At 41.0% G+C, this 57,671-nt stretch carries 31 protein-coding genes (1 of these 31 running past the window's edge); 9 read left to right on the forward strand and 22 right to left on the reverse strand.

All coding sequences use genetic code 11. The annotated features are described in order from the left end of the window. The first annotated feature begins 418 nt into the window (after positions 1-418). Positions 419-1,969, forward strand: coding sequence for a hypothetical protein (locus tag HYU69_09710; GenBank protein ID MBI2270613.1), 1,551 nt, complete (start codon positions 419-421; stop codon positions 1,967-1,969). A 118-nt stretch (positions 1,970-2,087) separates the two neighbouring features. On the opposite strand, the gene HYU69_09715 is transcribed toward HYU69_09710, so the two are convergent. Further along, entirely contained in the window at positions 2,088-2,516 is a 429-nt protein-coding gene (locus tag HYU69_09715) for an SET domain-containing protein (GenBank protein MBI2270614.1), read from the reverse strand. Between the two features lie 4 nt (positions 2,517-2,520). Continuing rightward, on the reverse strand, positions 2,521-2,961 hold the full coding sequence (locus HYU69_09720) for a hypothetical protein (GenBank protein MBI2270615.1): 441 nt from the start codon (positions 2,959-2,961) through the stop codon (positions 2,521-2,523). Between the two features lie 158 nt (positions 2,962-3,119). On the opposite strand from HYU69_09720, the gene HYU69_09725 reads away from it, so the two are divergent. The 6 genes from HYU69_09725 to HYU69_09750 all read left to right on the forward strand — a co-directional run bounded on the left by HYU69_09725 (position 3,120) and on the right by HYU69_09750 (position 11,629). Further along, the gene (locus HYU69_09725; protein ID MBI2270616.1) at positions 3,120-3,896 is read left to right on the forward strand and encodes a TatD family hydrolase; all 777 of its coding nucleotides are present in this window, start codon (positions 3,120-3,122) and stop codon (positions 3,894-3,896) included. 77 nt (positions 3,897-3,973) lie between these two features. Continuing rightward, positions 3,974-5,008, forward strand: coding sequence for a type I asparaginase (locus HYU69_09730; GenBank protein MBI2270617.1), 1,035 nt, complete (start codon positions 3,974-3,976; stop codon positions 5,006-5,008). A 38-nt stretch (positions 5,009-5,046) separates the two neighbouring features. Next, positions 5,047-7,008: a hypothetical protein gene (locus tag HYU69_09735; protein ID MBI2270618.1), complete on the forward strand. Its 1,962-nt coding sequence runs from the start codon at positions 5,047-5,049 to the stop codon at positions 7,006-7,008. Between the two features lie 83 nt (positions 7,009-7,091). Beyond that, complete coding sequence (locus HYU69_09740) at positions 7,092-9,059, forward strand: tetratricopeptide repeat protein (protein MBI2270619.1); 1,968 nt, start codon at positions 7,092-7,094, stop codon at positions 9,057-9,059. A 164-nt stretch (positions 9,060-9,223) separates the two neighbouring features. Next, positions 9,224-10,078 (forward strand): SDR family oxidoreductase, encoded by an 855-nt coding sequence (locus HYU69_09745; protein ID MBI2270620.1) that lies wholly within the window; start codon positions 9,224-9,226, stop codon positions 10,076-10,078. 204 nt (positions 10,079-10,282) lie between these two features. Then, positions 10,283-11,629 (forward strand): transposase, encoded by a 1,347-nt coding sequence (locus HYU69_09750; protein MBI2270621.1) that lies wholly within the window; start codon positions 10,283-10,285, stop codon positions 11,627-11,629. A 271-nt stretch (positions 11,630-11,900) separates the two neighbouring features. On the opposite strand, the gene HYU69_09755 is transcribed toward HYU69_09750, so the two are convergent. The 11 genes from HYU69_09755 to HYU69_09805 form a co-directional block, all read right to left on the reverse strand. Next, entirely contained in the window at positions 11,901-13,667 is a 1,767-nt protein-coding gene (locus HYU69_09755) for a hypothetical protein (protein MBI2270622.1), read from the reverse strand. A gap of 111 nt (positions 13,668-13,778) precedes the next feature. Continuing rightward, complete coding sequence (locus HYU69_09760; GenBank protein MBI2270623.1) at positions 13,779-14,543, reverse strand: aspartyl/asparaginyl beta-hydroxylase domain-containing protein; 765 nt, start codon at positions 14,541-14,543, stop codon at positions 13,779-13,781. Between the two features lie 55 nt (positions 14,544-14,598). Then, positions 14,599-15,267, reverse strand: coding sequence for a GNAT family N-acetyltransferase (locus HYU69_09765; protein ID MBI2270624.1), 669 nt, complete (start codon positions 15,265-15,267; stop codon positions 14,599-14,601). Further along, the gene (locus tag HYU69_09770) at positions 15,264-15,995 is read right to left on the reverse strand and encodes a glycosyltransferase family 2 protein (protein MBI2270625.1); all 732 of its coding nucleotides are present in this window, start codon (positions 15,993-15,995) and stop codon (positions 15,264-15,266) included. The genes HYU69_09765 and HYU69_09770 overlap by 4 nt, the downstream gene beginning before the upstream one ends. 57 nt (positions 15,996-16,052) lie before the next feature. Next, positions 16,053-16,802: an SDR family oxidoreductase gene (locus tag HYU69_09775; protein ID MBI2270626.1), complete on the reverse strand. Its 750-nt coding sequence runs from the start codon at positions 16,800-16,802 to the stop codon at positions 16,053-16,055. A 12-nt stretch (positions 16,803-16,814) separates the two neighbouring features. Continuing rightward, on the reverse strand, positions 16,815-17,870 hold the full coding sequence (locus HYU69_09780; GenBank protein MBI2270627.1) for a ketoacyl-ACP synthase III: 1,056 nt from the start codon (positions 17,868-17,870) through the stop codon (positions 16,815-16,817). A 117-nt stretch (positions 17,871-17,987) separates the two neighbouring features. Further along, entirely contained in the window at positions 17,988-18,818 is an 831-nt protein-coding gene (locus tag HYU69_09785) for a class I SAM-dependent methyltransferase (protein MBI2270628.1), read from the reverse strand. Positions 18,819-18,832: 14 nt separating this feature from the next. After that, positions 18,833-20,149, reverse strand: coding sequence for a cytochrome P450 (locus tag HYU69_09790; GenBank protein MBI2270629.1), 1,317 nt, complete (start codon positions 20,147-20,149; stop codon positions 18,833-18,835). Between the two features lie 65 nt (positions 20,150-20,214). Further along, positions 20,215-20,451: an acyl carrier protein gene (locus HYU69_09795; protein MBI2270630.1), complete on the reverse strand. Its 237-nt coding sequence runs from the start codon at positions 20,449-20,451 to the stop codon at positions 20,215-20,217. Between the two features lie 15 nt (positions 20,452-20,466). Then, positions 20,467-21,492 carry a ketoacyl-ACP synthase III gene (locus HYU69_09800; protein ID MBI2270631.1) on the reverse strand — a complete coding sequence of 342 codons (1,026 nt, stop codon included), beginning with the start codon at positions 21,490-21,492 and terminating at the stop codon, positions 20,467-20,469. A 258-nt stretch (positions 21,493-21,750) separates the two neighbouring features. Continuing rightward, positions 21,751-22,584 carry a hypothetical protein gene (locus HYU69_09805; protein MBI2270632.1) on the reverse strand — a complete coding sequence of 278 codons (834 nt, stop codon included), beginning with the start codon at positions 22,582-22,584 and terminating at the stop codon, positions 21,751-21,753. A gap of 6 nt (positions 22,585-22,590) precedes the next feature. Here HYU69_09805 and HYU69_09810 point away from each other — a divergent pair, with 6 nt between their 5' ends. Continuing rightward, the gene (locus tag HYU69_09810) at positions 22,591-22,746 is read left to right on the forward strand and encodes a hypothetical protein (protein ID MBI2270633.1); all 156 of its coding nucleotides are present in this window, start codon (positions 22,591-22,593) and stop codon (positions 22,744-22,746) included. A gap of 368 nt (positions 22,747-23,114) precedes the next feature. On the opposite strand, the gene HYU69_09815 is transcribed toward HYU69_09810, so the two are convergent. From HYU69_09815 to HYU69_09840, 6 genes are all read right to left on the reverse strand, one after another. After that, positions 23,115-26,660 carry a SprB repeat-containing protein gene (locus tag HYU69_09815; GenBank protein MBI2270634.1) on the reverse strand — a complete coding sequence of 1,182 codons (3,546 nt, stop codon included), beginning with the start codon at positions 26,658-26,660 and terminating at the stop codon, positions 23,115-23,117. A 75-nt stretch (positions 26,661-26,735) separates the two neighbouring features. Beyond that, positions 26,736-30,797, reverse strand: a complete 4,062-nt coding sequence (locus HYU69_09820) for an SBBP repeat-containing protein (GenBank protein MBI2270635.1) — start codon at positions 30,795-30,797, stop codon at positions 26,736-26,738. 342 nt (positions 30,798-31,139) lie between these two features. Beyond that, entirely contained in the window at positions 31,140-35,786 is a 4,647-nt protein-coding gene (locus HYU69_09825; GenBank protein MBI2270636.1) for an SBBP repeat-containing protein, read from the reverse strand. Positions 35,787-35,855: 69 nt separating this feature from the next. Continuing rightward, on the reverse strand, positions 35,856-40,790 hold the full coding sequence (locus tag HYU69_09830) for an SBBP repeat-containing protein (protein ID MBI2270637.1): 4,935 nt from the start codon (positions 40,788-40,790) through the stop codon (positions 35,856-35,858). 158 nt (positions 40,791-40,948) lie between these two features. After that, positions 40,949-42,328, reverse strand: a complete 1,380-nt coding sequence (locus tag HYU69_09835) for a PKD domain-containing protein (GenBank protein ID MBI2270638.1) — start codon at positions 42,326-42,328, stop codon at positions 40,949-40,951. Between the two features lie 116 nt (positions 42,329-42,444). Then, positions 42,445-44,916 carry a hypothetical protein gene (locus HYU69_09840; GenBank protein ID MBI2270639.1) on the reverse strand — a complete coding sequence of 824 codons (2,472 nt, stop codon included), beginning with the start codon at positions 44,914-44,916 and terminating at the stop codon, positions 42,445-42,447. 174 nt (positions 44,917-45,090) lie between these two features. Between HYU69_09840 and HYU69_09845 the strand changes: the two genes are divergently transcribed. Continuing rightward, on the forward strand, positions 45,091-46,656 hold the full coding sequence (locus tag HYU69_09845; protein MBI2270640.1) for a hypothetical protein: 1,566 nt from the start codon (positions 45,091-45,093) through the stop codon (positions 46,654-46,656). A 21-nt stretch (positions 46,657-46,677) separates the two neighbouring features. Here the strand turns inward: HYU69_09845 and HYU69_09850 are convergent, their stop codons facing one another. The 3 genes in view from HYU69_09850 to HYU69_09860 are tightly spaced (at most 50 nt apart) and all read right to left on the reverse strand, a layout consistent with a single transcriptional unit that may run on beyond the window. Further along, positions 46,678-51,060 (reverse strand): SBBP repeat-containing protein, encoded by a 4,383-nt coding sequence (locus HYU69_09850; protein MBI2270641.1) that lies wholly within the window; start codon positions 51,058-51,060, stop codon positions 46,678-46,680. A gap of 20 nt (positions 51,061-51,080) precedes the next feature. Then, complete coding sequence (locus HYU69_09855; GenBank protein ID MBI2270642.1) at positions 51,081-55,862, reverse strand: SBBP repeat-containing protein; 4,782 nt, start codon at positions 55,860-55,862, stop codon at positions 51,081-51,083. Positions 55,863-55,912: 50 nt separating this feature from the next. Further along, positions 55,913-57,671: the 3' portion of a T9SS type A sorting domain-containing protein gene (locus tag HYU69_09860; protein ID MBI2270643.1), read on the reverse strand. It continues 761 nt past the right edge of the window; 1,759 of the gene's 2,520 nt are visible here — the last part of the coding sequence; its start codon lies off the right edge, out of view; its stop codon occupies positions 55,913-55,915.

Consider the following 57,671-nt stretch of genomic DNA (forward strand, 5'->3'; position numbering starts at 1 on the left):
CATCTATACCGCAACCGGTTGTTACAACCTGTTTGAATTTTATTTCTTGCATTACGTTTCATGTTTTGCACGAAGTTAAATATTCATCCTCGGTTGGTGTGCTTCATTCTAGCTCATGACCATTTCATGTGTATATATTTTAGCTTTTAAAGATCACATCCTTGCCTGTCGGCAGACAGATTCTTAAAGATAAAGGAATTACAATTCTTTTCCAATTATACCCGCTTGAGTGATTTTGCAGCAGGGAAACGGGTCAATCGTACTGATGTTAACAGGCTCTGCTTTTTGTTTGCTCTGAAAATTCAATATGAACCAGTATATAGGTCAGGAATAAAATATAAAGATTGAAAAGGTGAAAAAACACAAATCATAATGTAAATTAGGGCCATTGTTTGAATAAAAATGTAAGTGTCGAGAAATGTCCAAAAAACTATATAATCTCATAAAATCATTAACTCCCAACGAAAAGGGTTATTTCAGAAAATTTTCATCGATGCACGTAGTTGGAAATGAGAATTTATACATGAAACTTTTTGATGCGCTTAATGAGATGGATGGCTATGACAAATCGCAGTTGCCTAAGCTTTTCAGAAAAAAGCGAATGGAGAATCAACTGCCAGCATATACAAATTATCTTTTTACAAATATTCTCGACGCGCTTAAAATATATCATGCCCGGAAGACACTGGAGGCGGAGATCAGGCATATGTTACTAGATGTGGAATTATTATTTGCAAAGAGGTTGTACCCCGAAGCCAGAAAAATACTGACAAAAGCACGGGGTAAAGCAACTCGCAGTGAGAACTTATTTCTGCTGGTTGAGATCATTAATTGGGAAGAGAAAATTGCCAAGAATGATCCTGATTCACAATTGCTGGAAAAGATCATTCATTCAAACCACGAAGAAAGGTTGAAAATCACTGATCAGCTTAAGGTGTCGTTGCAATACAAATGGCTCCACAGCAGAGTGATCTACCTCATACATAAGATCGGACAGCATATAAAAGGCAATGATGAATTGAGTAAACTGGAGGAGATCATGCTGCATCCTTTACTCAGGGATGAGAAAAGTGCGAAGACGTTGCATGATAAAAACACTTTTTATTATATACACGCACTATATCATTACATTAAGCGTGAGCAAGATATAAGGAAATCCATTGAATATACGCATAAGCGGAAAAAGTTAATGGAAGAGAATATTCAGTATGCTTCGCTGGATATGAATGCATATTTAAGCACATTTAATAACCTGATGAGTTCATATATGCAGATATTAGAGGTAAGCGAATATGATAAGTTGGTTGAGGATCTGAAAAAAATGCCTGAGCGATTTGGTAATAATATCAGTGAAAAACATGAAAATATGCGGAATGCGTATATTAACAGCGCGACTCTTGTTCGTTACTTTCTTACGGGGGAGTTTGAAAAAGGTCTGTCAGCTGTAAGAGGAAATGAAAAGACATGGGAAAATGTTCAGGCGAAGATCGGCAGGCTGGAAGTGTTGGTTTTTTATGACAATATGCGGTCACTTTCATTTGCTGCCGAGGATTTAAAAAGGGCCTTATTCTGGAATAATAGAATACTAAATGAAAGCGAAGCAGAGTTCAGATCTGACCTGTATTCGATTGCCATGATTTGGAATATTATAATTCACTATGATATGGAAAACTTTCAGCTGGTTGAATCACTTATAAGGTCGGTTATTCATGCCTTTGATGCTGATAACAGATCGCACCAATTTGAAAAGCTTTTTTTTAAAAGTATGAAGAAGATCATTGATGCAAAGGATGAAGAGCAGGTCAGGAAAGGCTTTTCTGCGTTTAAAAAAGACCTAATACTACTAAAGCGCCATACCGGCGAGATCATGGAATTGGATTGTATTTCCTACCTGGCCTGGTTGGATTCGCATATTGAGGATAGAAAATATTCAGAAGTCATTAAAAAGTATTTGCCGGTCCGTCCTTGAGATTTTTTTAATTATACCGAGGGACTTGATTTTAAGGATTTTGAAACCCGGCATATACGCTTCTACGCCAACCTGCCTGCCGATCAGGCAGGTTGCGGATGAAAAATCCTTAAATTGACTAAGAACCGGTATAACGCTTTTCTTTCTCAGCCATTTCCTTCTTCATCAGCTTCCAGTAATCTCCTGAATAGTCAACCAGTATTTCCGAGCCACGCGGAATATTTGTGGTAGCAATTATATGAGGTATACCTTTAACATTTGTGTATTCAGAGTTATTCCGGAGTCCTTTTCTTTTATTAAATCCTTCCGCGTCATTTGCATAACGTGCCAATTCCATCTGCCTGCGTTGGGCGTCAATACAATTTTTGGCTGAAACGTAATACAGGTAACGGGCGTTATTAATATTCTTGCCGTAACGTTTAAGACATTGTGCCCAGCTTAATTTTTCACCTTTGTATTCTACTACGAGGTCACCTTTTCGGATTAATGAAGTTGTAAAGAGACCTTTTCCGGCACGTGGTATTTTCGATTTTTTTACTATCAGCATAATATTATATTGTTGTTCCAAATTGTTTTAAATGATGAACAGCGTGTTTGTGTAAGAGCTGCACCCATTCGTTCAGATTTAAATCACCATAAAACGGATTTGTAACAGATTTGTTCTTATCCGGTGCGAACGCTTTGAACAGGTCATTTATTTCTGTCTCCAATTCGTTAAATGCTTTATCAATGGAAACGTTGCGTATTGCAGGTGGTTCATCAGCCATTAATGCGTTCTTAGTGTTTTCCCTGAAGGGTTTTTCAGTCATCAGGAAGGCTTTGTATTTGTCAAGAATATCAACCGGTGTATGCAGTTTTTGAGGGTCCTTGCCATTCGCGATGCGTATTGAATCGCTCATGTGTTCAACCATTTGCTGGAAATTCATTTTGCCCCAAAGAGGTTTTGTTGAAGGATCTATTTTTTTCAACAGAGGCAGGTATTTGCTTTTCAAAAAATCATGTTTCTCAGGAGTCATGGTGTCAGTTGTCAGTTGTCAGTTGTCAGTTGTCAGTTGTCAGTTGTCAGTTGTCAGTTGTCAGTTGTCAGTCGCAAATGTAATACAAAGTTGCTCTTCATTTGTCACAGCTTAAATTTATTTACTTTTACATTATGGTCTTAACGGATACACATACACATCTTTATGCGGGAGAATTTGATGAAGACCGGGGGGAAATGTTGAAACGTGCAATTGATAATGGTATAAACCGGTTATTCCTTCCTAATATTGATAGTGGGTCTGTTAAAGGAATGCTCACACTGGTTGAAAAATATCCGCAGAATTGCTTTCCGATGATGGGCCTGCATCCTTGTTCAGTGAAAGAAAACTATGAAACTGAGTTAAGGTTGGTTGAGAAGTGGTTGAGCGGGCCGGAAGTTAGATTTTATGCCGTTGGTGAGATAGGATTGGATCTGTACTGGGATGTAACATTTTTTGAGCAACAAAAGCAGGCGTTCCGTAAACAGATCGAACTGGCATTGCAATACCGCTTACCCATTGTGATCCACGTTCGTAAGGCTTTTAATGAAACAATTGAAATAGTAAGGGAGTATGCCGGGAAGGGATTGAAAGGAATTTTCCATTGCTTCTCGGGCACAATGGAGGAGGCTGAACGGGTAGTGTCATTGGGTGGCTTTAAGCTGGGAATAGGAGGAGTGGTTACCTTTAAAAACCGTGGATTGAATGAAGTAATACCGCATGTAGCATTGGAGCATTTGGTTTTGGAAACAGATTCTCCATACCTGGCGCCGGTTCCATACAGGGGTAAACGGAATGAAAGCGGATACCTTACAATTATTGCAGAAAAAGTAGCCGGATTAAAGAATTGTTCAATAGAGGAAGTGGCGGAGCAAACAACTAAAAATTCTATTGATATCTTTGGTGTATAGAAAAGGTTTCAAGTTACAGGTTTCAGGTTAAACGAAACGACTTGAAACCTGTAACTTGAAACCTGAAACCAGACGTTATGAAAAAACCTTCAATATTGCTTATCTATACCGGTGGAACAATCGGAATGATTGAAGATGTACGTTCCAAAAGCTTAAAGCCATTTGACTTTAAACATCTTACCAAACAAATACCGGAATTAAAAAAACTGAATATTGAGCTTTCGGCTATTGCTTTCGATAAACCGATCGATTCATCGGATATGAACCCTGATATTTGGGTAAAGCTGGCAAGGTTAATAGAAAAAAATTATTTCCGACATGATGGTTTTGTAGTGCTGCACGGTTCGGATACTATGGCGTATACAGCATCAGCACTTAGTTTCATGCTTGAGAATTTGAACAAGCCGGTTATTTTAACCGGCTCTCAATTGCCTTTAGGAATTATCCGGACCGATGGTAAGGAAAACTTAATAACCGCAATTGAAATAGCGGCCGAGCAGAAAAATGGGAAACCTGTTGTTCCCGAGGTATGTATTTATTTTGAATACCAGTTGTACAGGGGCAACCGTACACATAAGTACAACGCCGAACATTTCCAGGCTTTTCAAAGTGCCAATTACCCGATCTTAGCCGAAGCCGGTGTACATATTAAATTTAATCACAACGCCATTCAGAAGGTTAACAATAAAAAACTGATCGTTCATACCAGGTTTGATCCTAATATTGCCATTTTGAAAATATTTCCGGGGATCAGCAAAAATGTTGTTGAATCGGTTTTAGCCGCGAGGCAATTGAAGGCTGTTGTGCTGGAGACCTTTGGTGCCGGAAACGGTCCTACTGACAACTGGTTCGTGGAGCTTCTTAAAAAGGCTATCAATAAAGGGCTTGTCATTTACAATGTAACTCAATGTAATGCAGGAGCTGTTGAACAGGGAAAATATGAAACCAGTACCCAATTAAAAAAGATCGGGGTCATTGGTGGTTCCGATATTACCTATGAAGCGGCGATTGCTAAATTAATGTTTCTCCTCGGCCAAAATAGCTCACCCAAAGATGTTTCCCGCCTGTTATCATCCTCCCTCAGGGGTGAATTGTCGAATGCAGCAGGATAAAATATAAAAAGCCTATTTTTACCGGGAAAGAATTGCAAGTGAGCAAAAAAGAAAGTAAAAACAAATCCTCTGGTTTTTTTTCAGACAGATCATTGTCCAATAGAAGGATCTATATCTTTATTTTAGCTTTCTGTTTTTTACTTTATGGAAATTCAATTAAGAATGGATTTTCACTTGATGATGAATTCGTTTCTTATAACCATGAGCAGGTAAAAAAAGGTCTGGCTGGTATCCCCGAAATATTCACCTCTTACTATACCGCGGGTGCACACACACATAAATTATATGGATACCGACCCATTGCAAAGGCGACTTTCGCTATTGAATATGCCATATTCGGAGAGAATCCTCACGTCAGTCATTTTTTTAACATTATTATTTATGCATTGATCGGTGTCGTCATCTTTAAGTCCCTCAAAAAGTGGCTTGAAAAGTATAATGTTGTTTTACCCTTATTAATAACGATGCTTTTTCTTGCCCATCCTGTTCATTCTGAAGTTGTGGTATCAATAAAAAACCGGGAGGTATTGCTGGCTTTTCTTGGAAGTTTTATGATGTTTCACTTTGCGATCAGGTATATTGAATACAATAAAATAAGAGATATTATTTGGGCAAATTTTTTCGGAATCTTTGCATTTCTATCTAAGCCGGAAACAGCGCCAGCAATATTCTTTATTCCTTTTCTATCTTATTTTTTTACCAACGCGTCTGTGAAGAGAGGCATACTGGTACCTATGATCCCGTGGGCAATCACTGCTGGTTTCGTTACTATTCTTCATTTTTCAGGTGTTCCAATATTCGGTCGTGATGCAAGCATCATGGAGTATTATGATAATCCTTTATATTTTACAGGGGATTGGCAAATTCGATTTGGCGTTGCGTTTAATTCCTTATTCTATTACCTGCGTATGCTTATTATTCATTATCCGTTGGTTTATTTTTATGGTTATAATACGATCCCGGTTGAGAGCTTCTTTAGTTTTGGTCCGATTTTATCATTTATGATTTACCTGGGCATGGGTATTTTTGCTTTGTGGAATTTAAAGAGAAGGCATCTTCCCGCATTGGGAATTACCTGGTACCTGATACATATTGCGCTGTTTGCCAATATTGTTGTGCCGGCGGCCGGAATTGTTGCTGAGCGGTTTGTGTTCGCAGGATCATTCGGATTTTGCATTGTGGCGGCCTACTATTTATTGAAGATCTCAAAAGTAAAATTTGAGACACAGTCAAAAGGACTTGCGATGAATTCTACATTGGCACTAGTTTCCGGTGTTATTTTTTTGCTGTTTGCAGGTCAAACAATTGCACGGAATAACGATTGGAAGGATAAGCTTACTTTATTTCGTCACGATATCCAACACCTTGACAATTCGGTGAAGGCTCACGAAATACTTGCCACTTCTCTTATGAATGAACGCAATTATGCAAAGACAGAAGAGGAACGCTGGCAGTTAACTGAAGAAGCTTCGTTTCATTACAAGAGGGCATTGGAGATCTATCCGGATTTCGCAATGGCTAATAATAATTTGGGCATCATATACGCAAACCTTTATAATGATTGTGAAAAGGCTATACCTCTTTATTTAAAGGCAATACAAGTTGATAGCAGTTTTGGAGAGGCTATGATCAATCTGGGTTTTTGTTATTCCCGTAACGCAAAAGCGGATGATGCGATAAAGATGTTGGAAGAGGGGATACGGGTAGGGAAGGAGAAATTTATAAGATCTTACACTACCCTGATTGCTTTGTATTTTGAGAAAAATGAAATTGAGAAGGCTAACAAGTTATTTCAGGAAGCTGTGAACTATTTCCCGGATTCGGAATTGCCTTATGTAGAAATGGGGAATCAATTTATCGCAAGGCGGGATTCACTCATGGCTGTAAAATATTTTGAAGGAGCTGTCAGGATCAAACCAGATCCCCGGTTAGTTGATCTTGTATCCAATTATTATAAAAAGGGCGATACACTCCGTATAAATAATCTTCCGGCTAAATAGATCAGCCGTGAGTTTGTTGGGAATATATTTGTTCATTTAAACATGTAGTGTAAAAAGCTTATTTTTACTAAAATGAATTGTAAGTGAGCAAAAAGGTAAGCGCAGCCAGATCATCTGTTTCATCTTCAAGCGGGAGGATTACCGACAAAAGAATCTACTTTTATATTTTTGCGTTTTGTTTCATCCTTTACGGAAATACAATTAAAAACGGATTCTCGCTCGACGATGAGTATGTTTCACGTAACCACGACCAGATAAAGAAGGGGTTCGGCGGCATCCCGGAGATCCTTTCGACATATTATACCGCCGGATCAAATACAACTCATTTATACGGGTATCGTCCGATCACAAAAGTTACTTATGCAATTGAGTACGCTCTTTTTGGAGAGAATCCTCACATCAGCCATTTTTTTAATATTATTATTTATGCTCTGATCGGTGTAGTTCTTTTCCGATTGCTTAAACAATGGCTTAAGAATTATAATATTGTTTTACCTGTTTTAATAACGTTCTTGTTTCTCGGGCATCCTATTCATACGGAAGTGGTTGCATCAATAAAAAACAGGGATGTACTGTTGAGTTTCATCGGTAGCATTCTGATGATCCGTTATATATTGAAATATCTTGAGTTCAATGCTATCGGTGACCTTGTATGGGCAATGTTCTTTGCTATTTTTGCTTATCTTTCAAAGCCGGAAACTCCACCCTCCGTCTTCATCATTCCGTTTATAGTTTACTTTTTTACCGACTTTTCTATCAAGAAAAGTCTATGGATGGTTGTGTTTTTTATTAGTTTAGGATTTTTGGTTCATTTTCTAATGAGCTGGAATCTTCCTGCCTGGGAAAGGCCGGATAAGAATATGGAGTTTCATGATAATCCCTTGTTTTATATTAAAGATTGGAATATAAAACTTGGTCTTGCTTTTAATTCTTTGTTCTTCTATCTGCGGATGCTCATCATACATTATCCATTACTTTATTTTTATGGATACAACACTATTCCTGTTGAGAGTATTTTTAGTTTTATGCCAATTCTGTCTTTGTTATTGTACCTGGGCATGGCAGTGTTCGCTTTCATGAATATTAAAAGCAAGAATGTTGCCGCCTTCGGAATTATATGGTACCTGCTTTATGTTTCACTGATCGCTAATATCTTAACCCCTGCTGCAGGTATTGTTGCCGAACGATTTATTTTCGCCGGATCGTTTGGATTTTGTATTGTATTTGCATATGTTTTGTTGAAGGTATCGAAGGTAAATTTTGAATCGGTCTCAAAAAAGATCTCAGGTAATCCAACGCTGGTGATTCTTACCGGTGTAGTTTTCTTGTGGTTTACCGGACAAACAATTTCGCGTAACAATGACTGGAAAGATCAGCTTACGCTTTTTCGTCATGATATTAAGTACCTGGATAATTCAGTAAAGGCGCATGAAACGCTTGGAGCTGTATTGATGAAGGAAAGTAATTTCGCCGGCAGTGAGGAAGAGCGTGCCCGCATTGTCGCCGAAGCAATAGAGCATTACAAGCGTACGCTGGAGATATACCCGGACTTTGCAATGGGAGCTAATAACCTCGGTACTTTTTATGCAAATCTATATAACGATTGTGAGAAGGCCATTCCGCTTTTTATAAAGGCGATACAGGTAGACACCGCTTTTGGTGAAGCAATGATTAATCTGGGTTTGTGTTATACCCGGCAATCAAAGACAGATGACGCGATAAGGATGCTTGCTAACGGGATAAGAATTGACCGGGGTAAATTTATGATATCATATACCACTCTCATGTCATTATATTTTAAAAAGAATGATTTTGAAAATGCCCGAAAGGTTTTTGATGAAGCAGTAAAGTTTTTTCCGTCTTCCGAAGTTCCTTACAGGGAGATGGGAAATCAATACATGGAGAAAAGAGATACTGCAGAAGCTATAAGGTACTTTATACCTTCCTTAAGGTTAAAGGCCGATCCACAACTAAGCAATTCTATTTCCGCTTATTTTTATATGAAAGGAGATACGCTCAGGGGTAAAGAGTTTAAAGTGAATGTAAATTAAAGAAACGACAACAGTTAGAACTATACCTTTTCTGTTTCATAAGTAGTACTTTTTCTAAAGTTGATCGGCTTCATTCAGGATGAATCCGGAATTGCTATTCCAGGTTGCTACAGTTTGCCATTAAAAGATAAGGTAATATTCTGATAAAATATACAGCAGGAAAAATGAATTCAAATAATTCTTTACGAATTTTCAAAGGGGCTGTTGCCATAATTACGGGCGGGGCTTCGGGTATTGGTAAAGCTTTGTCAATTGAATTATCAAAGAATGGTTGTGAAGTTGTTATAGCGGATATTCAGGATAATCCGGCGCAGGAACTTGTTGCTTTGATTCGCGCGGCAGGCGGCAAGGCCGTGACAAAGAAAATTGATGTAAGGGATTTAAATGCGTTAAAGCAGCTCGTTGAAGAGACTGTTCAACGTACGGGTCGGCTGGATTATCTGTTCAATAACGCGGGGGTTTTTGTTTTTGGTGAAATGAGCCGGATTAAAATGGAAGATATTAATCTGATGATGGATATAAATTTTAAGGGCGTTGTCAATGGCATTCAGGCCGCCTACCCTGTGATGCTTAAACAAAAATATGGACAGATAATAAATACCGCATCATACGTAGGTTTAATTCCGGAGATGTATTGCGCGATTTACGCGGCAACCAAGCATGGAATAGTTGGATTGTCAAAATCTCTTCGTGAGGAAGCGGCAGTTCATGGAATTCGTGTCAATGTATTATGTCCCGGAATAATAGAAACGCCATTGATATACGGAAGTGGAGCGAATAAGAATTATTTTGAAATTCCGGACACTGAATTAGAGGAGATATTTAAAAAAATTAAGCCCATTGACGCAGGCTTATTTGCGAGAAAGGCATTGAAGCAAATAGCCAGGAACAAAGCGATCATTGTCATCCCTTCGTTTTATAAAGTAAGGATCTTGCTGTATAACCTGTTTCCCGGCGTATATAATTATATCTTAAGAATGGCTTACAGAAAGTTCAATAGAGAACGTGCTTTACATTAAACAGAGGCATTCAACCCTTTCAGGGTTGGATAATGACTTATGTTATTTTTTTTCTCCGGTTTCACCGGTGGTTATTTATATTCAAGCCCTTCAGGCTTAACTTGGGTGCCCCCGAAAATCTCAACGCCAATATTCACAATGGTTTGGTGATAAGTGGCATGTAAAAAAGCCCCACAATGGCAAAGAATTTGCACAAAGTGGGGCGTGAATCGCACCACAAATTTACTATTTTCCGATAAAGAATTGCTTGATAAAAGTTTTTTGCAAACCGATTTGGGTAAACTTTATTTAGCCATTCCTTTTGACGAAATATCGAAAAAAATTCCTCCGACCCCTAATGAGCAAAGCTTAATGGGGTGCAAACCATGGTTTGATATAAAAGGAGGTATAGCCCTGATGTTTTTGAAGCATTACTTGAGTATGAGTGATGCCATGCTCATTGACAGGATCAATACTGATTGGAGCATGCAACAATTTTGCGGCATATCACTAAAACCCTTTGAGCGAATTCTGGATAGAAACCTACCCAGTAGCTGGCGGGTTTATTTTGGGAATCATTTAGATATTGAAGAGCTTCAAAAGGTTTTAGCCAGCTATTGGAAGCCATATATGGAAGATACCCGGGTCGGGTCACAGGATGCGACTTGTTATGAGAGCCATATTACCTATCCAACGGATATAAAACTGCTGTGGGATTGCTGTGAGAAACAGTATGTATTTATTCAGCTTCAACGCGAAAAGCTATGTCTGCGTAAAAGCCGAAGCAATTATAAAAAGCACCTGCTACTGTTTACAGATTATCAGAAAAAGCGCAAGAAGACAAAGCGCCAGGAAAGACGCATAAGGAAAAAACTTTTAAAATTCTTATTCCGTTTAATGGAAGGCTGGAACGCATTGAACAACAAATACCCGATCACTCTCTCTGCCCGAAAAGCCAAGATGTTGGAGACAATAAAGAAAGTATATGTTCAACAACATAAAAAAGCATACGGAGAAAAAGGAGCGACAATCGAAGATCGCATCGTATCCTTGAGTAAACCCTATATCCGTCCCATTGTCAGAGGCAAGGAAGTAAAACCAGTTGAGTTTGGTGCCAAAGTAAACAAACTAATGGTTGGCGGTATTGGTTTTATTGAACACCTCAGTTTTGATGCTTTTAATGAGAACACGCATTACCAGAACGGCATATATCTTCAGCGAAAATTGTTTGGCAAATGCACACATCATAGCGCTGACGCTATTTACGCAACTAACAAAAACAGAAAATACGCCAGCAGTCAAAAAATACAAACCAATTTTATTCCCAAAGGGAAACAACTACAGCAATACACTTCCCAAGCTGATCAAATGCGAAAAATACTTAACAAATACCGCTCAACAGTATTAGAAGGGAGTTTTGGCAATGAAAAAAATCACTACTTGCTCAATCGTATCAAAGCAAAGACAGAGCAAACAGAAAAGTGCTGGATATTTTTTGGTATGATGACTGCTAATGCTTCGATCATTGCAAATCGGATCGAAGAAAAACAAAAACTCGCCAGAGCAGCATAGTAATCAACTGTTCATTAACAAAATCGTACACCAAAATAACGTTGCATTAAAAAACTATTGCCTGAAAAGTGAAAATCCAACCAGTATCAACAAAAAAGCTCTGGTTGTTAACAATCGGAGCTTTTTGACACTAATGTTTTTATTGGATTTTATTGAAGGGGGGAGATTACAGGAAATCCCTAACTTAATGACATTGATTTATGATATAACCCTTAAATGCACCTATGCGGAAATTTATCCCGCTCGAAGTATAAGTACGATAACATAAAACTTATTTGCCGGAGGACGCTTTTTGAAATACATACTCGTTTATAACCAGTAAATCAATTCCGCTGGTTGAAAACACCGCAGCCATGTCACTTACTGAATCAACAATTGGTTTCCCCATTACGTTAAAACTGGTGTTCAGCAAAGCAGGCACATTTGTAAGTTTGTAAAATTCATTAATGAGATTATAAAAGTGCAGGTTACCTGTTTTTGTAACGGTTTGAAGTCGGCCGGTATTGTCAATATGATTAACTGCTTTTAGCTCACTTCTTTTACTTTCTTTTATTTGAAGTACCCTTTCCATGTATGGAGTCGGGTGATAATTTTCAAAGTACTCAGATGCTTTCTCTTCTAAAATGGCTGGCGCGAATGGGCGGAATTCCTCTCTATACTTAATAGTTGCATTTATTTTATCTTTCATTTCACCGAGGCCGGGGTGAGCTAAAATAGACCTGTTGCCAAGCGCCCTGGGTCCGAATTCCGCTTTGCCCTGTACCCAGGCAACGATTTTTCCGTTTTGTAATTCTTTGGCTATATAAGGATAGAGGTCTTTGTATTCCATTTTTTTTACTTCATGACCGGAGTAGTTTACCATTTTTAAAATATCCTCTTCCCCGATCTTAAAACCAAGGTATGGGTCAGCCTGGTGTAATGGAATTTGTTTAAGCGGATTATGTTTTTTAAAATTTAAAAATGCCGCGCCTGCGCTGCAGCCATCATCAGCTGGCGCAGAGGGAATATATACGTTTTTAAATGGAGTAGCAGTGTGTATCTTCCCATTGAATGCGGAGTTTAATGCGCATCCGCCGGCAAGAATAAGATTTTCTCCCGGCCATTTTAAATAAATGGCGTTCAGCATTTGGGTAACAAGTGTTTCGTAATATAATTGAGCTGTAAATGCGATGTCATACCTTGTCAACCCTTCATATTTATTTTCCTGTATTTTGTTTCTTATCTGAAATACTTTTCTTGCATTTTTGGGTTCCAAATGAAAGCCGGAGACATATATCCACTCTGTAAGATCATTATACAGTTCATCATGTTTTTTACCGTATGGAGCCATACCCATTACTTTCCATTCTTCTCCTCCTATTAGATTGAAGCCGCAGAGGTATGTCATGTAACCATAATAATCACCTAATGATGCTCTCGATCTGTTTCTGAATACTTCCTTGATACTTTGTTCATTTGCTTTATAAATGGAACAGCTTTTCCCATTGTCGCCACCCCCGTCTAAAACAAATATTATTGCTTCATTGAAAGGAGAAGTAAAATAACTGTATGCGGCATGACACAAATGATGATCAAAATGTTTCAATGTTTTATAGGGCAATTTGTAACGTATATTCTGTACAAAACGAAATGCCGAACCGGCCATTGTGAGCGTGCCATAATGTGATGCTACCTGGTAGTTTACTACACTTGCGAATTCATCACCATCGAATTTTAAAATCCGTCCGATCCATTTTACTATGCGTATATATTTGCGTAAAAAGTAAACCCAGGTGGCCAACAGTGGAAACCTGATCAGGTGTTCAAAGGCTTTCCAGTTTATAGCGATTTCGTAATCACTCATCGGGTATTGACTGAGTAGCTTTTCAATAAAAAAAAGATTATCAGCCGCCGAACTGAGCCCCATTTTATTTTGGATGAACCGTTCTGTTGCTTCAGCGAATATCAATTTTCCATCCGCATCAACGAGGGCTATCGCCGGGTCGTGATAGCCGGAGGATAATCCGATATAATATTTAGCAGGACTATTTTTGCTCATGAATTGGTTGATCTAACTACTACGCCCATTACTTGATTGACATTTAAACCTTTGAAAGCATTGTAAAATAAAACTTTTGTTAAATAAACCTTGCCTGCCTGCTGCCGGTTGTCACATAAGTTTTGTAGTACTCCGTAGCTCAGCTAATTTATTTTTTACCGGTAAAGCGGTTATAAACGCGACCTGCGCTAATTTGTGAAAAATAAACAATAACCACAAAGGAAGTCGTTTTATTTTCAGCTTTTCTGAAAGATAGAACAAGCTGAGTTGTGCAAGGACTCCGCTGCAAACATATAATTTTTTATTAGTGAATTCAGGTTTCAAAATGTCGAATAGAAAAATAAAACGCTTACGATCGGTATGGTTAAAAGCACTGTGTTCATGCGCGTCACAGAAAAGCAAAACTTTACCGTTTTCCCAGTTTCTGGTTTCGGTACCCACCTTAAGACCGCATTCCGGCAGTTTCCCCGGAACGTTCAGGCCCATATGACAGCGTATGATAGCATTCGTATCACCATAATGAGGTGAAATGCTGGTGTGTGGTTCAAGCACGGAAAACGAAGCACTAACCAGGTTGGGTATTTTTTCAATAAGTTTTGCAGTTTTTGGAAATGAACGTAAGTTTCCAGGAACTTTAATGCTCCAAAAGAGAAAGTTCAATGTTTTCCAATCTCCTTTTTCAACAAGCGCTTTATGAAAGTAGGGGGAAAGCCCGGCGGATCTGGCAGCAATGAATTGATCGAATTCTTCAAGGATTGTTTGCCAGTTTTCTTCAAGAGATTTAACCCAATTAAATTCATCATTTGAATAGAAATAAGGCTCATTGCCAATATATTGATGGTCTTTATTGTAAATTGAAAAAGAAAGTTTTGCCATCGTAAGTATAAATGATCGATTAACGTGAGTCGCTGGTACGCTCCGTCCTTGTCAATTATTTGAATTCTTCTTTAAAAAAGCGATCAAATTTTTTCTGTAAATAGTCAGGGTATCCTGCATATAATTTTTTTCTGGCTTCTTCACTTACTGTACTGAAATCAAAATCTCCTTCTGATAATTCTTTAAAGTCTTTGGTTATTTTAATTATTGCTTTCCTGATCTTCTCAGTTTTTGAGTAGAAGACCTCTTTTGTAAGTGAATAGGTCACTTTTTCTTCATCCGGGAATTCTTCATATACGCTGTATCCCATTTCAGTCACATAATTAATAACCTGTTTGTTTTTTTGTCTTACTGTTGCAAACACTTTTCTCATCTCCGAGAAATTAAAACCGAGATCACCAAAAATAATGGATGCAAGTACCGGCACAAATGAATTCAGGTATTGTTTATCCCAAATGAAAATTCCTGTTTCTGTGGTCCTTTCTTCATAATTGTCGTTCTTGCAGAATATCATCCCGATCTTTTTCTCCTTATACTCAATTATATAATAATGATTATAAATATTATTGATAGAGTTGAACCATTTTTTTTGCATCTCAGGGGTAATAATATCCTGGTAAAACATAAACTGGCGAACTTCCGCTGAATTACGGTGTATCCTGACCAGTTCAATATCTTCTTCGGTAAGTCTTCTTAAAAGCACCCCATATTTGCGAATGATCATAATAGTTCTTCTTTAATTAAAAATGGAGGTCTTTCGGGCTGCGATCTCAGAGGGAGTTTAAAAAATAATATGGCAGCATGGCACCATGATGAAAATAGTTTTAATAATGAATAACCTGATCTTCCATAAGCCCGTTTCACCATTTTTACCTTAACAAAATTAATCTTATTGGTGTATTTATATGCAATTTGATCGATATTAACGTAATAATACTGATGTTTACGGATATTGTCGGCCAATGACCTTCTTATCAGCCGGAATGAAGACCATTCACCATACTGCCTCATTATTTTTTTGGATACCAGCTTCAAAAAATTGCTTGAAATTTTCCGGAATAGGGGAAGATAATTATCATCAATTCCATAAACCATATCCGCCTGGTTCTCACCCATAGCTTCGATCAACTTAGGTATCTCTTCAGGAGGATGCTGAAGGTCATCGTCCATTGTGATCACTATTTCGCCGCTAGATTGGCAAAGGCCGCATAAGGTAGCGTTATGCTGTCCAAAGTTGGCTGTTAATCGGATGATCTTTATAAGCGCAGAATTATTGGATTTTATTTTTTTCAGAATCGTCCAACTGCTGTCAACGGAATGATCATCTACAAAAATGATCTCAAAAGGCAACGCGGATTGCTGCAGAATTTTATTTAACCGTGTAAAAAATTCTTCAAGTGTATCTTCACTATTATAAACCGGAACGATAACCGAAAATTTTGTGTCAGCCATTTTATGTGAAAAGCAATCTGGTTAATATACTCAAGTTGAGTCAGCCGCATCATTTTTTCAATAATCTCCCGCTGATAATCCCCCATCTACAATGAGGTTGGTGCCGGTGATCCATTTGGAAGCATCGGAAAGAAGAAAAATGATGGCATTGGCAATATCAACAGGTTCGCCAAAACCCAACGGATATTTCTTTTCGTGTAAAGCCATCGTTTCTTTACTTACCATTTGCTCTGCGCTATTGAAAAGTTCCGTTTTTACCATTGAAGCGTTGATCGTGTTCGCGCGGATCTTTTGCGCAGCACACTCAAGAGCGAGTACCTTTGTGAATACATCGACGCCTGCTTTGCTTCCGCAGTATAATGCTCCACCCAGATGTCCGAACCGGCTGGAGATGGAAGACATAAATACGATTGAGCTGCCTTTGCGCATTTTTTTTGATCTGAGAAGCTTACTCGTTAACAGAACGGGTGCTGTGTAGTTTATGCCGAACATTTCGTCCAGATGCTTTTCTGTAATGAACTTTATCGGAAGCGGACGTACAATCCCCGCGCTATGAACAATTCCATTCAACTCCGGCATTTCAGAGATCAATGCATTAAGTTCTTCTTCTTTTGTGAGGTCGGCAATGATCATTTGGTGGCCTTTTCCCTCCAGCTGATCAAATGTTTGTTGAAGGTTTTGTTTATTTCTGGCAGTTATGACCAGCCGTGCTCCCAATTTGCTGCTACTGATGGCAGCCTGTCTGCCAATTCCGGAAGAGGCTCCGCATACAAGTATTTTTTTATCGTTCAGTGAAAAGCTGTTCATTTATGATCTGTGTTAAATTTCCAATACAGGTAAAGTAATGATCTTATTTGTTTTTACAGATACCGCGCCCCAGGAGAGCCCAACACCGAAACCGGCACATACAATAGATAATGGTTTGCTGCTTATCTCGTTTCTCAACTCGGAAATGATGGTGAGAGGGATGGAAGCGGAACTTGTATTCCCATATTTTTTAATGGAGTGAGGAACTTTTTCCGGCGCAATGCCTAATTTTTTTCTGATGGTTTCATTGATAAGCAAATTAGCCTGGTGAAATATGAAATAGTCATAATCTTTTTCCGTAGTATGTGTATCCTTAAATAAAGTATGGATTAGCGAAGGAACTGTAGTCAGGGAAAAGTTAAACACATCAATACCATTAAGCGCCAAATTAAGACTGCGTCGGGTGATTCCGTCGCTTATTTTTTGCAGGACCAGGGAGTCTTCCGTGATCCGGTTCCTGCTGCCACCATCCGGAACTATGATCGCGTTAAAACCGCTGCCATCACTGTTAAGATTGAAATTCATAGGAGCCGCATTTTTATCTGATTCCAAAGCAGTAACGGTTCCGGCATCTCCAAACAGGGGATAAGTACTTTTGTCTTCTTTTGAGCAAATGATGGATGAAACATCACCAGCCATCAATAACCCTTTTTTAATACCCGAACTATTCATCAGGCCTGCAATTATAGACAAACCGTAAACAAACCCGGAACAGCCAAGTCCGACATCGAATGCCAGGCAGCTCTTAGGCAGACCGAGCCTGTCCTGCAAAATAACGGCAGTAGCCGGCAAATAATAGTCACCTGATTGGGATACAAAAACAAGCAGGGAAATATCTTCCCGTTTCCAGTTCAACTCATTCAATAATTTATCTGTGGCCTCAAAACACAGATCAGAAGTGGCCATTCCTGCGGGGACAATCCTTCTTGTCTCCACACCTATGGTTTTTATCAGCATTTTCCGGTCTTTCTCAGGGATAAGATCACAATCCCAGTTGCTTTCCGAATTTTTTGGAACTGCAGCGGCCATGCCAGCGATTCTTACACCTGAGATTGAAAATGAGGCCATGGTTAGTTATTGGTTGTTAGTTGTCTGTTGTTGGATGGATTCCAACAGCCGACAACAGTTCCAAACATATTCAAATCTACAAAAGAAGAAGCAAGGGCCCAAGGATTGGAAGGATAATCATGGTTTTATGCAAACAATCAGGCAGCTGCCTCCAAAGGGAATACGCTCTTGTTTCCTTATCTTAACTAATTCCCAGTTGAGAATTGGCTTTAAAAATTTATCAAGTAAAGGGCTTTTTTTGTATTCGCTTTTTGGTTTATCGTGAATTGTCTGCTTTTTCTTCATTTTAAATAAAGAGGGGAGGGTTCTGAACAAAAAAATGGGTATTGGTAAAAAAGAGAAAAAATAAGTTTTATAGATAACTTTTAATCCTGAATCTTCCAGTTTTTTTTGAATTGTTTCGAGTGTATACCTTCTGAAATGGCCTGCATAAACATCTTCAGCTGACCACAAAGACGGGTAAGCAGGTACCGTAATAAATGCTTTACCTCCGGGTTTAAGATAAAAAAATAGTTGATGTAGAAATTTTTCGTCTTTTTCAATGTGTTCTATTACATCAAAGAGACCTATGTTTGGCAATGTATTTTCTCGGAAATTGGCATCCACGAGGGAGGAACACACCAGGTTTTTCAGTCCTCTTTTTTTTGCGTTGGCAATGCCTTGTCTGCCTGGTTCAACTAAGTATGTTTCAACACCTTCTTTTCCGAGTGCGGCTGAAACATAACCATTGCCGCCACCAATATCAAAAAATGCTTCATCAGTTGAGATGTGCTGCTTTACAGTTTCAACAATGCAGTTGTTTCTGTGTGTGAACCAAAAGAAATCATTATTCTCTAATTCAAAACAATTGTCATTTGCGTTTTCAGGATAGGATATTTGCGTGTGGGATTTCGAATACCATATGTCATCTCTGTATTCAATATTTCCTGCAATTTGTGTTAAGTCCATTTGTGGGATAGGTGTCACATTTTTTTTATTCCCATCGTTAATGGTTCCTTGGGTCGAAGTGTAATTAAAGGACTTAATTTCAATTGTCCCGATGATACCGGTTGTAATTTAAATTTTTGAGCGATCATTATTAATGAGGTAACCATACTCATGAATGCAAAATTATTGCCAATGCAGGTTCTGGGGCCTCCACCGAATGGGAAGTATATAAAATTGTTATTCAGATTTCTGTCCTTGAAACGTTCGGGGTTAAATACTTCAGGCTGCTCCCAGAATTTACCGCTTCTATGCATTACATAAGGAGAGAAGACAATAGCATCTCCCCGGCTGATCTTCAGATCGTCAATGCTATCATCCTGTATTGCGCTTCTGGAGATATACCAAACAGGGGGATACAGGCGCATGGATTCATTTATGATCTGATTCGTATAAGGTAAGTTTTTGAAATCTTCCGGAGATGGTGGTCTTCCATTGAGGAATTTGATTTCATTATAAAATTTATCAAGCACATTCGGATGGCCGTAAAGTAAATACAGTACAAAGGTTAAAGCGCTGGATGTGGTTTCCATACCTGTAAACAAAAGGGTCATAACTTCATCCAATAATTGTTTAGGCTCTATCTTTTGTTTTGTGTCGGCATACTCGGCATTCATCAGCATATCGAGAAGGTCGAAATGCGCGTCTTGTTTTTTCTTTCGTGATCCAATGATATCTGAAATAATACCTGACAATAATTCGGCATTTTTTTTCAACGATCGCAGATCCGGGATGCCTGAGACAGAGCCTAAAACACTTACCATGCTGGCAGCGGTTTCCTCTATTAAGGCGGCAGTAATAGTTTTGATTTTTTCCTCAATATTCTTCATGTCGTCGCTGAAAATAGTTTTTAGAATGATATCAAGATTCAATTCAACTATTTCAGAATATACATCTTCAATGACTGCGCTTTGTTTTGCTTCCCATTTTTGAAGGAGAGTCGCAGTACTGGCGATCATTTGTTTTGAAAAAGCAGCGAGGTGTTGCTTGTGAAAAAGCGGTTGAATAAGTCTTCTTTGTTTAAGCCATGATTCACCTTCGTTGGTGAGTAATCCTTTCCCAATAGAGATCTTGAGTACATCAAACTCTTTGCCTTTTAAATAATTGGCCGGATTTGTTTGTAAAGCATGTTTGGTCAGGTCGGGTGAGATCAGGTGGACAATATTCGCCTGTCCAACCTTAAACTGTGTAAAATTTAAATTTTTTTCGGAATCTTTTTGCAGAAAACTTAATGCAAAGCGGTTGACTGCAGCGGCCTTTTCGGTTTTTTTTTTATCAGGGATAGTAATGGCCATTTGTTAAGAAATGGTTTATGTGATCTGAAATTATAGATTCGCTGCAAGCCCAAAACCGGATAGATCTACCCTTTTTTGGATTTAACGATATTGTAGATGTCCTGTATGGTAAGGGTGTTATTCAGGTCTTCACCGCTTAACATCACATCGTATTCACTGTCAATAAAAGCGATAAGAATAAGTGCCTGCATGGAACTCCATCCCTCAATATCTTTATAACTTGTTGCAGGAACCAGGGTGCCCTTTTTAACATCATCAAATTCCGCTTCTATTTTTTCGATAAAGGTATCAATGCCATCCATACTCGGTAAAATTATTTATAAAGTAATTATAGTTCCGGCCCAGGCGAATCCTATTCCAAAACCTGCCAATACTATTTTATCTCCTTTTTTCGCTTTGCCGCTGTTAATGGCTTCTTTCAAAGCAATTGGAATAGAAGCCGAAACAGTATTTCCGACTTCCTCAAGATACACAAAAAACTTCTCTTTGGGAATTCTTAATTTTTTACGTAACGTTTCGAGTAAAAATGCATTGGCCTGGTGAAAAATATACAGATCAATTTTATCTTTCTCAAGTCCGGCTTTACTCAAAAGCGTATTCACCATAGCCGGAACTTCTTTAAGAGCAAAAATAAAAATCTCCCTGCCGTTCATTTCCATAATGCCATGTTTCATGCCATCGACATTTTTATATTTATGAAGCCATTGCTCATCAATAGCTTCACGCACACCGCTGCTTTTAACAAGCATATGTTTTGCCCCGCTGCCATTGCTTCCGAAAACAAACGGGCCTATTTTAGCTTCTTTACCTGTGTGTCCCTCGATAAGAGTTGCGGCAGCGCCATCACCGAACAACATTCGTAATTCCAGGTCATCGGGGTGTATTACAAAACTGGGAACCTCGGCTGTTAGCAGCAATACTTTAGTCGCCTGGCCGCTTTCAATGAGTCCTTTTGCCACACTTAACCCATTTACAAAGCCTGTGCAACCCATTGGGATATCAATAGCGCCACTGTGTTTAGGTAAATTTAAACGATCCTGTAAGATATTGGCAGTCGCAGGAGCTTTATAATCAAGGCCTTCCGTGCACAGGAGCAGGAAGTCAACAGTTGCGGGGTCAATTTTGTATTCATCAAAAAGCTTAATAGCGCTGTAATAGGCCAGATCAGAACCCGGGATGCCGAAACTCCGGTCTTCTTCGCTAAGCGCTATATGCCTTGTTTTTATCCCCGATCGTTCAAATATATCTTCTTCTGTTGTATTTGGAAATAGTTTACACAAATCAGCATTGGTAAGCGTTTGCTCAGGCAGGTAATAACTGATGTGGCTGATATAGGACTTCACTTTTGTGAATCTTTTTGCAAAGATAGAGGAAAAAAAGTATGGATTATATGATTCAAAGCATAGTCAACTTATGTGCTTAAGATAGCTGTAGTGGAGGTGTTTCGGAGACATTTGGCCATAAAATGACTTTACAACATAGTGTATCAGGGGGTGCAGTAAGGTTAATATTTACATTACAACCATTTTTGTCTTTGATATTTACAATGTAAGTTCCCGGCCAAAGCTGGTTCTTATACCTGTTTATGTCAGGCTGGTAGCTTAACGGAGTTTTAAATATTTCTTATACGTTTCTGCAATTTTTTTTCTTTCAATGTGTGTGTCTAGCCAGGCCATATATAGTTTATAGTCCAGTTCCATTAGTTCGGGCGTTTGGTTTTTAAGGACAATTAATCTTTTTTTGAACGTCGAAATGGTGTTTTTATACTCTTCTTTGTTTTCATAGTTTACATTCGACATATTTTGTATGCATTGGATGAAAAAGCGTTGAAATAAGTATGGCATTCTTTCCTTATTCAAAAAATGAAGCGTTGTTTTGGCCAGCGGGTCGATCCGATCGAAATGGCCTAACTCATAATGAATAATAATATTTCTGATCATAGCGTTGATATAACTATCGGTACGGACCGGTTCCTCTCTATTTAAAATTTTATTGTTCCATAATAATGCTTTTTTAAAATCGGAAATGCCGAAATAAAGTATATACATGTTGGAGTAAAATACCAGGAGATATTCCGTTGAGATTTTAACCTGGTTTTTTTTCCATTCATCTTCCTGGTTTTTTATGTTATTGATGCCTTTTTCAAACTCTCCGGTAATGATACAACGATACATAAAAAGATTTTGCATAATTGCCGTTCTCCACTTTTCATCTTCTTTTGTTACTTTACTGCCGAATTTTTCCGGTATTCCATTTAACTGTTCCACTATCGAATCAAGTTTTGTTAACTCACCGGTTGTTACATATCTTCCGCAAAGATTATACAACACAGTTAAGTAAACATTGATACGCTCTGAAGTGTCATTATCAGCCCACCCATAGGCGTTCAATTCGTAAAAGGTACCGCCGGTTGTGCAGCTTGTGGCTGTAAGCAATGGATCATGATCACTGCTTCAGGAGGTACAAGCCCCTACAGTTATTCCTGGCCAAATGGTTACACGAGGAGATACCAGAATAAACTTTGTCCGGGCAACTACACCGTAAAGGTTATCGATAAAAACGGATGTAGTGTAAATGTGATGGTAAGCGCGCCCTGATTTTGATAGAATATTTTCTTCTAAAGAAGTGAGTTAATGTAGTATTAAGTGCTTTGCAATTTTTTACCGTGTTATAACAATTTTTGCGCGGATAAAATTGTTATTTATTCCCGTTACAAAGTAAATACCCGTACTTAAGTTATTAATTGTTACTGTATAATTAGTACTCCTGTCAATTGAGAATGTATTCATTGGTCAGTAAATAAACTGCCAATAAAAATCCGGCTCTGTTTATATAATACCGATGCTATATATAATTTAGGAGTCCGATTAAAAACTGTGTTCTCCTTTCGATCGGCATTATACCATTGGACTATTTTATATTTATGAATGGTATAACCTGGTTTTAACAAATTATTTCTTTCAATTTAAGGTGAGATAAGATTTACATTTATGATGCAGCCGTTTTTATCTTTAATATTAATGTTATAAGAACCCGGGCAAAGCTGGTTTTTATACCTGTTCACATATCCATCCGGCCAGGAATAGGAATAAGGACTTGTTCCACCGGTCGCTGTAACCATTATCCATTCTTTGCAGCCGCAACTATTGCAGTTGGCTGTGCCCTTCGTAAATAACCCGGTTATTGCAGGAGGTGAAATTACTGTAACAATATTTACTGCAGTACAGCCTTTTGCATCTGTAACAGTTACAGAATAACTGCCGGCACTTAATCCTGTTATTGTTTGTGTTGTTTGTCCATTATTCCAATTATAGGTATAAGGAGAGGTGCCGCTTCCGGGATTTATCTGGGCACTCCCATTGGTGCCCCCACTGCATGTTGTATTGGTTGGTAAAGCTGATGCCGTGATCGCCGGATTTACAGTTACTACTGCCATTGAAGTGGAGGTGTTTCCGCCGGAGTCGGTTATTGTAATAGTATAAGAGGTGGTTGATGAAGGACACGGACTTATATTTGATGTTGTTGCGCCATTGCTCCATAAATAAGTATATGGGCCGGTGCCTCCCGAACCGTTTGATGTTACTGTGGCGCAGGAGCCCTCGCATATTGAAGTGCCCGTCGCTGTTACTGTTGGGCCGGCACAATTTATTATGGTTATATTACTGGTTACCGTGTCCATACATGTTCCGTTGCTGACGGTATGCCTGATGCTGTAATTCCCGGTTGTTAAAAAGGTGTAAGAAAAGTCGGCAGTTGTTCCTGTTACATTTGCCGGAGGTATTGGTGAGATAAGCCAGTTGTATGTTATCCCGGTTCCGGGTGCTGTACCGGTATTCGTAAAGTTTACTGTTGCACCAAGGCAGGCAGTGGAAGATGTAAATGCTGCACTTAACCCCGGAGATTTTGCTACGTCTGCAGTTGCTGTTTTTGTGCAGCCATTTGCATCCGTAACCAATACAGTATATGTTTGTCCGGGCAAATTCACAGCTTCAAATTGAGTACCTCCCACAGGCGACCATACATAATTATAATTACTTCCGGCCAATGGTGTTCCGCCTGATGCAGTGACTAAAGCAGAACCGTTACTATAATTACAGGTTGTACTATCTGTGGAGGTAAATAATAAAATAGCGGTTGGTTGTGTAATCTGCATGATAGCCGTTGAAGAACAGCCGCCGGGATCCCAGACCACAACAGTATATGTGCCGGCCGCCAACCCAGTCGCAGTTGATGTGGTTTGAACCGGCAGTGTTGACCATGAATAAGTATATGGTCCTGTTCCGGTTACAATGTTTGCCACAGCCGACCCGCTGTTGACACCATTACATAACAGATTGTTTTGCGAAGTGCTTATCGTTACTCCATTGGTATTGGTCACAGTAACCACCGCGGTTTGAGAAAGTTTCTGACAGGAATTATCAATAACTGTCACAGTATATGTACCCGCAACTAATCCCGTTATTGTTGAAGTTGTCCCGCCCGTATTCCATAAATAAGTGTAGGGCGCTGTGCCATTTGTAATAGTTGTTACACCGGCAGTACCTGTGTTGTTTCCGCAAGAAGTGTTGGTGCCGGCGGCTGTAAGCACAATAGGAGGAATGGCGGGGCAAATATTCACTAACCCGGAAAGTGAAGCCACAAAGCCATTCCCGCAGGCCAGTATTTCCTGGTTAAGGCCAAAGCATATATCATATACAGCTCCTGTAGTCGGCGCCGAAGAAACCAGTGTTAAATTTGAATTGTATTTTTTTACATCTATTCCGGTTCCAACATAAACATTATCGCAGCTGTCAACAAGTACACCGGAGTTTTGGTCGGCTGTACCTCCTGCAACGGTTATACTGTTAATGAGTGCTCCTGTTGATGCATTTCTTTTAATAAGGGTGATACCATTATAGGTGTACACGTAGCAATAAGAGGCAGCTATACAGCTGCGTCCTCCGGGTACATAACCTGTGGAATAAACAGCGGTCGTATAGGCAGGTCCGAGGTAATTAAAATTAGCAGATGTGTACCCGCTGCTCACATCCCATGTATTTGTAAAGCCGGGTCCAGGCGAAAATCCGATCGTTCTGCTCAAGCGAGAACTTGTTGCCCACTGTGATTGCGGTACTGTCAGGCAATAATAATTTCCATTCGGTGAAAGCGTAAGTCCCCTTATTTCGCCCGGAGTTCCGGCTCCAAAAACAGGAGTCATCCCGGTGAATGCACCATTCAATAAGCCAATAGAAAAAACTCCTGCTGAGCCACCGACGAATGAATTGAGGATTTCCGGCGCACCTGCGCCCAGGAGTTTTGTTCTTGGAACATTAAAGCATAGACTAAATGCTTCCGCATTAAATATACCTGCAGTTGCATTTTGATTACTATACACAAGTACACCGGCATTATTGATCCTGTTTATAAAACCATTACTGGATCCATTTGTAATGAAAGAGCTTCCGTTGAAACTGACTGCAAGATCTCCATACCAAAAAGAAGGAAATGGCCAACCTGTGTTATAGGTCCATATGGGAGTGCCTGTTGTATTGTATTTTCGTAACGTATAATTTGAACCTGCGCCAAATACAAATGCATTGCCTGCCAGGTCCCTTTCAATATCAAAAACTCTGTTTGGTGCTGCATAAGCAGGATTGACTGTCCAAGGATCGATGATTATGGTCTTTGTGTCATCATATCTATCTATGTGAAAACTTACAATGTTGTTCCTTACTTCAAAACGGGAACCGATATTTTTTTTGCTTTCACCATAAAATGTAATCGGCGTATGATCCACAATATTTCCCAGGGGAGTGGTTATAACTATGTTACCTTCTTTATCCATTTTTACTTTCCCATCTCCGGTATATTTCATTTTTACTTTGCTCACATCAGCACCGGGGTGAACTATAAGCGTATATTTTGTTCCTGATGTCAAACCGAGCGGAGTTGAAGAATCGTGAAATGTATACTCTACATCAATTCCAGGGTAAAGACCCTTATAACATATTTTTTTATATCCCTTTGCAAAATTGATATCTTGTTCAGGTTTACCGCCCATCCCGTAATTAAAATATTCTGTACACATCTCAGAAGACAATATCTTCACATTTGGATTGGCGTTGATCCATTCCATATTAACAGATGATACATGTTGAATGAATATTTTCTCCTTAAGTTGTCCTTCCTTGTTGCGTTCTTTATTGTTTTCTGAATGAAGAGGTGCCTGGTGTTCCTCTTTCATCCATTCCTCGTATTTTTCTTTGTCGAAATCTGTTTTGGATATCCTGTATGTCAATCCTTTTGTTGAATACAGCAGGTATGTGCTATTCTCTTCCGCGCCGAAGAGTATTTGTTCTCCGTTTTTATGGACAAGTTTGTTAAATTGCCCTTTGTTCTCAATAAAAACTTTGTTTTCAAATGCGTTGCTTACCCATCCGGAAGAATTACTTTTTGCAATGGAAGAAATAATTTGTGAAACGGCCTTCTGTGTCAGAAGACTGATGATTATAATGAAAATATATTTTTTCATTTAATAAGTCATTTAATGAATTAGGGCTCTCTTTTGTGTTGTCTGTATTAAAGATAGTGATTTCCCGGTTTGGTCTTAAGGCGCTCCCAGACTGACATTTATACTGCATCCATTCTTATCTTTAATATATATTGTATAAGGGCCCGGGCAAAGTTGGCTCTTGTACCTGTTTAAATATCCGTCGGGCCAGGAGTAGGAATACGGACTTGTACCCCCTGTAGCGTTGACCATTATCCATTCTTTACAGCCGCATTTTGTACAATTTGCTGTGCCTTTGGCGAATTGACCAGCTAATGGCGGTGGTGATGTTATCGTTGTTGTGGTTACAGCGGTGCACCCTTTTGTGTCAGTAACTGTAACAGAATAATTACCACTTGTTAAACCTGAAACCGTTGAACCTGAAACCAAGTTGCTCCAATTGTATGTATAGCCTGGAGTACCACTGCCTCCTGTTGCTATTGCCGAACCATTTGTCCCTGCATTGCAGGATATATTTGTTGGCGAAACTGTTACTGTTACAGCCGGATTGACTGTTACTACTGCAGTTGAAGAGGATGTATTTCCTCCAGTATCTTTTATTGTTACAGTATAAGTTGTTGTAATGGCCGGGCAGGGATTTATGTTTTGTGAAGTCGCACCGGTATTCCATGAATAGGTATATGGACCTGTACTGCCCGCACCACTTGATGTTATTGTAGCACAGGTACCCGGGCACACTGTACTGCCGTTAGCTGTTACAGTGGGCACATTACAGTTTGTTGTTGTTATAAGAGTTTTAACCCTGTTAAAACATGATCCATTGGTAACTGTGTGCTCAATGGAATACGTACCGGATGTTAAAAAAGTATAACAAAAATTGGTAGTTGTGCCACTCACATTTGTTGGCGTAATAGGGGAGATAAGCCAGGTATGGTTTATGCCCGAACCCGTTGAGCCTGTATTTGTAAAACAAACCTGTTTACCAACACAAGCGGGCGGATTTGTAAATGTTGCTGAAAATGGACTTGTATTGGAAATGTTAAACGTTTGGGTAGTGGGACACCCAATCCCATTGGTGACAGTTACAGTATAACTGCCTGGCGCCAGGCCCGAAACTGTTTGGGTTGTTGCGCCATTGCTCCAGTTATAAGTATAAGCTGCTATTCCACTGGTGATAGAAACTGTCGCGCTGCTGGATATTGCACAACTACTATTCGTACTTGAACCGGAAATAATTGTAGCCTGTGGCTCAGTTAATGTAGTTTGCGCGCTATACGAACACCCATTGGCGTCTGTTGTCGTTACCACATAAGTACCTGTTCTCAACCCCGATATTGTTGATGTGTTCTGTCCATTGCTCCAGCTATATGTGTAAGCACCGGTTCCACCTGAACCTGTCGCCGTGGCAGCCCCGTTACTTAAACCATTACAGGTAACATTGTTTAGCGTAGATGCCTGCGCTGAAAGCGGGCAAGCACATGGGTTAACTATAATGTAGGAGGTTTTTAAAACACTATCCTTTTTACAGGCAGTAGTAAGTGTTAGCTGTACCGGATAGGAGCCCGGCACAGCATATGTTATTGAAGGATTTTGGCTAACTGAACTTGAAGGACTCCCTCCGGTAAATGACCATTTAAATTTATAGCCTGTAGTGTCGCAGGAATAATTTATTATTGGTGTAAATATAACAGGCATATTACGGCATACGCTGGTAGTGCTGGAAGTGTAATTTAAGCCAAGTGTTTTGGCTTCACATAAATTTATACATAACTGGTTTATATAAACATCATAACCATAAGTACCTACACCACCAAAAACTGTTTGAAAGGCACCTGCTGTCACCGGATATCCGTTGGCATAGGTGGTGCCAGTAAGGTATAAGTTATTTCCATTGATCGCGATTCCAAGGTTCCCGCCTTCTATATCGTCTTCAGCTAAACCTCCAACATATGTCAGGCAGGTTTGAACTCCTGCCGGATTATATTTTGCAATAAACGCATCCTCAGCTCCTCCAAAATCTGACTGGATAGCACAAGTACTCAATGGATAACCGGCAGGATTATCCTCAAATTCTCCGGCTACATAAATATTGTTGTTTATATCTGTAGCCAGGTTTGCAATTGAATTTCCCCAATTGACCCCTCCGCCTCTAATATATGTCGCCCACTGCCGTATTCCGACAGTATTAAACTTGGCTATAAAACCATTATTTGATTCAGTTAAAGTTGCTTGATAAGCCCCCAAAGAAGCTATGTTACTTGTAGAGTTGGTGGTAGCCCCTAATATTACATTACCCGATAAATCTGTGGTTATGCAGACATAATATGTTTCATATCCCGTTCCGCCGTAAAAAGTGCTCCACAAGCGGGCCCCGGTTGGGCTAAACTTAACCAGAAATGCATCAAGTCCAAATGCACCGCTTCCCCCAAAAACCGGTTGATGTACTGTATTGCCGGGAACAGCGCCGACAGGAAAGTCTGAAGAGTAGGTCACCCCTCCGGCATATACGTTACCCGAGAAAACATCGTAAGCAATGCTATAAACACCCTCTCCACTTTGATTAGAACCACCTAAGTATGTACCCCAGATACGATTACAATTTGAATCAAATTTTACAACAAAGGCGTCACCTATACCATTTAACACTGGTTGAAAAGAACCAGCCGTTGAAATCGCGCTTGGTGATGAGGTAGCGCCGCCCATATAAACATTATTGCCATCAGTACAGACACTAAAACCTGTTGAGCCGCCGGAACCACCATAGTAAGTGGCCCACACTCTTGCTCCTGAAACATTAAATTTCAAAAGGAAGGCATCACGGGAGCCTCCCATAGCCATCTGATGCCCTGAAATAACGGGGAAATTAGCAGACTTTGTCGGGCCTGTAATATAGCTATTTCCAGCGGCATCAGTAGCCACATCGGCGCCATGCTCATCGTCCGATCCGCCATAATAAGTAGCCCATTGCCGGATACCATTTATATCCATCTTAACCATAAACGCATCACCAGCTATCTGCGCCGTAACACCGCCGCCTCCATAAGTTGTTTGAAATGCCCCTGCTGAAACAGGAAAATTAAGAGATGAAGCTTGCCCTGTAAAAATACAATTACCAGATGGATCAGTTGTTACTGAATGACCCCAATCAAAAGTTGTTCCCCCATAATAAGAAGCCCATGGATCAATAACCAAAGGAAATTCCGGGTTCCAGGTTCCAAGTTCAAATGTTACTTCGTAGATATGAGATTTGAGACATGAGATATGAGAATTTTTTGTAATGTTGCTTTTTTCTCTCAAGTCTAACATCTCACATCTCATATCTAATTTGTATTTGGCTTTTACATCAACAATTTTTCCATTGATATTTTGGTAAACTTTAGGTATTGATTCGTAAAATTTATTTACACTGGTTTTAATTTCTAAATTTCCTTCGCGGTTAATATTTATATTTTCCGCTCCTTTCCAGCGGAGTTTTATTTGGCCGGGGTCGGCATGAGGTTGTATAATAAGATCGTATTTTATTCCGTTTTGTTTGTCGCCATAATAAATGACATCAATATTGTTGTAAATATTTTTATAGGTTACTTTATTGTATTGCTTTATGTTTAACACTCCATTGGGGCAGTGGGCATAGTAATAATTGTTGTAGCCGTCTATTTCGTCTTCGTTTGCCGGCTTTATACTGCTGTTACAATCTTCAAAGTCCATATCCACACGATGTACTTTAATGCTTTTCGATTGCATTAATTCATCTTTTTTTTTTTGTTCGTCAGATTCTGTCAGTGTTCCTGCATTAATTAATTCTTCTATCTGTTCGTTTACATCGTGTATTACTTCACCTATATTGCAGTATACATAACTGATACCTGTTTTGCGTAAATAAACATCCGCGCCAGCGCCAGCACCTTTATATAATACATCAGGGTAGAACTTACCGTTCATATCGGCTATTTGTCCTTTGTTAGGAGTAAAATTCATTCCGGCTCCGTTCAGACCATGCGGGGCCGAAGGGTTGCCACGCATGTTATGAGAAAATTGTGAATGTTCTTTTTTGAAGCGCCCATGTTTACCTGAATTTTCAGCTATTGAAAGGGTCGGTGCCAGGCAGAATGTTGCCAATAAAATTATCGTTGTGATGAGATCGGATTTGTTTTCCATAGCCGAATTAAAGTGCTGCTTCAAAAAAATATGAATATTTGGTCCGGATAAAGCCACTCCATAGAAATTGAAAACTTAACATAAATTACATACCCTTATTTTGCGGCCTGCACTTTTCATACAAACTAATATAATGAACGTATAATTAGAGGCGAAATTATTCGTCTTCAAAAGTAAATGATGTGATGTTATATTTAATACACTAAATAATTGATTTATATATAATTACTATATTATAAGTCAATTATTTATTCCATTATAGATGCTTTTATAAACATCTCAAGAGCTTTAAAATATTAATTTTTAGAGGGGGGGCAAAAATTGTATACTCAGATTAAGGAGTCAGGGAGCCGTCAGATTAATATTTACACTACATCCGTTTTTATCTTTAATATTTATTGTATAAGGACCCGGGCAAAGTTGGTTCTTGTACCTGTTCACATATCCGTCGGGCCAGGAATAGGAATACGAGCCAGTCCCACCCGAAGCATTTACCAATACCCATTCTTTGCAGCCACAATTTGTGCAGGTGGCGGTTCCTTTTACAAATTGCCCTGTTAAAGCGGGCGGCGAAATTATTGTGGCATTGGAGGTGGCAGTACAGCCTTTGCTATCTGTTATTGTAACCGTATAAGTTCCTGCACTCAAACCTGAAACCTGGAACCCGGAACCTAATCCATTACTCCAGTTATAAACATAGGGCGGTGTTCCGCTTCCCGGATTAGCACTCGCGTTTCCGTTGATGCTTCCGTAGCAGGTGGTATTTGTTGAAGTAGTCGTTGCTGTAAAGCCGGTGTTAATTGTAACAATAGCGGTTGATGTAGCTGTTACCCCGGCAGCATCCCTGATGGTAACAGTATAAGTGGTATTTGCAACAGGACAAGGCGAAATGTTTTGAGTTGTAGCGCCTGTACTCCATGTATATATATACGGTGTATTTCCTCCCACGCCGTTTGCCGTAACATTAGCGCATGAGCCGGGACATATTGAGCTGCCGGTGGCGGTGACTGTTGGGGCCGAACAGTTAATTACAGTTACATTATTGGTCGAAGTGGCCTGGCAACCTCCGGTAGTAACTGTGTGTGTAACAGCATAGGTACCGGTCGTTAAAAAATTGTACGAAAAATTTGGCGTTGTACCGCTTACACTTGCCGGAACAATAGTCCAGCTGTATGTTGCCCCTGTGTAAGTTGCGCCGGTAAAGTTTACTGTTGTGTTCATGCAAACTGTTGTTCCGGGTGAACTTGTAAAGGTAGCGGCAGGGTTAATTGTTATCGATGCTGTTGATGTGCTTGTAGCTCCGGCAGCGTCTTTTACGGTTACTGTATAAGTGCTGTTACTTGTGGCGCAGGGCGCAATAGAACTTGTCGTTGCTCCGTTACTCCAACTATAAGTATAAGGTGCGGTCCCACCTGCCGCGCCTGCTGTAATGGATTTAGCGCAATCACCACTGTTCGCGCATCCTCCTCCGAGAGTTGCAGCTGTTGGAGTGACGGGCGAACAGTTAACGACGATGACGGTATTTGTAGTGGTGGAAAGACAACCATTCAGGGTTGTATTATGAACAATTGTGAAGGTGCCGGTACCCGGCGGGGTGTTAAAAGTATATGTAAAAGTATTTCCGGATCCGCTGGTTGTAAACGCCGGTGTAATAGTATAATTATAAAGCTGCCAGGAGTTCCAGGCCGGATTCGTTATACCACTGGTATTGGTAAATGTTATTGTGCTTCCAAGGCAAACAACATTTCCAGGTGATATGGAAAAAGTAGAAGAAACCAGGGGGTCGGGAATATACTTTACGGAATCATTGTAAGTACATCCCTTAGTATCGGTAATAGTAACTTTGTAAACACCCGCCGAAAGGCCCGATATGCTGTTACTTATTGATCCCGTATTCCATAAATAGGTAAACGGAGAATGACTTCCGGAGGCAGTGGCAACAGCTTTTCCGTCATTTTGGCCGCAAGAAGGCGCTGTTACAATCAATGTGGTTGGAGTATAGGTTAGTTGCACAGTGCCTGTTAAAGTATCTTTGCAATTGTTTCCATCTGTAATAATTACAGAATAAGTATCTCCAATCTTCAATCCGTTTATATCCTGCGATGTGGCGCCATTCATCCATTGGTAATTATAAGGAGGCTGGCCTGACTTTACTGTTATATCAACGGTTCCATTTGATCCTGTTGCGCAGTCAGGTGGTAAAACGTTCGATAGGTATTCAGACTTGCTGTTTTTTAATATAATAGTTGTTATGCTCTTGCAGCCATTTGCATCAGTTACAGTAACTACATACCTTCCCACGTCAAGTCCGGTAGCTACATTTGTATTTTGCGGGGATATTGTATTCCAGGAATAGGTTAAAGCCCCTGTCCCGCCTGTTGCAGACACTGTTGCCGTACCATTGGCATTACCGCATTTTGCATTGGTAAATGTTGAAATAGTTGCTGCAATGCCGGTGCCGGCATTAACCACAATGCTGTCTGTTTTATAAAGGCAATCTTTATCGGCAACTGTAACGTAATATTTTCCGCTTGCCAATCCTGTGATCGTGGATGAGGTTTGGCCGTTGCTCCATGTGTAAGAATAGGGCGTTGTTCCTCCTGTAGCTGTTATTGTAGCGCTTCCGCTATTGCAGTTTGCATTGGTAGCGGTAATGTTTGTTAAAAGTGTTGAACAGAATTTCAGTACCATTCCATCATCGGTTCCAATTGAAGCATTGTTTGATTGGAAATAAGCACCTCCGCCGGGATTAACTACGGGATTACCTCCGGATTGTGCTTCACCGGTTGCAAGCAGGCATCCATTTGGATCAATTGCTACTTCTTCCCCCCAATTGTAATTTCCTCCGTTCCCTCCTCCATAATAGGTGGCCCAGGTTCTTGCGCCCGCCGCGTCAAATTTTAAAAGGATCCAGGCTGTCCAGGCGTTACCCGTTAAACCTGCCTGAAAAAAAGTCGTACCGCCCGGATTATATGTTGGCATTCCGGGATATGAAGTTCCGGTTAAATATAAATTCCCGCACTGATCGGTAATTATTCCATTTACAGATTCACCTCCCATACTATTATTGCCTCCGTAGTATGTGGCCCATAGCCGTGCGCCTGCCGGACTAAACTTTAATATAAACAGGTCATTTCCTCCTCCTCCAAAAGCAGCCTGGTTATATGCGCCAGCCATTGCCTGAGTAGGTAAGCCTCCTCCTGAAGTTGTACCCGCAACGTAAATTGAACCAAAACTGTCCAGCGTTATATCACTGCCCCAGGTATTGCCGCCATAACAGGTAGCCCATTGTCGTACGCAATTTTTATTGAATTTCAGTATAAAAGCGTCTGAAGTACCTGAAAAACCTTGATTGTAAGCACCAGCCATGTTTTGCAGCGGAAAGTCGCTGCTTGAGGTGGAACCGGTAACGTAAACATTTCCAACCGGGTCAGTAACAATATTTGCAATGCTTTCTGAACCCATACCAACACCCCCTCCATAATACGTAGCCCATCGTCTCACACAGTTCTTGTCGAATTTAAGTATGAATGCATCCTGGGACAAATTAGATCCGCCACCACTTGTTCCCTGAAAGTAAGCACCTCCACCAGGATTAAAAGTTGGTAAACCATTCCCGCGCACATAGCCCCCTACGTACAAACTGCCGAATACATCGGTAGCCATTGCCCAACAATCATTTGCATTATAACGGGTTGCCCATAAACGTACACCAGACGAATTAAATTTTACTATAAAAATATTGCCGGTAAGTGATACGTATGCGCCGCCTCCCGGATTTTGAACCGGAAAATTCAGACTGCTTGTATTTCCTCCAAGGTAAACATTGCCAAATCTATCGGTAACTACTTTAAATCCCCATGTTTGAGTATCACCATAATAAGTGGACCAAAGTAAAACACCCATGTTGTTAAACTTAACAATAAAGCCGAGATGTTTTCCTCCTGCCGAAATGGGGCCACTCTGATAATATGCGCCTGCCAATTGCTTTAATGGAAAATTTGTTTCACCCGCATAACCACCAATATATACGTTACCGTTTTTGTCAGTTGTAATGGAACGGGGACCATCAAACGGGTCACCGCTTGATCCGGTTCCCCCATAATAAGTGGCCCATACTAAAGGAGGGTCAATAGTTAATGTTTGCGATGCGTCATATTGGCCTGTTTCAAATTGTACAATGTTGTTTGTTAGCCTATAGCGCGATGTTATTTTTTGACCCGGATCATTTTGGTAGGAAACCGGGATGCCCTCAAGTACTTTACCAAGAGGGGTTTTTAAGATGAGGCTGCCATCGCGCTCAAGTTTTATATCTGTTGCGCCGATATATTTTGCCGCAATTTTTCCCGGGTCGGCTCCGGGATGAATCACGTAATCATATTTCACACCTTCAGTGCCATTGTGATAAAGCACCCAGTCAATACCTGGGTAGATGGATCTGATCGTGATCTTGCTGTATGTTTTTACATTTATGATTCCATCAGGACAATGCCCGAGGTAAAAATTTGTTGCATAGGCCTGGGGGTGTTCAGCAATTATGTTTTCTTTTTTTATCACAGCGCCAACTAATAGCATATCCATTCGATAAATTTCAACATTGCGTGGTTTTTCAACATGATGCAAAGGATCTTTTCCTAAATCAAGTTGTGTGGAAAGGTCGTGTTCTTTTTCTTTTTCTTCATCTTCTTCCTTCTCAAATTTCATGAAAGCATAAGTAAGTCCATGAGTAGTTAAATAAACGGTTGCTTTGCCGGCAGATGTTTTAAACAATGCTTCAGGAACAGGGCATCCATCCATATCGCTGAACTGGCCTTTGTTTTCAATGAAACCTCCTGGAATATTTGCTGCAAAGGAATTAGCATACGAACGGGCTTCTTCTTCACTTTTGATTGGTTCCTGAGAATCGGGTGCTAAAATTCCGGCATCAATTTGCCCGGAAATTGATTGCTGAACAATGATTAACGAAAGAAATAGAGTTATTTGTTTCACCGTATTTTAATGATTACGTACATTATTTTTTAGCTTCTTGCTTCACAAATTAGCGAAGAGAAAAATGGATCAAGGCGCAGTGAGGTTAATATTTACACTACATCCATTCTTATCTTTAATATTTATGGTGTAAGTTCCCGGGCAAAGACTATTCTTGTATCTGTTGATATATCCTCCGGGCCAGGTATAGCTGTATGGGCTTGTGCCACCTGTGGCATTTACCAATACCCATTCTTTGCAGCCGCAACTTGTGCAGTTGGCAGTGCCTTTGGTAAATTGTCCCGCTATAGCAGGAGGCGAAATTATTGTCGCGCTTGAAGTTGCCGTACAGCCTTTGCTATCCGTTATTGTAACCGTATAAGTTCCTGCACTCAAACCTGAAACCTGGAACCCGGAACCTAATCCGTTACTCCAGTTGTAAATATACGGCGGTGTTCCGCTTCCCGGATTCGCACTTGCACTTCCGTTGGTGCTTCCGTTGCAGGTTATATTTGTTGAGGTAGTCGTTGCTGTAAAGCCGGTATTAATTGTAACAATAGCACTTGATGTAGCTGTTACCCCGGCAGCATCCCTGATAGTAACAGTATAAGTGGTATTTACAACAGGGCAAGTTGAAATATTTTGAGTTGAGGCGCCGGTACTCCAGGTATAGGCATAAGGTGTGTTGCCTCCCACACCGTTTGCCGTAACATTAGCGCATGAGCCGGGACATATTGAACTGCCGGTGGCGGTGACAGCGGGTGCGGAGCAGTTAACCACTTTTACCGTATCTGTTACATTATCTCCGCAAGTTCCATTGCTGACAGTATGGTTAACGCTATAATTCCCCGCAGTTAAAAAAGAATAGGAAAAATTAGGTGTGGTCCCACTTACATTGGCGGGAGTGCCGATGGTCCAGCTATATGTAGCCCCTGAGCTTGTTGCTCCGGTAAAGTTTACCGTTGTACCAATACAAATTGTTCCGCTCTGAGATTTTGTAAATGCGGCAGAGGGGCCTATTATTATCGCTGTTGTTGTTGTGTTTGTTGCGCCTGCAGCATCAGTTACAGTTACAGTATATGTAGTGTTAACCGTGGCGCAAGGAAATATTTTACTTGTAGTTGCACCGGTGCTCCATTTATATGTATAGGGAGAAGTACCTCCTGCAGCTGTTGCCAATAAACTTTTGCTACAATTTCCGCTGGTCACACATCCTCCTCCCAAAGCTGCAACACCCGGTGCGCCTGATGGACAATTTACCACAACTACTGTATCAGTTGTTGTGGAAAGACATCCGTTCAAAACTGTATTATGCACAATTGTGAATGTACCTATACCGGGGGGGGTATTAAATGTATAGGTGAACGTATTCCCGGAACCGGAAGTAGTGAAAGTAGGGTTGATCGTATAATTATAAAGCTGCCAGTTTGTATTTGACAGCCCGCTCATATCGGTAAATGTTACAGTTGATCCGAGACATAAAGTTTTATTCGGTGATATATTAAAAGCGGAAGATGGTGGCGGGCCCTGGGCCACTGCAACACTGTTTGAAGCCGTGCAGCCATTCCCATCAGTTACAGTAACGGTGTATGTGCCGGCCTTTAATCCGCCGAGTGTGGTAGTGAATGCTACAACACCGGTACTCCATGAATAAATGTATCCGCCCGGAGCTCCGGAAGGTAATACAGTAGCAGTTCCTATACCTCCTGAAGTACAATTGTTGGGTGTGGAACTCATTGGTAAAGCAACGGAAGGATATGTTCCAATGTTAACTGATGTTGTTCCTGAACATCCGACTGCATCCGTTACTGTTACAATATATGTTCCTGTTGCTAAATTGGTAATGATGGAAGATGTGCTGCCCGTGTTCCATAAATAATTATACGGTGATGTGCCGTCCAATGGAACAACACCGGAAAAACCATTTGACATTCCCGGGCAAACATCTCTTTGTGAAGTATTAAATGTTATAGTTATCGGAACCGGTACAGGAACAGTCGCAATTTGTGTAGCCGTACAGCCTTTACTGTCGGTTACTGTTACAGTATAGTTACCTGTATTAAGCCCAGTGGCCATTGCACCGGTTTGCCCGTTGTTCCATAAATAAGCATAAGGAGCTGTGCTGCCTGCCGGAGTTGCATTAGCTGAGCCTTTGTTAGTTCCATTACAGGTTACATTATCAGCGGTTGTAGTTATGTTCACACCTGGTAAAATTATCACGGTTGTACTCGCTGTGCTCGTGGCTCCTGTGGCATCTGTAACGGTGACGGTGTATGTTGTATTTACAACAGGACAGGCAGAAATATTTTGAGTGGTGGCACTTGTGTTCCAATTGTAAGTATAGGGCGCCGTTCCGCTGCTGCCTGTTGAGGTAACTGTGGTGCAGTTTCCGGGACAAATATTGGGGCCGGCAGCCAGTGCGGTAAGACTACAGGATGTTGTGGTAACATTTATATAAGAATTTTTTGTAAGGCTATCCTTTTTACATGGCGTGGTTAGTACTAATTTAACATTGTAGTTGCCCGATGCAGGATATGTAACTACAGGTTTTGCATCAGTAGAGGTTACTGGTGTTCCTCCGGTAAACGTCCATTGATATCTGTATCCCGATGTATCGCAGCTTGTACTTACTGTCGGACTTAGTGAAACAGGTTTATTAAGGCATATGTTTGTGGCGCTTGCACTGAAGTTCAATCCAAGGACTTTTGATTCACACAGGTTAATGCAAAATTTATCCATATAAGCATCACCAAAACCTCCTGAAAAAATTGTCTGAAATGCACCTGCGCTTACAGGGTGTCCGCCTCTTGAAGTGCATGTTACGTATAAGTCATTGCCCAAAATAGCGATGCCATAATCACCAAACAATCCTTCAAGTTCTTCTTCACCCGGGCCGCCCAGATATGTCGCGCACAGGCGTTTTCCATCCGGACCGAATTTAGAAATGGAATGATCTTCACTCCCGCCGCAATTAGGCTGAACAGCGCAGGAACTAATAGGATATGTGCCTGCGCAATTATCTTCAAATTCCATCACAATATATATGTTGCCCGAGTTATCCAAAGCGGCGCCAAACAAGCAATCGCTCTGGTTCCCCCCGGCATAAGTGGCCCATAATCGTACACCGGAAGCATTAAATTTAATAATAGCTGCATCTCCTTCATTGCCTCCTCCCCCAAAAGTAGTTTGCCATGCGCCCGGGGTGGCAATATTTGTTGTGGAGGCTGTTTGAATGCATAAAATGATATTGCCTGCCAAATCAATCATAATAGAAGAACCAAAAATGCCATCGTTGTCGGGTCCGCCATAACATGTTGCCCAGGATGGGAAACCCGTAGAAGGATTTAATTTAATAATAAAGGCATCATAAAGATTTATACCAGCGGTCCAGGCCTGAACGAATGCGCCTCCCGGATTAACAAGAGGAAAGTTTGATGAGGCAGTACTTCCGGAAACAAAAATATTATTTGCCTGGTCAACACATATTCCGTAAGCATCTTCATAATTGCTTCCTCCGTAATACGTGGCCCATTGTCTTACACCTTTATTATTAAATTTTGCTATAAAGGCATCTCCACCCGCTAATGCAGCCTTGTAAGGGTTTTTGGTAGGAAAATCTGGAGACATAGTACCTCCGCAAAATATTATATTATTCGAGGCATCCGTTATTATATTATAACCCATATCGGGTTCGGATCCACCATAATAAGTTGACCAAACAAGAAGTCCCACAGTAGAAAACTTTACGATATATGCATCACCGCGATATGTGCCCGAGGTTCCAATACCCGCAATTGTCGCTTGTATAAAAGATACGGCAAACCATGTTTTCAACGGAAAGTCCGTTGATTGCGTTCCTCCGGTCATATAAATATCTCCATTTTTGTCGGCGGTAATTCCCTGGGCAACATCACTTGCACTACCTCCAAAATATGTCGCGAATAAGCGCGTTCCTGCAGGAGTAAATTTCACAACATACGCATCCGAGGCTCCTTTGAAAACAATTTGGGTTGCCCCCGGGCTTAAAGGAAAATTAGTGGAAGAGGTGTTTCCATTAAATACCGGATTCCCTAAAGGGTCAGTAGCTACTCCGACACCCCAGTCGTCGCCGTTTCCGCCATAATACGTGATCCATGTGGCAGGGTCAATGATCAATGTCAGTTCCGGGTTCCAGGTTCCAAGTTCAAAGGTTACTTCGTAGATGTGAGATTTGAGACATGAGATATGAGAATTTTTTGGGCTGTTATTTTTTTCTCTCAAATCTAACATCTCACATCTCATATCTAATTTATACTTAGCTTTTACATCAACTACTTCCCCGTCTATTATCTGGTATACTTTTGGAATGGATTCATAAAATTCATTTACGCTGGTTTTAATTTCAAGATTGCCTTTATGGTTAACACGTATACTTTCAGCTCCGCTCCATTTCAGTTTTATCTGGCTGGGGTCGGCGTGAGGCTGTACTATCAAATCATACTTTATGCCGTTTTGTTTGTCACCGTAATAACGTACATCAATGTTATTATAGATGTCTTTACAGGTTATTCTGTTGTATTGTTTCACGTCAGTTACTCCCTGCGGACAATGGGGGTAGTAAAAGTTCAGCATCCCTTCAGCTTCGTCTTCGTCAACTGTTTGTATATTATTGTTGCCTGCCTGTCCGGCAGGCAGGCATCCGGCAAAGTCCATATCAACCCGGTGTACCTTAAGTATTTGTTTTTGTTTTAACTCATCTTCTTTCTCTCTTTTGTTTGCTGGGGTAATTTGTCCTAATCTTTCCATATCTTCTATTCGTTCTTCCACCTCGTGCATTATTTCAGCCATATTACTGTATACATAACTGATGCCGGTTTTGCGCAGGTAAATATCAGCTCCGGCGCCCTCACCTTTATATAATACGTCTGGCCGCAGATTTTTGTCAGCATCAATTATTTGTCCTTTGTTTTGGGTGAACAACATGCCAGCTCCCCTGAGCCCTTCAACTTTGCTCAGGACTGGCTTAGTCGAAGGGCTCCTTCGCATGTTTTGGGTAAACTGCGCCTGTTCTGTTTCGGTAGGCGCTTGTTTGCCTGAATTACCGGCAAAAGAAAAAAACGGAAACGGTAATTTAAATGTAATCTTCTTTTGTCATAATTACTAATGAATAACCGCTAATGAATGGAAGCATTTCAGCGATAAATTTAATTCATATCTAATACGGATAGTTTTTTTACATTTTCATGTTCTGAATCTGATGCACTTATAGTATAAATACCTTTCCCGAAACTGCTAATGTCTATTTGTGTTGAATAAATTCCACTGAAATTGGTCAGGATGTCTTTGAAAACTATTTGTCCCAATACATTCCTTATTATGATCGTATAATTGTCCTTGTTAATTACATCAAAATTCAGCGTAAAGTGACCATCGTTCGGATTTGGGAAAATTGACAGAGATATATTATTAAATTCACTTTTGTTAATTCCTGTGGTAGTAAATGCATAGATCGCCGAAGTATTGGTGCAACCTCCGGTATCGGTAACGACCACAGTGTAATTACCGTTTATTGTAACAGTATGTGTTTGCAATGTTGCCCCTGCAATAATGTTTCCGTTCAAATACCACTGGTAAGTATTTGCGACAGTTGAAGTAAGAATATTTCCGGATGAAGTAATTACAGGTTGCACAGGCATTGGATTCGTAACAATAAAATTATTCTTTGTAATGGTGGTTGTGCCGCCTCCATTGGAAGTGGTTAACACCACATTATACGTTCCAGGAGTGGAGTAGGTAACAACAGGGTTTTGAAGGCTTGAGCTGGCCGGTAATCCTCCGGGAAAGCTCCAACTCCATATTAATGGCGTGTTTGTTGTCTGGTCCGTAAAGCTAACCTGTTGCCCGGCACAAATACTTGCGTTGCTGGCTGAGAAGGCTGTCACTGGTCCGGGAATCGTGCCGTATTTATAGTCGAAATCAAAATAGACATCGGCATAAATATTTTTATTGTTTACCATATCCTGGGCCTGTTGATCTGTGAGTCCGAGTGTATTTGTTATTTTGATCGCGACATATCTCACAGCATTTGCAAGAGCGAGTTTAGCAATATACGTCCTGCCTTTTTGAGGAACATCAACGGTGGTTGAGGCGGCTGTTGCATTATATGCGGCTGCGAGTTCGCTTACCTGGGTAGTGTTGGTAAAATCGAAAGTTGTTGGGGTTAAAGAATATTTTGTGGCTCCATTTCCGTAAATGGCACCATTCCATATTACACTGACACCGGATGTGAAACCAACATTTTTATAATTATACCCATTACCGAAGATGCCGTTGGTCTCCACCAGGTCCATATTGGCGTGGTCGGCTGATGTGGCAGTGTTTTTATATGCGTTATTCAGAAAGTCATAACCCGATTGAAATCCATTGGCATACGTGCCATAATAATTATTGCCGTTAATACTCGAACTGTGATGTTCGTAAATTCTTTTCCCGGTTACTGATGTTAGTGTTTGCGACATCAGTATCACTGAAGTGAAGGTAAAAAGTATAAGCAGGATTTTGGTGGTTGTAGCTTTAAGGTTCATGGCTATTTGTTTTTTTTAGATTTGTTTTGTGAAAGAGGTTATCCGGGCTTTCACCATTCGGGTGGGGGAGCACGCAGATAACCTCTTTGTTTATTTTAGACGTAGCATTCAGAATATTATTCAATAATTAATTTTTTGTTCGCCCTCATTCCGCTTTCACGTGAAATGACAGAAAGAACATAAACTCCTTTACTCAGATCTGTTACGACAATACGTTCGGTGAACTTTCCTGAACGCTCCCCGACACTATTTATAAATACTTGTTGTCCGGAAATACTGAACAACTCAAAGGTGTACTGCGTTTTTTCCAGAGAAAACATCTCCAGGATTATTTCATTCAGCTCCGGATGAATATATGTTTTTAGGATAGCAAGGTTTTCCTGTTGTAAATTGCTTATGCCCGTAGTGGTGGTTGAGAAGGGGTTTGATTCAGTGGAGCATCCGTCCGCATTGGTTACAACTACTTTATATGTGCCCTGTGTCGTATATGTATAAGATTGTGAATTAGCTCCGGGGATCAGGTTCCCGTTCAGGTACCATTCATAGATCAATACATCAACATTAGTAGAAGTAAGCACATTGCCGCTTTTAGTAATTACTGGTTTTGGCGGGCCCTGGTAGACTGTGATCGAAACAGTTGAATTGGCAGTACATCCGTTTGTACCGGTGACAGTTACGGTATAAGTGATATCGCTGGTCGGACTTGCATCCGGGTTCGGGATAGTGGTTGAGCTCAGCCCGGTTGGAGGCGACCAGGAATAAGTGCCTCCGCCGCTGGCTTGCATGGGAACAAGGTCTCCGCTGCACATTGCCGCGCCGGAACCCGCGTTCGCGTTTGGTGTTGGTTTTACGTTAACTATTACCATGTCGGTACCTGTACCGGTACAGCCATTGGCGCTTGCAGAAACACTTACTGTATAAGTAGTGGTTACAGTAGGGCTGGCAACAGGGTTAGCGATTGTAGTCGAACTTAATCCTGTTGCTGGTGACCATGAATAACTTGTTCCTCCGCTTGCAGTTAATGTAGCGCTTGCTCCGGGGCAAAAAGAAACATCACTTCCGGCATTTGCAGTAATGGCTGGCGCGGGTTTAATTGTGACGCTGACCTGATCGCTGTTGCTGCAGCCATTGACATCTTTAACCACAACAGTATAGGTAGTGGATGAACCCGGACTTGCAACAGGATTCGAAATACTAGTTGAGCTAAGTCCGGTAGCAGGAGACCAGGAATAAGTAGTGCCTCCGCTTGCAGATAACGTTGAGCTTAATCCCGCGCAAAAAGAAACGTCAGACCCTGCATTGGCAATTACCGGTGATGGGGTTATTGTAACTGTTATGGTTTTACTGCTTGCACAACCGGGCATTTTGCTTGCAGTAACTGTATAAGTGGTGGTTGTGGATGGAGAAGCAATAACACTTGTTCCGGTTGTAGTATTTAACCCTGTTGCAGGAGACCATAAATAGTTATCGGCAGCTCCGCTCACGCTAAGTGTTGATGAAGCGCCAAGGCATATTGATACATTGGATGAAACGGTAATCGTTGGCGCTGTGCAGGTCCAATGAGCGAGCCCAACAGGTGTTCCAACCCATAAGCTGCCATCCTTGTCAATCGCCACAGCATTTATTTGGTTACTGGGCAGGCCAGGCGTATTGCTCATTTTATATGTTTTCCATTTGGTTCCATCGAATTTTATTAATCCACTGTCCGCGCTGGCAAACCATATAACTCCATTTACTTTATCAAAAGCCATTGAGTATATCTGGCTGCTTGGAACGGGACCGCCTTTTGACATGTGTTTGTATATTGTCCAGGTTGAACCATTGCATTTTCCAACATACGGAGAAGATCCGGTCCCAAATAAAGTGCCTTGTGATGTTACCCATATATTCCCGGAACTATCCCGGCCCATCGAGTTTGTGTAATCACCAGGGATTACAGAGTTGCCTGAATTATATTGTGTCCATGTGGCGTTTCCGTCAAACTTACGTACACCGCTGTCCCAACCGCCTGACCATATATCTCCTGAATTATCGACAGCAGCGGCGTTCATTTTGGCGCCACCCATCGCGGGAGCACTTGTGCTGTTATAAACTGTATAGCTAAAAGTAGGGCTGCTGCGTTTTATGCGGAATAAACCTGCATGTGAAGGTGCCCAAATATTTCCTTTTTTATCGATCGCAAGTTGTTGGATGTACGCATTACCTTCGAGTGCGCTTGAAGTAATTGTGGTGCCGCTTAGTTTTCCAATTCCTGCAGGACTTCCGAACCATATATTTCCCAGGCTGTCAATTGCAATTGAAGCGACATTGGTTGTAGGAAATGAAGGGGTGTTATTCATATTCCATACAGTCCAGGTGCTGCCGGTAAATTTACACAGGCCTGCATTAAAGTTCGCCATTTGGGTGGCTCCTATCCATTTGTTCCCGGCGGCATCAATGGCAATTGCTGTTATACCATTAACAGGGAGACCTGAGTTACCTGTATTATACAATGTCCATTGCGCATTGGCCTGTATGACGATCATGCCAATGAATACTAAGATCAATATGACTTTAGTGCTTTTTAGTGATTGTAATTTTGTTTTCATATGTATATGGATTTTAGTGTTCGGGTTATTGTGTTTCTTGTTATATAAATTTGAGACAAAACAAGGCGCAAGTCAAACCAATAATTTTAAATTGTTTCATTTCAAGATATTATCCATTCTAATTATATTAGCTTTTTTGCTATTTTTTGGCTATTTTCATAAAAATATTGTTTCATGTCATATCTGAGTTCCGACGACCTTTTTACACTTATTAAAAGACTAAGCCAATCAGAAAAGAGGCATTTTAAGATTTATGCCTCCAGACATGTAATTGGCGGGGAAAATAATTATGTCAGACTTTTTGACGCGATCGACTCACAAAAGGATTATAATGAAGAGGAATTGCTCAAGACAGAAAAGTATATCAGGCAATTGCCTTTACTCAAAACGAGATTATACAAGATCATATTAAAATGCCTCGAAGGTTTTACCGGCGATATAAAATATGAACTGCGTAGTATGTTGAACCAGGCCGGTTTTTTATATCAAAAGGGATTATTCAGGCAATATTTTAAATTATTGGACAAAGCCTATCAAATTGCTTTAAAGCACGATTTGTATAGTTACATAGCCGAGATAGCTTTATTAAAGATTTCAGGGATGGGTAGATCTGGAATAATAGATATTCATGATCTGCAAGAACTATGGGATGATGAGAAACGGGCCACAGATAATTTAATGAACCTGACAACATACAAAAAGATATCCAGGGAGTTTGAATTTTACTGGAATGATGCAGGCATGCGGCATCCGGATAAACAAAGGTTGACCGGCATAACCAGGTTAATGGCATCTCCATTTCTACGAGATGAAAGCAAAGCGATCAATGTAGCAGCAAAAAGGATATTCCATATTATTCATGAAAATTACAATCAGGCAATTGATAATTGGGAGCAGGCATATTTACATGGAAAAAAAAGAATAGAATTACTTGACTCGAATCCATACCTGGTTGCGGGTGATCCCAATTTATATTTAGCTTCTATGCGTAATATATTAGTTCAATGTTCGGTTTTAAAAAAATATAAGGAAGCAGAAAAATATCTGGATGACATACAAACTGCTGCTGAAAAATACAATTTTAAGCCCGATGAGCGTGGCAGGGCTTTGATCTTTTTAGGTGTTTATGAGTTTGAAATAGATAGGATTTTATTCCTTGGTGAGTTTGCCAAAGGCTGTACAATGATACCTGAGATCGAAAGGAAATTGATTGAACATGAAGAAACAATTTCAGAAGGACATCGGGCACATTTTTATTTATGGATCGTAACACTTTATTTTGGGGATAAACAATTCAGAAAATCTTTGAAATATCTCAATCAGATTTTGTCTCAATTCAAAGCAATTCAGCAAACAGCAGATAACGATATTTATTGCACGGCTCTTATTATGTCAATTATTGTTCGATATGAATTAAAGGATTTTGAAACACTTCCGTACATTTTACGAGCCATATACCGTCACTTACGAAAAAAGGAACGGCTATTTAAATTTGAAAGCATAGTCCTCGATTTCATCCGTAAAAAATTACCTGCTTTAAATACTTCCAAAGAATTGATAGCTGCATTTGAAATTTTAAAAGGGGCTATGGAAAAAGCCATGAGAGATCCGGATGAACCAAGACCATTGGTTTATGTCGATTACGTTTGCTGGATCGATAGCAAAATAGATAACAGGTCTTATGCTGAGGTTGTAAAAGAGGAGGCGAATAAAATAATGAAAGTAAGGACTTCGCTCTAGGTGATGTTAACCATGGTGCTGCTACGGTGCTATCAGGTTAATATTTATACTGCATCCATTCTTGTCTTTGATATTTATGTTATACGTACCCGGGCAAAGATGATTCTGATACCGGTTGGTGTATCCGCTTGGCCAGGAGTAGGAGTAAGGGCCTATGCCGCCGTTTGCTGTTACCAATATCCATCCCTTACAACCGCACCCGGCACAGGTAGCGGAACCTTTGGTAAATTGTCCTACTAATGGAGCGGGTGAAATAATATTGGTGGTTGTAGTGGCCGTGCATCCTTTCGCATCATTCACCGTTACGGTATAATTGCCTGCAGCGAGGCTTGTGGCTGTTTGAGAAGTTTGTCCGGTGTTCCAAACATAAATATAAGGAGAAGTGCCGCCTCCGGGGCTTGCAAGGGCAGTTCCATTCGTCCCTCCACTGCAGGTTATATTGGTTGGTGTAACGGTTAAGTTAACAGCAGGATTAACAGTTACTACCGCCGTTGAACTGGCAGTTGCACCTGTATTATCAGTCAGGGTTACCGTATACGTTGTGGTAATAACAGGACATGGATTTATATTTTGTGTGATAGCACCATTGCTCCAGGAATAATTGTAAGGTGCTGTCCCGCCTGAACCTGTCGATGTTACCGTAGTGCAAACACCTGCGCATGTTGTATTACCGGTAGCAGTTACCGTGGGTGAAGCAGAGCAGTTAATTACCTGGATGGTTGTTGACACATTATCATAACAGCTTGCATTCTCGACCGAATGAATGACAGTATAATTCCCCGCCGTTAAAAATGTATAGGAAAAATCAGTAGTGGTACCGGATACAATAGATGTGGAATTTTGAGAAATAGTCCAGCTGTAGGTACCCGTTGTTGTACCTGTATTGGTAAAAATTACTGGGCTTCCGACGCAAACAACTCCGGCAGGTGATTGTGCAAATGTTGCAGTTACCGCATTTTGTGCTGTGGCCGTTACGCTACAAGTTTGAATGCCGGAACATCCATTGGCATCAGCAATGGTTACGGTATAAGTACCGGTTACCAAAGGCCCATCCCCTGCAGATCCGGAAGTTGTAATAGTTTTCCCCGTACTAAAAGTGAAGGCGTAAGGGGCGGTACCTCCTGCCGCAGCTATACTTACATTGGCACCTTTGCCGCATGTTGAATTGTAGGGCGTTACAGTATAGCTTAAGGGCGCCATAGCTGTAACAGGCACTGCTTGTGTTGAAACGCAGCCATTAGCATCAGTTACAGAAACAATATAATTGCCAACTCCAAGCCCGGTTGCAGTGGTTCCCGTTTGTCCGCCGGCAGCTGCACCCCAATTATATGCGTAGGGTACAGTACCACCGCTTGCACTTATTGTTGCAGTACCGGTATTTTTACAGGCCGATGTTTGAGTAAAACCGGAGAAATTAGCTATTAAGGATGTTGATTGGGTAATAATAAAACTCTGCTGATAGGTACAGCCGCTCGCGTCTTTAATTGTAACAATATAATTGCCGGAAGTGAGACCGGTAATTCCCGCGCCTGTTTTTCCATTGTTCCATATATAATTATAGGGAGACGTTCCTCCTGTTGGGAAAACAGTTGCTGTACCATTACTTCCTCCATTACAGGAAACATTTGTTTGCGTACCTGTGGCCGATAAATTCCCAACAGGGGCGGTAATCGTAAAGTAGGCCGTATCCCTGTTACATACATCATCCGTTACTTCCACCCAATAAGAGCCTGGACATAATCCACCACCGGTATTTGATGTGCTATTGGTGTTTAATACCTGAGTGCCATTGCTCCATATATAGTTATAAGGCGCTACACTGCACGTTGCACTTATGCCTACGGTGGCAGTACCATTACACAAGCAACTGCCCGCATTCACCTGGCTTTGTGTAAAGCTGGGAGGTGGGTCGGGAATGAACTTTAGTATATAGCCCTGAGTATAACCCCCATTGAATGAAGCTGCTCCAAAGGACCTGTTATTGAAAAAAGCTCCCCCACCTGGATCTACAAAGGGTAAGCCGGTATTGGTTCCGGATGCATACTCCCAGAACACTCCTACAACAAAAAGGTTATTGTAAGGATCTACTGCCAGCGCACCCCTAAAGTCATTACCTGTAGAGCCAATGAAAGTAGCCCATAATAATTTTCCTGTTCTGCTGCTAAATTTAGTAACGATAACATCTCCGGGAAGTTCTTCGGAATGTTTCCATCCATAACCCCCTCCCCAGGTGTTATCGCAATAAGAGCCGCAGCCAGGATTATAGATCGTTATATCAGCCGATTCGGTGCGGAATGCAAGATATAAGTTACCGCAATTATCAAATTCTATTTCATCGCATACCATATTTAGTTCATCTTCATCCACTCCTGCATTTGGAGCGGTCGGTATTCCGCTTCCTCCATAATAGGTTGACCAGGTAAGCGCACAGGAAGAGTTGAACCGGGTAATAAACATGTCAAATAACCCCGATAATGTTGCATCGTAATAAGCTGTACCCCAGGTCTGGGTTGGGAAATTCACTGAAGTTGTCGAACTCGTTACATAAATATTGTTGTTCAGGTCAAGTCCGATCAACGAAATGCCCGGCGTATCACGTCCCGCTTCCGCACCGCTTCCGCCAAGGAATGTGGACCATTGAAGCTGTCCTGTAGCAGTAAACTTTGCAACATATGCGTCGTACTTACCTCCGTTATAAGAGTTATCATTGTATGCACCTCCCAGTGATTGTGTAGGGAAATTGCCCGAACCAGTTGGCCCGGTAACATAAATGTTTCCGGAAGGATCGGTTGTTAAACTGGTTACCCAATCATCCGAGCTTCCTCCCAAATAAGTTGACCATAGAAGCTGGCCTGTATTATCAAACCCGGCTATATATGCATCATCCGCACCATTGTAAGTATTATCGAAATAAGCAGCGCCCCATGCCTTGGTAGGAAAATCGGTAGAAGTTGTCCATCCGGCTATGTAAATATTTCCGTTCGGGGCAATATTTATTGATGTACCATTATCCCAGTTGCTTCCTCCGAAATGTGTTGCCCATATAAGGGTGCCGGTATTTGAAAAACGGAGAATAATAGCATCCGCTCCAATTCCAAATGATCCGGCAGGATTATACGTTGGATTATAATAAGCTGATCCCCATGCCTGGGTGGGAATAGCTGCATGGGTAGCACCTGTAATATATATATTGTTAGCCTTATCAATAGTTAGAAAATTGGGAGAAGTAGTATTGCTGGCAGCACCATAATAAGTACTCCAGGTAAGCACGCCTTTGTTTGTAAATCTGGCAATAAACAGTTGTTTCATAGCCGCACTATAGTATGCGCTTCCCCAGGGCATAAGAGGAAGGCTGCCCACTGTTTGCCCGGAAACATATACATATCCATTTGCATCGCAATCCACCGTCACGGGATTTACGGATGATCCATTACCACCGCTCATGTCGTAAAAATATGTTCCCCACCAAAGTTGTGGATCAATAACCAGGGTTTTGGAATTATCATAATCGTCAAGCGAAAAAGAAATCTCGGATTCCTGCTCCTTTGGTTCGCCGGAAGCAAATGTTCGTATAAATTTTGCAGGGATGTTTTCCCGGCTTTTATCCATATAGCACATCGGCGTATTTTCAGTAAGTGTTCCTAAATGTGTTCTAATATTTATGTTGCCTTCTGTGTCGATGTCCAGGTCCTTTTCCGAACGGTACAATAATTTTATTTGTTTGGGGTTAGCGCCCGGGTGAACAACGAAATCATATTTAAAACCTTTGCTGTCCGAATTGTACAATACCCAATCAATGCCGGGATAAATTTCTTTGATCGTTATTTTTTTGTAAGTATGTACGCCAAGAATACCTTCAGCAGCCTCCTGCTCGGTATAATAATTGCCCGTCCAGACGGACGCGCCTTCTGTGATTACATTTTCCTTTTTTATGCTGGCACCCGTTAAGTTCATGTCAATTCGTAAGCATTCATATCTAATCTGCTCGCGCATTTTTTTCAAAAGTTCGTGCTCAATAAAATTGTCAAAATTATTTTCTTCCTCTTCCCTTCCCGAATTCTTCTCAGGCAATGTGTCCGGCTTTATAAACATATACGAAAGTCCTTTTTCGGTAACATACATATTCACCCCGGGCGCTTCTGTTTTAAAAAGGATAAAAGGTGTGGGCTTGCCCTCACTATCCATCATCTGCCCTTTGTTTTCCAGAAAGCCTGGTTGCTGCTGGGCCGATATCCATTGCTGTGCCTGTGCTTTCAGCTTGGGATCAGTGACTTTTTTAAGTCCATCTTCTTTCGCTTGCTTTCCTTGATCAGCTGTTCCTCCAAGGAATGGAGATTGCGAATACATGTTACCGGAGATAAGCAGTGCAGCTATGAAAAAGCGGAACATTTTTATAATAATCATTTGGATAAACATCATTTTGCTCACGGCGCACTTACCGTTATATTTATACTACATCCATTCTTGTCTTTAATGTTTATTGTATATGAACCCGGACAAAGATTATTCTTATACCTCTTACTATAACTGTCCGGCCAGGAATAAGAATATGGACTTGTGCCACCGGCTGCATTTACCATTATCCATTCTTTGCAGCCACAACCAGTGCAACTGGCGGTACCTTTGGTAAATTGTCCAACTAACGGCGGTGATACAATTACTGTGGCAGTGGTTGTCGCTGTTTTTCCCCCGGCATCTGTTACAGTTAAAGTATAAGTAGTGGTTAAGGCCGGACAGGGGTTTATGTTTTGAGTTGAGCTGCCATTGCTCCATGCATAAACATAGGGAGTTGTGCCTCCGACAGGATTGGATGTCACTGCAGCGCAGGAGCCCGAGCATATTGAAGAGCTTGTAGCAGTTACGGTTGGCGCTGCTGAACAGTTAATTACATTTATCGTGTCTCTGGCAACGTCACCGCATGTTGCGTTGCTGACAGTGTGGTTAACAATATAATTGCCTGCAGTTAAAAAAGTATAAGAAAAATTGGATGAACTACCACTGACAATTGGAGGATTGTTAATAGTCCAGCTATAGGTTGCTCCGGGAAATGTTGTTCCTGTATAATTTACGGTAGTACCTGTGCAAACAGTTCCGGCCGGTGGAGTTTTTGTAAATGCAGCCAATGGGCCAACTGTTACAGCAACAGTAGCGCTGTTTGTGGCCCCGGTAGCATCCGTTACCGTTACTGCATAGGTGCCATTACTTACAGGACAAGGAAATATTTTTTGTGTGGTAGCCCCGGTATTCCAGAGATATGAATAAGGAACTGTGCCGCCCGTCACTGCTGCTGTAATGCTTTTGCTGCAGTCCCCTCTTGGAATACATGAGCCTCCAACAATTCCTACTCCCGGTTTACCGGCAGGGCAATTTACCGCAACAACGGTATCTATTGTTTCGGCCAGGCATCCGTTCTGAACAGTTTTATGGCTGACTATGTATGTACCAGGATTGTTAAAGGTAGCACTGAAATTATTGGTATTTGAGGAACCAAAGCCATAAATCAGCCAGCTTCCCCCGGATAGTCCGCTGGTATTAGTAAATGTTACAGAAGTTCCAACACAAACAGTTTTAGCAGGGGATATTGTAAATGATGAAGGCGGGGGCGGGCCCTGGGGTACATTCACGCTGGTTGATGCAGTGCATCCATTTCCATCAAATACAGTAACAGTATATGTTCCCGCTTTTAACCCGGTAAGTGTACCTGTTGATCCTGCTCCCGGCAATCCTGAGCTCCATGAATACTGGTATCCGCCTGGCGCTCCGGATGGTGACACAGTCGCGCTTCCAATACCTCCCGAAGTACAGTTATTGGGTACAGAACTTGTTGGTAATGCAAGGGAAGGATTGGTTCCCACAGTAACTGCAGTTGTTGCCGTACATCCGCTTAAATCTGTAACAGTTACTGTATATGTTCCTGTTGTTAAATTGGTAATAAGAGAATTGGTGCCTCCTGTATTCCATAAATACATATAGGGAGGTGTACCATCCATAGGAACAATACCTGTATACCCATCGGATTTTCCGGGACAAACATTCCTGCCTGAAACAGACAAGGTTATTGTTACCGGGGTTGGTGCAGGCACATTAGCCACCTGTGTACCAGTACAACCTTTGCTGTCCGTTACCGTTACAGTATAATTACCTGCAGTAAGATTTTTGGCTATCGCCGTTGTTTGTCCATTATCCCATAAATAAGTATAGGGAGCTATGCCGCCGCTTGGTGTTGCCGTTGCAATACCTTTATTGCTTCCGTTGCAGGTAGAATTGTCGGCGGTAGTACTTACACTTACTGTCGGTAAAATAATAACAGTTGTACTTGCGGTGCTTGTGTTTCCAACAGCGTCTGTTACCGTTACGGTATAGGTTGTATTTACCAAAGGACAGCTTGAAATATTTTGTGTTAATGCCCCGGTATTCCAACTATAATTATATGGTGCAGTTCCATTGCTGCCCGTAGCAGATACAGTGGAACACTTTCCCGGGCAGGTTCCCGGTGCAGCGGCTGCAACCGTAATACCACAGGGTGTCACATTAATATAAGAAGTTTTTGTAAGGCTGTCTTTTTTACACTGTGTAGTAAGCACCAATTTAACAGAATAGTTTCCGGCAGCAGGATAAGTAACTGATGGGTTCAACTCCGTAGAAGTAGCGGGACTTCCACCTGTAAAGGTCCACTCGAATTTGTATCCGGTAGTGTCGCATGTGTTGTTTACTGAAGGTGTATATGTAACAGGCTTGTTAACACATACGTTGGTAGCGCTCGCCGTATAGCCCAAACCAAGCACCTTGGCTTCGCATAAATTAATGCAGAATTTATCCATAAAGGCATCCATTCCTCCGCCGCCATGTATAGTCTGAAATGCACCGGCTGTTACCGGGTATTGACCCTGGGTGTATCCGGTAATATATAAGTCGTTTGCAAAAATAGCCATGTTGTTAGCCCCGGTATTTTCATATTCATCTTCCTGGGGCCCTCCTATGTATGTTCCACAACTACGGATTCCATTGGTATTAAACTTCACAATATAAAAATCTTCCACACCGGCAAAATTGGGCTGATAAGCACAGGAGAGACTCCCGGGATAAGTTCCTCCATTCATGTCTTCCCATTCCCAGCACACATAGCTATTCCCGGCAGCATCTATGGCAAAGCCATTCAAACATTCATCATTATTGCCTCCCACATATGTGGCCCACACACGGGCGTAGGAAGAATTGAATTTAATAAGAGCAACATCACCATAGCTGGTGCCGCCACCACCACCACCGTATGCAGGTTGGTAAGCTCCCGGAGTTGAAATATTAGTTGTAGAAGCAGTACTAATACACAAAATAACATTACCTGAAGCATCAACCGCAACCCCGCTTCCAGTACCACCATCATTAGCCGGCCCTCCATAACAGGTCGACCATAATGGAAAACCTGTGGCGGGATTTAGTTTGATAAGAAATGCATCATATGGAAAACTTGCGCCCCCGAAACCAACTTGTACAAAAGCCCCGCCAGGATTAACCAGGGGGAAATCAGTGGAAGTTGTATTACCACAAGCAAAAATATTATTGGTCTGATCGACGCATATTCCATAGCCCCCATCCGACCCGCTTCCTCCATAGTATGTGGCCCATTGTCTTATCCCTTTATTGTTAAACTTTACAATAAAGGCATCTGAAAAGTTGTTTAATGCCGCTTGGTAAGGATTTTTGGTTGGGAAATTGGTAGAGGATGTATACCCCGTAAAAATTACGTTATTTGCTGCATCTGTAATTATATCATATCCGCCATCGGCCTGCGAACCGCCGTAATAAGTAGACCATACCAAAAGTCCGACCGGAGAAAACTTTGAAATATAGGCATCTCCATTCCCGCCTGCCGCCTGCGTATACGATGTTGGAAACCATGTCTTAGCCGGAAAATCAGTGGATTTGGTGGATCCTGTTATATAAATATCGTTGTTTTTGTCAGCAGTAATACTCATACCGAATTGGCTTTCAACTAAACTCCCTCCAATATAAGTTCCGAAAATACGTGCACCATTCGGATCGAATTTTACCACATACGCATCCCCTTGCCCTTTATAAAAGTTTTGATAGGCTCCTGCATTTACAGGAAAATTCATGGAATACACAAGTCCGTTAAAAACAGGATTGCCGGCAGCATCTGTAGCTGCTCCAACACCTCTTTCTTCGCCACTTCCCCCATAATAGGTGTTCCAGGTAGCAGGGTCAATGATCAAAGGGTAGTCAGGGTTGTAAAGTCCCAATTGGAAAGTAGTTTCATAGATATGAGATGTGAGATGTGAAGTTTGAGACTCATGTCTCGCATCTAATTTATATTTTGCTTTTACATCTATTACTTTTCCATCAATTACCTGGTAGACTTTTGGTATGGATTCGTAAAATTCATTTATACTGGTTCTTATTCTTAATTTTCCATTTTTAATTATTAATTTTTCTGCGCCGGTCCACCGCAGTTTTATCTGATTGGGGTCTGCATGCGGGTTTACGATCAGATCATATTTAGTCCCTTTTTCACTGCCACCATAGTATTGTATGTCAATATTGTTGTAAATATTTTTGTACGTGATCTTATTATATTGTCGTACATCAGTTACTCCCTGCGGGCAATGCGGGTAATAGTAATTGAGGGATCCTACGGCCGCATCTTCCTCCTTCACTGACACTTCGACTCCGCTCAGTGTGCCAGTTCCGGAGGACACGTCCTCAATGGTTTGCATAGAGCTGTTTGCGCCCACAAAATCCATATCAACGCGATGCACTTTCAGGATTTGCTTTTGGTTAAGCTCTTCTTCTTTTTGTTGTTTGTTTTGAGCAGTTATTTGTCCGGATATTTCCAATTCTTCCAGTTGCTCTTTTACTTCATTCATTACTTTAATCAAATTGCTAAATACATAGCTCAAACCTGTCTTTCGCAGGTATATGTCACTTCCCTTGGTCGAACTTTTGTATAATATATCAGGACGAAGATGGTTATCGATATCAATTATCTGGCCTTTGTTTTGAGTAAATAACATACCGGCTCCCCCATGCGGGGCAGCAGGGTTGCCAGGTACTTTCCGGGTAAATTGTGTTCGATCTTTTTCACCGGGAGTTCGCTTGTCATTGCCGGCTAAGGAAACCGACGGCAGCAGCCATACAGCAATTTGCAGTTGCAAAATTGGAATGAACGATCTGCCGGTTAATCTCATGGTATTTTGTATAGGTTTAAATCAATCAGATTCCTACATGAAAAATGTGATTATTCCACTATTATTTTTTTGTATGATTTTATCCCGTTACCTTCAGCTTTAATGGAGATGATATATATTCCTTTTGCTAAATCATTTGCCGGTATTCGTTCGGTAAACGTTCCCGAACGCTCTCCACAATCGGTATGGCTAAGCTGTTGTCCTGCAATATTATATAACTCTGCAATATACTTCTCTTTCACCGGAGAATATATTTTTAGTATAATTTCTCCAATAATTTCGTCAAAATAGCCAGTAACAATATTTTTTGAGGAAAATTCATCAATACCTGTAAGCAGAAAAGGCGAAGAGGTGCTGGAACAGCCATCGGCATTGGTTACTACAACATAATAGGAGCCTGAGCCGGTCATTGTATAGCTTTGGTTGCTGGCGCCGGATATAATATTCCCGTTCTTATACCATTCATACATGAAGACATCGATACTGGTTGAAGTAAGCACATTTCCGTTCCGTGTAATAACAGGCTTGGGAGGTGCAGGGAATACTGAAACAGAAACAGTGGAATTGGCGGAACAACCATTTGTAGCAGTAACTGTTACGGTATAGGTGGTAGTATTAGCCGGGCTTGCATCAGGATTGGCGACGGTTGTGGAGCTTAATCCTGTTGCCGGTGACCAGGTATACGTACCGCCGCCGGTGGCTTGCAGTGTAAAAACATCTCCGCTGCAAATAGCTCCATCGGAGCCTACGGTTGCATTCGCCTGGTTTACGGATACTTTTATGTTTGAAGTTGCTGAACAAGAAGCGCCTTTGAGGGCTGTTATTTTATAGGTGGTGGTTACAATTGGGGAAGCAACTACACTGGTTCCGGTAGTTGTATTTAAACCAGTTGATGGAGACCAGGAATAGCTGTCGGCATTTCCACTCACAGTAAGCGTAGTTGAAATTCCCGAACATATCGTTTTATCAGCGGACGGAGTGATGGTTGCTCCAACCAACGCAGACCTGATCATTGGGCCCGGGTTAGTTGGATTACAAATTGGTGTAGCAAAACTCGCTGCGCAGTTTACGTTTCCTCCTTCTACTAATTCAGGATGTATTGTGCGTGTAGTTTCGCCGGGAGTAACCGCATAATTCATAGTATACTTTGGCCGTATAATATGTCCAAACTGGTGCGCATGTCCGAATTCGTGAAGAACTATCGATTCAAAGTCAACTTCCGAATTAGTAGCCGGTGCAGGCCCGAATTGCCAGGCATAGTTGTTTGTTCCATCGCTGGGTTGATTGGTAAATACATGGTCAAAGCCCATCAGGTAATATCGACGGGTGTTTCCTGTACCACAGGATGTTTTGTAAGTGGAAGTGGCTATGCCCATCGTGCCTGGAGGTAATTCGCCCGGGTTGCCAAACCTTACAGTGATAATTGTGTCAACTGCAGAGGTGGTGCTCGCCGTGTTGGATCCTAAATCCCAATTAATACCCGTAGCACACGACCAGTTTTTTAAAGCCCTGGTATATGCGGCAACAGCGGCCGCATTTCCTGCAAAAGCTGTGTTCAGATGAATGGTATAACCACCCTTTCCATTGACGTTAGTATGAACAACCTGAGAAAAGCCATCGGTAAAAGGATGTTCATAAAGCGCCCATTTTATATTCAATGTATCGGAACTAACCGTTCTGACAGTGTTTACTACAACACTGATCTTACCTGTTCCTGCAAAAACTAATTTTGATCCGCCTGCGGACTCCCTGTTAGGTACGTAAACCTGTATTTCGGTATCGGTCCATTTAACATAGTATAAATTATCA

The sequence above is a fragment of the Bacteroidota bacterium genome (assembly GCA_016183775.1).
Classification (GTDB): domain Bacteria; phylum Bacteroidota; class Bacteroidia; order JABDFU01; family JABDFU01; genus JABDFU01.

Bases quoted from the DNA above. Each gene is read 5' to 3' on its own strand.
- HYU69_09710 (MBI2270613.1), top strand. From the start codon at position 419: ATGTCCAAAAAACTATATAATCTCATAAAATCATTAACTCCCAACGAA.
- HYU69_09715 (MBI2270614.1), bottom strand. From the start codon at position 2,516: ATGCTGATAGTAAAAAAATCGAAAATACCACGTGCCGGAAAAGGTCTC.
- HYU69_09725 (MBI2270616.1), top strand. From the start codon at position 3,120: ATGGTCTTAACGGATACACATACACATCTTTATGCGGGAGAATTTGAT.
- HYU69_09730 (MBI2270617.1), top strand. From the start codon at position 3,974: ATGAAAAAACCTTCAATATTGCTTATCTATACCGGTGGAACAATCGGA.
- HYU69_09745 (MBI2270620.1), top strand. From the start codon at position 9,224: ATGAATTCAAATAATTCTTTACGAATTTTCAAAGGGGCTGTTGCCATA.
- HYU69_09755 (MBI2270622.1), bottom strand. From the start codon at position 13,667: ATGAGCAAAAATAGTCCTGCTAAATATTATATCGGATTATCCTCCGGC.
- HYU69_09760 (MBI2270623.1), bottom strand. From the start codon at position 14,543: ATGGCAAAACTTTCTTTTTCAATTTACAATAAAGACCATCAATATATT.
- HYU69_09765 (MBI2270624.1), bottom strand. From the start codon at position 15,267: ATGATCATTCGCAAATATGGGGTGCTTTTAAGAAGACTTACCGAAGAA.
- HYU69_09770 (MBI2270625.1), bottom strand. From the start codon at position 15,995: ATGGCTGACACAAAATTTTCGGTTATCGTTCCGGTTTATAATAGTGAA.
- HYU69_09775 (MBI2270626.1), bottom strand. From the start codon at position 16,802: ATGAACAGCTTTTCACTGAACGATAAAAAAATACTTGTATGCGGAGCC.
- HYU69_09780 (MBI2270627.1), bottom strand. From the start codon at position 17,870: ATGGCCTCATTTTCAATCTCAGGTGTAAGAATCGCTGGCATGGCCGCT.
- HYU69_09785 (MBI2270628.1), bottom strand. From the start codon at position 18,818: ATGGACTTAACACAAATTGCAGGAAATATTGAATACAGAGATGACATA.
- HYU69_09790 (MBI2270629.1), bottom strand. From the start codon at position 20,149: ATGGCCATTACTATCCCTGATAAAAAAAAAACCGAAAAGGCCGCTGCA.
- HYU69_09795 (MBI2270630.1), bottom strand. From the start codon at position 20,451: ATGGATGGCATTGATACCTTTATCGAAAAAATAGAAGCGGAATTTGAT.
- HYU69_09810 (MBI2270633.1), top strand. From the start codon at position 22,591: ATGATCACTGCTTCAGGAGGTACAAGCCCCTACAGTTATTCCTGGCCA.
- HYU69_09815 (MBI2270634.1), bottom strand. From the start codon at position 26,660: ATGAAAAAATATATTTTCATTATAATCATCAGTCTTCTGACACAGAAG.
- HYU69_09820 (MBI2270635.1), bottom strand. From the start codon at position 30,797: ATGGAAAACAAATCCGATCTCATCACAACGATAATTTTATTGGCAACA.
- HYU69_09830 (MBI2270637.1), bottom strand. From the start codon at position 40,790: ATGCGAAGGAGCCCTTCGACTAAGCCAGTCCTGAGCAAAGTTGAAGGG.
- HYU69_09835 (MBI2270638.1), bottom strand. From the start codon at position 42,328: ATGAACCTTAAAGCTACAACCACCAAAATCCTGCTTATACTTTTTACC.
- HYU69_09840 (MBI2270639.1), bottom strand. From the start codon at position 44,916: ATGAAAACAAAATTACAATCACTAAAAAGCACTAAAGTCATATTGATC.
- HYU69_09845 (MBI2270640.1), top strand. From the start codon at position 45,091: ATGTCATATCTGAGTTCCGACGACCTTTTTACACTTATTAAAAGACTA.
- HYU69_09850 (MBI2270641.1), bottom strand. From the start codon at position 51,060: ATGATTATTATAAAAATGTTCCGCTTTTTCATAGCTGCACTGCTTATC.
- HYU69_09855 (MBI2270642.1), bottom strand. From the start codon at position 55,862: ATGAGATTAACCGGCAGATCGTTCATTCCAATTTTGCAACTGCAAATT.